Raw genomic sequence first — 57,421 nt, 5'->3', positions numbered from 1 at the left:
TGGTTTCGTTGCCGCCGACGCCGTGCAGCAGCAACAGGCGTGCGGCGGGACGGCCGGCAGCCGGGCGCAGCCGGTACTGGAGGCCCGAATCGGGATCGGTGGTCAGCGGCAGGACGTCGGTCATCGCGTGGGTCCGGAAAGGGGAACGATGCGACAGTCTAGAGCGTGCGGACAGGGAGGTGAATCGCCGGATGGCGATTGATTGTTTCCTGGTCGGAATGAATCGGGCTGCGGTTCCTGCCGGGGACAGATCGCCGATATCGCGAAGGACGGCGCAGGCCTGCGGACGCCATTACGGCGCATACAAGAGCCAGCGAGCCGCCGCGAACGTGGCGCGCGTCGAGGCACTGCAGTTCGAGGTCGTCACGTTCGATGTCGAGGATGCGCAGCATGCCGGCGAAATCCGTGCGTATCTGACTGCCGCTGGTACGCCGATAGGCCCTTACGACGCGTTGATTGCAGGGCAGGCACGTGCCCGGCAGCTGGTGCTTGTCACGCACAATGTCCGTGAGTTCGAACGTGTCCCGCGGCTGCAAGTCGAAGACTGGCTCGTCGAGCCGAACGAAGGCTGAACGGCCGATCATGCCGGTTCGACCTTGACGAACCCGCAGGGTGTACGCCGCACCAATTATAAAAACGATGCCAAAACAAACGGGCTCGCCGATAATGCGCAAACGTTTTACCGGCATTCAATAAAACCGGTTTTGCGGATCATGAATAAACCAATGAATATCCGCTGTTTCGCCGATCCTGCAATCTCCGCAGTCGCGCCAGCCTTGGCAGCCAGAAGTTAACGGCCAATCCGCGAAAAACTTTAGGCTTTTCCCGCCGCAATTATTCATTTCATTTTTGTCAATGACCGATTGATTTTCGGTCATCGGACAGTCATACACCATCCCCGATAATTCGGCGCTCACATTCTTTCAATAGACCAAAGGGCGATCGAAGCCGGATCGCTGCGGGGAGCTGTACTCATGACCATCCGTCATCGCATTACGCTGCTAGTCGTCCTGACGTTCTTCGCGCTGTCCGCGATCGGCATCTATGCCGTGTACCAGACACGCAAGAGCGCGTCCGAGGTGCGTCAGGTCACCCAGGGCATCGTGCCGAGCGCGCTCGCGTCGGCCGACCTCGTCGCCGATGTGAAGAACATCCAGATCGCGACGATGACGCTCGTCTATGCGCCCGACGCGAACACCGCCGCGCAGGCGCGCGACGAGCTGAAGGCGAAGCAGGCCGCGCTGCGCGCCGCACTCGACGTGCAGGCGAAATCGGCGGTCGGCCGCGCGCAGGAAGGCCTCGTCGCGCAGGCGAAGGACAGCGTCGCGAACTATTTCGCGGCGATCGACGACACCGTGAAGATGAAGGCGGACGGCAAGGCCGAGATGGCGCAGGCCTACCTGTTCGCGAACGTCGCGCAGTATCGCGACGAACTCGAGAGCATCGTCGACACGCTGCGCGTCGAGAAGAACCGCCAGAAGGACGACGCGATCAGCGCGCTGAACGGGATGCTCGCCACGACGGCGACCGCGATCGCGGGTGTCGCCGGCACGGTGATCGTGCTGCTGACCGCCCTCGGCTTCGTGCTGTATCGCCAGATCACGCGCCCGCTGATCGGGATGCAGACGGCGATGAGCGAGATCGCGACGAGCCAGGATTTCACGCGCCGCGTGCCGGTGGGCCGGATGGACGAAATCGGCCATTCGATCGTCGCGTTCAACGGGATGATCGAGAAGATCCAGGAGAACGCCGCGCAGCTCAAGCAGAAGACGGCCGACATCCAGGCAATGCTGCAGAACATGCAGCAGGGCATCCTGACCGTCGTCGAGGGCGGTGTCGTGCATGCGGAATATTCGGCATACCTCGAAACCATCTTCGAGACGAACGACATCGCCGGCCGCGACCTGATGGCGCTCGTGTTCGACGATTCGGCGATCGGCGCCGACGCGCGTTCGCAGGTCGATGCGGCCGTGCACGCGTGTCTCGGCGAAGACAGCATGAACTTCGAATTCAACGAGCACCTGCTCGTCAACGAAGTCGCGAAGCGGATGCCGGACGGCCGCGAGAAGTGGCTCGACCTGAGCTGGTCGGCGATCACCGACGAGACCGACACGGTCGTGCGCCTGATGCTGTGCGTGCGCGACGTGACCGAGATCCGCGAGCTGACCGCGCAGGCCGGCGAGCAGCAGCGCCGCCTCGAGATGATCGGCGAGATCCTGTCGATCAGCCAGGACAAGTTCCACGACTTCGTGCACAGCGCGAAGGGCTTCCTCAGCGAGAACGAGCGGATGATCCGCCAGCACGAACGCGCCGATCACTCGATCGTCGCGGCGCTGTTCCGCAACATGCACACGATCAAGGGCAATGCGCGCACGTACAGCCTCCAGCACCTGACGAACATCGTCCATGAAGCCGAGCAGGCGTACGAATCGCTGCGCCGCGCGGACGGCGGCCCCGAGTGGAACCGCGACGCGCTGATGGACGACCTGGCGCGCGTGCGCGACGCCGTCGAACACTACGCGACGATCAATGCGGTCACGCTCGGTCGCAGCGGCGAAGCGGCGCAGGGCGGCGCCGACTTCCTGATGGTCGAACGTGCGCATATCAGCGAAAGCCTGCGCGTGCTCGACGGCGCCGATCCGGCGAACGTGTCCGACTGGCACGCGGCCCGCGATGCCGTGCGCCGCATGCTGAGCCAGCTCGGCACGCAGGGCATCGGCGATGCGCTCGGCGGCGTGATCGAGTCGCTGCCGTCGCTCGCGGCCGAACTCGGCAAGCCGGCGCCCGTCGTGCATATCGACAGCCACGGCCATCGCGTGCGCAGCGAGATCGTCGCGACGCTGAAGAACGTGTTCATGCACCTGCTGCGCAATGCGATCGACCATGGCATCGAATCGTCGGAAGAGCGGCGCGCGGCCGGCAAGGCGGCGTCCGGCACGATCGACATCGCGGTCGGCGTGGGCGGCGGCGAGCTGTGGTTCGTGCTCGGCGACGACGGCCGCGGCCTGGCGCTCGACCGGATTCGCCGCATCGCGCGCGAGCGCGGCTGGATCGAGGCGGGCAACGAAGCGGCGCTGTCCGACGAGGATGTCGCCGAGCTGATTTTCCGGCCGGGCTTCTCGACCGCGCAAGCGGTGACCGAAGTGTCGGGCCGCGGCGTCGGCATGGACGCGGTGCGCAACTTCCTGAAACGCGACGGCGGCAATATCGCACTGCGTTTCACCGACGATCGCGCCGGCGCGCCGTATCGCACGTTCGAGACGATCGTGTCGCTGCCGGCGCGCTTCGCGGCGGACGCTGCCGTCGACGGCGCCGGGCATGAGCAGCGTGCGCGCATCGCGGATATCGGCGCAGCGGAGTGACGAAGTGATCGTGCAGGCGTGGATGATTCAGGTGGCCGCCGCGCTGGCGGGCGGTGCGGTCGTCGCGGTGGCGGCGGCGGTCGTGTTTCGCGTGACGCGCCGGCGGCGCGTCGCGGCGATGGCGCACGACGCGGATACGTTGCGCGGCGCGCTCGCCGCGGCCGACGCACGCGCGAAAGCGGCGGCGTCCGCGCATGCGGCGGCGGCCGACGCCTGGGCGCAACGCGAGGCGCAGCTCGAGGAGGCGCTGGCGCGCGAGGCGTCCGCGGCCGGCACGCAGCGCGATGCGCTGCAGGCGCTGTCGGCCGACCGCGCGGCGCTCGCGCAGCATGCGATGAAGATCGCCGACGAAGCGGCGCGCCTGCGCGGCCTCGCCGGCACGTTCGAGCGCTGGCACGAGCAGATGATCTCGCTGACCACGCAGAACCAGGACATGCGCGTGAAGAACCAGGAGCTGTCGGCGATCGTCGCGCACGTGTCGATCGTGTCGCTGAACGCGTCGATCGAAGCCGCCCGCGCGGGGTCGGCCGGGCGCGGCTTCTCGATCGTCGCGAGCGAGGTGCGCGGGCTGGCCGCGCGCTCGCAGCAATTGTCGAACAGCTATCGCGACAGCCTGAACCGCAACGATCTCGTGACGGCCGCCACGTTCCAGGACATCCAGGCCGGCGGCAAGATGATCACGGCCGCGCTCGCGACCGTCGAGACGCTGGCCGGGCAGCTGCACGCACGCATCGAAGGAGAGGCGGCGTGATCAGCGCGCAGGCGAAGGCCGGCTTCGAGCGGATCTTCTTCGACGCGGCGCGCACGCGGCTCGCGTCCGGCGGCGCGTGCGACATCCGGCCGTCCGCCGGCCACGAGCATGGCGGGCACGATCGCTCGCATGCGCGGTCGCGGTCGATGCCGAAGGTGCCCGAGCATGTCGCGGTGCTGACGATCTCGGCGCTGCATTTCCGCCTGCTGCTCGCGCTGCGCTTCAGCGACGACGACGCGACGCGCCGCCGTTTCGCCGGCGCGAGTGCCGGCACCAGCAGCCAGCGGCCGCTGCCCGAGGCATTCATGGAAGTCGCGAACCTGTGCTGCGGCGCGATCAACCAGGCGCTGACCGTGCCGTTTCCCGATCTCGGGATGTCGACGCCGACCCTGCTGAGCGGCGCGAGCATCGACTACCTGCCGGCGCTCGCACCCGATCACGTGGCCGCGTACGACCTGACGCTCGACGGCGACGTGCGGGTCGGCGCGACGCTGTGCGTGTGCGCGAACGCGCCGGTCGATTTCCATGTGCCGGAAACGGCCGCCGTGGATACCGGCGGCGAGCTCGAACTGTTCTGACCGACCATCAGGAATCCATGAGATGACCGAAGACCAACCCGTCAGCAAGGTGCTCGTCCTCGACGACAGCCGCGCACACGCCGATGCGATCAAGCGCTTCTGCGACGAGCACAACCTGGTCGGCCTGACCGTGCGGCGCAGCCGGCTGCTGAAGGTGCTGCGCTCGAACATCGACCTCGGCGCGATCCTGCTGGCCGAGGATTACGGCGGCTCGCCGGCCGAGAGCGCGATCATCGCGACACAGATCGATGCGCTGCGCCCCGAGCTGCCGATCATCCTGCGCCGCGAATCGCTCGCGTCGCGCGACGGGCTGCCCGATGCGCTCGCGCGCGTCGCGTGCGCGGCCTACGTCGCGGACGACATGACGCCGCTCGCGCGTGCGATCGACGAATACCTGTTCGGCCGCGACTATCCGAACGCGCTCGTGCGCGGCATCTCGGAGATCACCGAGGCGCGCATCGACAGCCTGTTCCCGGGCATGGCGATCGAGCACGAGACGCCGTGCATCGTCCGCGACCAGATCATCTTCGGCGAAGTGTTCAGCCTGATCGCGCTCGAAAGCGCGTGGTGCCGCGGCTACATGCTGCTGCAGACGAGCGAGCAGCCGCTGCTCGACATGATCGGCGGCACGCGCGAGGGCGGCCGCGCGCCGGATTTCCGCGACGTGAACAGCGTGCTCGGCGAACTGACGAACCTCGTGTGGGGCGCGTTCAAGAACCGCTATCTCGGCGATGCGGAGGCACTGGCGCGCCATCCGGTGCAGGTGCCGCTCGTCGTCAATCACAAGCAGAAGTTCATCTCGTTCGGCGGCGACTGTCCGCAGCTCTGCTTCAAGTACCGGATGACCGACCCGGCTTCGGGACGCTCGGTCCGTCTCGACCAGCGTTTCGTGTTCAGCCTGAGCTGGTCGCCGGAGGATTTCCGCGAATCGGTGCAGGACGTCGGGCCGATGGTCGAATCGGGCGAACTCGAACTGTTTTGAAGTCAGCAACAAGGAAAGGGGAATACGACATGGCAAAGATTCTGGTGGTCGACGATTCGGGCACGGTGCGCGACGAAGTCGCGGGCTTCCTGCGCAACAACGGGCTCGACGTCGCGACGGCCGTCGACGGCAAGGACGGGCTCGCGAAGCTCAAGGCGACGCCCGGCGTGCGCCTCGTGATCAGCGACGTGAACATGCCGAACATGGACGGCCTGACGATGGTCGAGAAGATCCGCGGCGAACTGGCGAACACGGCGGTCAACGTCGTGATGCTGACGACGGAAAGCAGCCCGGCGATGAAGGAGCGCGGCAAGGCGGCCGGCGTGAAGGGCTGGATCGTGAAGCCGTTCAAGGGCGACGCGGTGCTCGACGCGCTGAAGAAGCTCGCGGGCTGACGCGCAGCGGACCATGGCGGGCCCGTCGATCGCGCGCGTCGCGAGCGGCGGGTGGCGACATGGCGTGGCTGACAGCGCGCGCAATTTACAGCGCGCGGCGATGTCCGTATCCTGCCCGATGCCGAGGGCGGCGTGCCTGCGTGTCACGCCCGGCATCCACAACAATCAGGAACGGGACACCTTCCCATGAAAATCACAATCGACCGGGCCGCGCTCGCGCGCATTCCGGTGCTGGTCCGGCCGACGGACGGCAAGCGCGTTTCGTTCGCGCAATACAAGGTCACGGGCTGCAACGGCTCGTACGAAGGCGTGACCGAAGAAACGGGCCGCGGCGTGATGTATCGCTGCAAGACACCGTCGAGGATCGACGTGTCGTTCCATCAGTCGCGTCCCTGACGTGAGCGGGAGCGTGCCAGAATCCGGCCGCACGGCGGCGCGGCGCATGGAGATGCTGTTCGCGAAAGGCGTCTTTTTTACCTTGATCGGCGCGGGTCTGCTGACCGGCGTCGCGCTGTATGCGCAGTCGACGCGCGAATTCCTGCGGACGTCGGTCGTCGTGCCGGGCCGCGTCGTCAAGCTCAATGCCGGCCCGCATCACCCTGAGATCGCGTTCACGACGCTCGCGGGCGAGCATGTCGAGTACCCGCAGGGCGGTGCGGTCAGCGAGCCGGACGGCGCGACGGTCGAGGTCCGCTATGCGCCGGACGCGCCCGAGATGACCGCGCGGCTGAATACGTTCGGTGCGATCTGGGGCGACGTGCTGAGCTTCGGTGTGATGGGCACCTTTTTCTTCGGCGCGGGCGTCGGGCACCTGTGGATCGGCGTGCGCACGTGGCGCAGCGGGCGCCGGCCGGCCGCGCGCTGACACACCGCGTTAGCTGGCCGCCGCCGTCGCGAATTCGTCGACGACGGCTTCGATCACGGCCTGCACGCGCGCGGTCTTGTAGAGGTCGGCATGGGCGACGAGCCACACGTCGAAATGATTGCAGCGCTGCGGCATGAGTCGCACCAGTTCCGGCTCGGTATCTGCGCGGAAGCACGGCAGCTCCGCGACGCCCAGCCCCGCCAGCGCGGCTTCCACCAGCATCATCGTCGACGACGTCTGGAACATCACGCGGCCGCGCGACGTCGGCTCGCCGCACAGCGCGTCCCACATCGAGGGCACCACCGGCTGCTGGTACATCACGAGGTCGTGCCCGTCGAACGCGCTGCCCGCGACCGGTTCGCCCCGTTCGGCCAGGTAGCGGCGCGACGCATAGATGCCCGTTTCGAGATGCCCGAGCCGCCTGGCGATCAGGTCCGGCGATGCCGGCCGCAACGTGCGAATCGCGAGATCGGCTTCGCGGCGCGTGAGGTTGGTGATTTGCGCTGACGTCACGCACACGACGTCGATGCCGGCATGCCTGCGCCGCAAGTTGGCGATCGCGGGCACGACGAAGCGCTTGCCGAGCGTGTCGGTGGTCGCGATGCGCACGGACCCGGCCAGTTGCTCGTCGAGCCCCATCACGCGGCGCTCGATCGTGAGCGACGCGCGCTCCATCGTTTCGGCCGGTTCGAGCAGTGCTTCGCCCGCGGTCGTCAGCACATAGAGGGACGGGGTGCGGAGAAACAGCCGGGCCGATAGCTCGTCCTCGAGCGCGGCGATCCGGCGTCCGACCGTCGCCTGGTCGACATTCAGCTGCGCCGCGGCGCCGCGCAGCGTGCCGGTGCGCGCCAGCGCAAGGAAGAAGCGGGCGTTGTCCCAGTTCATGCGGATTGATTGTGTCATCGGGCGGGCGGCGACGGGCGGGAAAGGGGTGATGCAAATCTGCATCAGATGGATGCGAAATTACCACTTTTCTGCATCGCGTACCGTTCCTAGACTTCCGGCATCTGCCTGGAGGTGTCATGTCCGATTGCCAATCTGTCTCCGCCCACGTTTCCCCCGTCGCGCTGGCGGCCCCGAGCCGCGCGACGGCGCGCGAGCAGCGTCTGACGCTGGCGCTCGTCGCGATCGGGATGTTCATGGCCGTCCTCGATTCGACGATCGTCAACGTGGCGCTGCCCGCGATGCGCACGAGCCTCGGCGCGACGGTTGCCGAGCTCGCGTGGATCGTCGACGCCTACACGCTCAGCTTCGCCGCGCTGATCCTCGCGGGCGGCGCGTTGTCCGACCGGTTCGGCGCGAAGCACGTGTACCTCGCCGGGTTGGCGCTGTTCGTCGGCGCATCGGCCGCGTGCGGCGTCGCGTCATCGGTGGCGATCCTCGTGGTCGCGCGCTTCGTGCAGGGCATGGGCGCCGCGCTCTTCTTGCCCGCATCGCTCGCGGTCGTGCGCAGCACCTTCGACGTGCCCGCCGAGCGCGCGCGGGCGATTGCAGTGTGGGCCGGCATCGCGTCGGTCGCGGTTGCCGTCGGACCGGTGCTGGGCGGCATCCTGGTCGACGATTTCGGCTGGCGCAGCGCGTTCCTGATCAACGTGCCGACCGGCGCGGTCGCCTTTGCCGGCGCGGCCGCGCTCGTTCGGGCATCGATCGCGCGCGACGTGCGCCACTTCGACTGGGCCGGCCAGTGCGTCGGGGCGGCGGCGCTCGGCGCGCTGTGTTTCGCGGTGATCGAATTGCCGACGCGCGGTGCAGGCGCCACGGAGGTCCGTGCCGCGTTGCTGGTTGCCGCGCTCGCCGCCGCCGTGCTGGTCGTCGTCGAGCGGCGTGCCCGCCATCCGATGGTGCCGCTCGCGTGGTTTCGCAACCGCGTGTTCGTCGCGATGAACCTGATGGGGAGCCTCGTCTATGTCGGCTACTTCGGGCTGCTGTTCGTGCTGAGCCTGTACCTGCATGGGCGCTTCGGCATGAGCGCGCGGCAGATCGGGCTGACGCTGTTGCCGTTCGCGCTGAGCCTGTCGCTCGGCAATCTGTTGTCGGGGAAACTGCATGGACGCGTTCGTCCGGTCACGCTGATGGCGAACGGCCTCGCGATGGCCGCGCTGGCCATTCCGGCGATCGCGGTCGCGCTCACGCTGCGTGCGCCGTGGCCGGTGGTCTGGACGGCCATGGCCGCATTCGGCACCGGGACCGCGTTGTCGGTCGCGCCGATGATCGCGACCGTGCTCGAACAGGTGCCTGCGGATGCGGCGGGCGTGGCGTCCGGATTCCTCAACGCGGCGCGGCAGGCCGGCAGCCTGCTTGGCGTGGCCATCGCAGGCGCCGCGACGATACTGTTGCCGGACCTGACCGACGCGCTGTGGGCGGTCGCGGCGCTCGGGTGTGCCGCCTACGCGATTGCCGCGCTGGCCGCGAGGACGGCAGGCCGCGCGGAAGCCGCACGAGGGCGCCGTTGACGCGCGACCGGCGGGATCGTTGCGCAGTGGCCGGCAGGCCGCCGCACGCGTGCACGCGCGTGCGGCGCCGAGGCTGGACGTGGTGCGGAATGTGGAGGACCATTTCGTCACGATGCCGCGCCCGGACGGACATGATTTTCGTCCGGTCGCGCTGCATCGAATCCCGCCGAACCCCGTCGAGCGAAACACCATGGAACCCGATCAAGAGACCGCCGAGCCGATCCTGCTGCGCGACGCGCACGACGGCGTCGTCACGTTGCGCCTGAATCGCCCGCAGCAGTTCAACGCGTTGTCCGAAGCGATGCTCACGAGCCTGCACGATGCGTTTGATACGCTGGCGGCCGATCCGCACGTGCGCTGCGTCGTGCTGGCCGCCGAAGGCCGGGCATTCTGCGCGGGCCACGACCTGCGGCAGATGCGCAGCAAGCCCGAACTCGACTACTACCGCACGCTGTTCGCGCAGTGCAGCCGCGTGATGCTCGCGATGCGCGCGTTGCCGGTGCCGGTGATCGCGCGCGTGCACGGCATCGCGACGGCGGCCGGCTGCCAGCTCGTCGCCGCATGCGACCTCGCGATCGCGGCCGATACCGCGCGCTTCGCGGTATCGGGCATCAACGTCGGGCTGTTCTGCTCGACGCCGGCCGTCGCGCTGAGCCGCAATGTCGCCGCGAAGCGCGCGTTCGACATGCTCGTGACCGGACGCTTCGTCGATGCGGCGACCGCTGTCGCGTGGGGGCTCGTCAACGAAGCCGTGCCCGAGGACGCGCTCGATGCGGCCGTCGCGCGCAAGGTCGCGGAGATCGTCGCGAAGAGCCCTGCCGCGGTGCGGTATGGCAAGCAGATGTTCTATCGGCAGCGCGAGTTGCCGCTCGACGAAGCCTATGCGTATGCGGGCGACGTGATGGCGCGCAACATGATGGAGGAGGATGCGGGCGAGGGGATCGACGCGTTTCTCGAGAAGCGCAAGCCGACGTGGCGTTCGTAGCGCGTTCCCGTCGACTCACGCTCCGGTTCGCCGGACAGCAAACGGGCCGCCCGAGGCGGCCCGCAACCAAAACGGCATGTGCAGCGACGCCGGTCAGCGCCCGTAGCTGCCCGTGCGCAGCGCCGGCTGCACGGTCGACGCGCCCGGCGGCACGATGACGACCGGCACGCGCGGCGCGAGCGCGCACATCAGCTCGTAGCCGATCGTGCCGCTGGCTTGCGCGACATCGTCCACCTTCACCTGGTCGCCCCACAGCTCGACGCGCGATCCGATACCCGCGTTCGGGCACGGCGTCAGGTCGACGGTCAGCATGTCCATCGACACGCGGCCGACGATGCGCGTCATCACGCCGTCCACCGCGATCGGCGTGCCGGTCGGCGCGTGGCGCGGATAGCCGTCCGCATAGCCGCACGCGACGACGCCGATCCGCATCGGCTGGTCGGCCGTGAAGCGACGGCCGTAGCCGACGGTTTCTTCCGGCGACAGCGTCTGCACGCCGATGAGCTTGCTCGTCAGCGTCATCGCGGCCGTGAGCGGCGTGTCGGCGATATGGCGTGACGCGCCCGTCGGCGACGCACCGTACAGGATCGTGCCGGGCCGCACCCAGTCGCGGTGCGCATGCGGGTGCCACAGCACGGCTGCCGAATTCGACACCGAGCGCTCGCCCGGAATCCCGGCCGTGGTCGCGTCGAACTGGTCGAGCTGCCAGTCGACTTCACCTTCGTCGGCGTTCGCGAAATGTATCATCAGCGTGATCTTGCCGATCGACGGCGCGCTCGCCGCGCGTTCCCATGCCGCACGGAACACGGCGGGGCGATAGCCGAGCCGGTTCATCCCGGAATTCATCTTGAGCTGGATGTCGATCGGCTGTTGCGGCTTCGCGGCGATCAGCAGGTCGAGTTGTTCGTCGCAATGGACGCTCACCGTCAGCCGATGGCGATCGGCCAGTTCGATGTCGGCCGGCTCGAAGATCCCTTCGAGCAGCAGCACGGGCTTGTCCCAGCCGAGTTCGCGCACGCGCACGGCTTCGTCGAGATCGAGCAGCGCGATGCCGTCGGCGGCCGCGAGACCGGGGTAGATCCTGTCGATGCCGTGGCCGTACGCGTTGGCCTTGATCACGGCCCACACGCGCGATTGCGCGGCGGTGCGGCGAATGAAGTCGAGGTTGTGGCGGACGGCGTCAGGGCGGATATGGGCGACGATGGGACGGGGCATGGTGATGGCTCGGGTCGGATGTCGTGCGGCGCGCGGCGGCGCGGATCGAAACGGCGGTCTGGCGCGATAGTGCGTCAGGCCAGTGTTGAGCGCTATCTTATTGGTGTTCGACCAGTTTTAATTAACGTATTTATCGACGATTTGGTGGAAATTTTGGCGATCAAGCGTGCCGCCCGCAACTGCCCATGGCCTGTGCGGCGGCCGAGTCTCCCGTCTAGAAAACCGGTGCGCGAACAGCGCGGCGCAATGCTAAGCTCTCGGCGATCTTGCCATTGATCAATGTAATCATAACGGAGGAGACCTGGATGACGACGTCCCAGCTGTGCTTGTTCATCGTGGCGCTGTTGCCGTTCCCGATGACGTTTCTTGCCAAGGCCCGCAAGGGCTACGACAACCGTACGCCGCGCGATTATCTGGCGAAGCTCGACGGCTGGCGCGCCCGCGCGCAGGCCGTGCATCAGAATTCATGGGAAGCGTTCGCGCTGTTCACGGCCGCGCTGGTGGTGGCGTGGCACAACGGCGCGAACGTGCATCGCGTCGACCAGCTCGCGATGGCGTTCGTCGCCATCCGTGTCGTCTATGCGCTGATGTACCTGCTGAACTGGGCGTCGCTGCGTTCGCTCGTGTGGACTGGCGGGATGGCGTGCGTCGTCGCGCTGTTCTTCGCCGCGCCGTAAGCGGCCGGTGAGCAGGGGCGCCGGCCGCGAATGCCGGCGCTACGACGCGCCGCCCGCGCCCCGTGCGTGACTGTCGTTGGATGCGGGCGCAACCCGCTTGGCGACGAACGGCGGTGCTTCCGCTTCGCTGCGCAGGAACGCGATCAACGGATCGAGCAGCCGGTGCCGCGTCGACGGATGGCGGCGCAGCACGAAACGCCACGACGCATCGCGTGCGAGGCCCGGCACCAGCGGCACCAGGCGCCCGCTGCGCAGTTCGGGTTCGATCAGCGGCACGCGGCCGAGCGCGATGCCCGCACCGCCGAGCGCCGCACCGATCACCTGGCTGAAGCTGCTGTAACGCACGATCTTCGTCTCGAAGTCGTCCGGCAAGCCGAAGTGCACCGCCCAGTTGCGCCAGTCGATCTCGGGGCTGTCCTCGTGCATCTCCTGCAGCAGCCGCGAGCGGCACACGTACCCCGATGCGTACGGAAACAGTTCGGGGCTGCACACCGGGAACACGGTCTCCCGCATCAGTACGTCGTCGTCGGCCTGCAGCCGGTGCGCGGGCACGTGCACGATCGCCAGGTCGACGCCGCTGCGCGCGAAATCCGGCTCGTCGTCGAGCACGATCGCATGCAGCGGGGTGTCGGGATGCAGTGAAGAGAATTCCGCAAGACGGCGCGCGAGCCACATCGACGAAAACGGTGCGTTGGCGGACACGGTCAGCCGTTGCGCGGTGCCGCGAATTTCGGCACAGGCGTCGGTCAGGCGCGACAGCGCGTCGCTGACGGCCGGCAGCAGGCGTGTACCGGCCGGTGTGAGGCTGATGCCGCCGAGCCCCGTGCTGCGTTCGAGCAGCCTTGCGCCCAGCGATTCCTCGAGCGAGCGGATCTGGTGACTGACCGCGCTGGTCGACACGTTCAGCTCGACCGCCGCGCGCGCGAACCCGCCGAGGCGGACGGCCGCCTCGAAAGCACGCAGCGCGCTAAGGGGAGGAAGGTGCGACATGGCGGGTATTGTAGTTGACTCAACACCCGTTGAAAAATCATCTTTTGCCGCGCGCGGGCGGCGCGGGTAGCCTCGATCCGGTCAAGAAAAAAGCAACGAATCACCGACCGGAGGGCTTCATGTATTTCGACCGACGACTATGGGCAATGATGGCGGGACTGCGCTGGCGCGTGGCGGCAGCCGTCGCGCTCGGGCTGCTCGCGATGGGTGTCGGCATCCTGCGTTTCGTCTTTCTCGGCCGCGTGCTGGCGCTGGTTTTTGCCGGTGCGCCCGCACGCAGCATCGGCGAAGCCGTCGCTGCAACGGCCGCTTGCGTGCTGCTGCGCGCATGGCTCGACCATCGCCGCACGGTGCTCGCGCAACACACGGCCGGACGCGTGCAGGCCACGCTGCGCGCGCGGCTGTTCGACCGGATCGCGGCGCTCGGCCCCGCGTGGTTCAGCGGCGAGCGCACGGGCGGCGTGATGCTGGCCGTCGTCGACGGCGTCGAGCAGTTGCAGACCTTCTTCGGCGTCTACCTGCCGCAGCTCGTGATCGCCGCGTGCGCGCCGGTGATGATCTTCGCGGTGCTTGCATGGTGGGACGTGCCGACGGCCGCGATCCTGCTGGTCGCGGCGCTCGTCACGCTCGCGCTGCCGCAGCTCGTGCATCGCGCCGACAAGCGTGCGGCGCTCGCACGTTCGGCCGCGTTCAAGGCGTTCGGCGAGGAGTTTCTCGACGCGGTGCAGGGCCTGCCGACGCTGAAGGCGTTCGGGCAGGGCACCGCGTTCGGCGCGAAGCTCGCCGCGAAGGCGCGCGCGCTGTCGGACAGCACGTTCTGGGTGCTCGCGCTCGGCCTGCTGACGCGGTTCTTCACCGATCTCGGCACGGGCCTCGGCGCGGCCGCGGCAATCGTGGTGGGTGCGTGGCGCGTGCGGCACGGCGACATGAGCCTCGAGGCATTGCTGATCGTGCTGATGGCCGGCAGCGAAATCTTCCGGCCGCTGCGCGACCTGCGGGCGGTGTTGCACCAGGGGATGATCGGCCAGTCGGCGGCGAATGCGATCCATGCGCTGCTCGACGCGGGCAGCCACGCGCCTTCCGCCGACGCGCCGCGCGTAGCGGGCCTGCGGCCGGAGATTGCGTTCGACGACGTCAGTTTCGCGTATCCGGGGCGCCGCGCGGATGCGCACGCCGCGTTGAGCTTTACGGTTCGCGAAGGCGAAACGGTCGCCATCGTCGGGCCGAGCGGCGCGGGCAAGTCGACGATCGTGCGCCTGTTGCTGCGCCAGCACGATGCGCAGGGCGGTGCGGTACGCATCGGCGGCCACGACGTGCGCGCGCTCGACGCCGACCAGGTACGCGGCATGATCGCGGTGGTCGCGCAGGATGCGACGCTGTTCGACGGCAGCGTGGCCGACAACCTGCGGCTCGGCCGCCCCGATGCGAGCGACGCCGAGATGATCGCGGCCGCGCGCGCCGCCAACGCGCACGATTTCATCTCGGCGCTGCCGGACGGCTATGCGACGCGCATCGGCGAACGCGGCCTCACGCTGTCGGGCGGCCAGCGCCAGCGCATCGCGATTGCCCGCGCGCTGCTGCGCGATGCGCCGATCCTGCTGCTCGACGAGGCGCTGTCGTCGGTCGACGCGGAGAACGAAGCGCTGATCCAGCAGGCGCTCGACCGGCTCACGCGCGGGCGGACGACGCTCGTGCTCGCACACCGGCTGTCCAGCGTGATCGGGGCCGATCGCATTCTCGTGCTCGACCAGGGGCGGGTGGTCGACGAAGGCACGCACGCGGCGCTGATCGCGCGCGACGGCCCGTATCGCCGGCTGATGGGGCCGCAGCTGGAGGCCGTCGCCGAATCCGTCGGCACGGCGGCGACGGCCGGCGCGACCGCGCGTGCGTCGTCGGGCCCGCAGGTGCGGCCGCTGAACGACGATGCAGCGACCATCGGCTGGCCGGAGACATGGCAGACGCTGCTGCGCTTCGTGCAGCCGTGGAAGGGCAAGGTCGTGCTGACCGTGCTGTTCGGGATCGGCCGCGTGCTCGCGTTCATCGGCGTCGGCGTGATCGGCGCGCTGGTGGTCGGCGCGGTGTCCTCCGGCCGCGTGAGCACCGCGCTCGTCGTCGCGCTGCTCGTGATCGCGCCGGTGGCGGCCGTGCTGCACTGGCTCGAATCGTGGCTCGCGCACGACATGGCGTACCGGCTGCTCGCGGAAATGCGCATCGCGCTGTTCGCGACGCTCGAACGCCTCGCGCCGGCCGGGCTGCTGCGCCGCCGTTCCGGCGATCTCGTATCGCTCGCGACGCAGGACGTCGAGACCGTCGAATATTTCTACGCGCACACGCTGGCGCCCGCGTTCGTCGCGGTATTGGTGCCGGCCGGCGTGCTGGTGTTGCTTGCTTCGATCGCGTGGCCGCTCGCGCTCGTGCTGCTGCCGTTCCTGCTGTGGGCCGGACTGGCGCCCGTGCTCGCGCGGCGCGACGTCGACCGGCTCGGCACCGGCGCGCGCGAAGCGCTCGGCCAGCTCGGCGCGCACCTGACCGAAACGATCCAGGGGCTCGCGGAACTGACCGCGTTCCAGGCGATCGTGCGCCGTCGCGCGGCGTTCGTGGCCGAGGTCGACGCGTACCGCCGGCAGCGCGCGAAACTGCTCGACGACCTGTCGGCGCAGAGCGCCGCGCTGGAAGTCGCGAGCGGGCTCGGCGGGCTGGCCGTTGCGGCGCTCGGCGCGCTGTTGTGCGCACGCGGCTGGTTCCCGCATGAGTCGTTGCCGCTGCTGGTGCTGGTTGCCGTGGCCGCGTTCATGCCGGTGGCCGAAATCGGCCAGGTCGCGCGCCAGCTTGCGGACACGATCGCGTCGACGCGTCGCTTGCGTGCACTGGAGAAGGAGCCCGTGCCAGTGACGGACGGCACGCATGCGATGCCCGGCAATCCGGCCGTGCGTTTCGAAGCCGCGTCGTTCACGTATCCGGGCCGCAGCGTGCCCGCGATCGACCGCGTGAGCTTCGACGTGCCGCCGGGCAGCACGGTCGCGCTGGTCGGCGCGTCGGGCGCCGGCAAGTCGACGGTCGCGAGCCTGCTGCTGCGCTTCTGGGATCCGCAGCAGGGCCGCGTGACGCTCGGCGGCGTCGATCTGCGCGACCTGCGGCTCGACGACCTGCGACAGCACATCGCGCTGGTTGCGCAGGATACCTACCTGTTCAACGACACGCTCGAAGCGAACATCCGGCTTGCCGCGAACGACGCGTCAGACGCAGACGTGCAGCGCGCGATCGACCATGCGGCGCTCGGCGACTTCGTCGCGCGGCTGCCGGACGGGCTCGCGACGCGCGTCGGCGAACGCGGCGTGCAGCTGTCGGGCGGCCAGCGCCAGCGGGTCGCGATCGCGCGCGCCTTCCTGAAGGACGCGCCGGTGCTGATCCTCGACGAGGCGACGTCCCATCTGGATACGATCAGCGAGCAGCAGATCCGCGCGGCGCTGGAAGACCTGATGACGCAGCGCACGTCGATCATCATCGCGCACCGGCTGTCGACCGTGCGCAATGCCGACCTGATCCTCGTGATCGAACGGGGCAGCGTGATCGAGGCGGGAAGCCACGTGAACCTGATGGCGCGACAGGGCGCGTATGCGCGGCTCGTGTCGCATCAGGCGAGCGGGGTGGCGGCGTGATCGGCGCGTCGCCGGTAAACACATTCCGCAACATTCGTTGAATCGCGCTGACGGTTGGCGGCACGCGCGTGGTTGAACCGCTGACCGTCCGCGCGAACGAAAGCGCGGGCGGTGCATCGCGCGCCGCCTTCCGTTGGCGGTTGGCGCCCGCCGTTGTCCGCAACCCGCGCCGGCCGCCACGATCCTTTCTGAACGCTCCCGCCTTCCGCGTACCCGCAAGCCGTGCGCCGGTCTGCCTGCCTCGCCGGACCCTTTCCCCGGTTCCCCCGTTTCCTCCGTTTCCTCCGATCAATCCGGCCCCGCGCGGCTCGGGTTTGTCTCGATGAATTTACCCGTTGCGGACTTTTTTGTTGTCGTAGTATCGCCATTGACAACACTTGTTGCACTAATGTCTAATTCAACATCGCATGTTGCGGTGCGGCTTGATGTCGTCGTTCCGCCGGCCCGTTGGCCGGTTACATCGCTCAATCATGCGGAGAGAAACCATGAGTCGCCGTTCCTTCCTGAAAGTCGTCGCGGTCGTCGCCGCGCTCGGCGCCAGCCTCGCACACGCGGATACCAAGACGCTCGTCGTCGGCACCGATACGTCGTTCATGCCGTTCGAGTTCAAGCAGGGCGACAAGTACGTCGGCTTCGATCTCGACCTGTGGGCCGAGATCGCGAAGGACCAGGGCTGGAAATACACGATCCAGCCGATGGATTTCGCGGGCCTGATCCCGGCGCTGCAGACGCAGAACATCGACGTCGCGCTGTCGGGGATGACGATCAAGGAGGAGCGCAAGAAGGCGATCGACTTCTCCGCGCCGTATTACGACAGCGGCCTCGCGGCGATGGTGCAGGCGGGCAACACGTCGATCAAGTCGATCGACGACCTGAACGGCAAGGTGATCGCCGCGAAGACGGGCACCGCGACGATCGACTGGATCAAGGCGCACCTGAAGCCGAAGGAGATCCGCCAGTTCCCGAACATCGACCAGGCCTACCTCGCGCTCGAAGCCGGCCGCGTCGACGCGGCGATGCACGACACGCCGAACGTGCTGTTCTTCGTGAACAACGAAGGCAAGGGCAAGGTGCAGGTCGCGGGCCAGCCGGTCAGCGGCGACAAGTACGGGATCGGCTTCCCGAAGGGCAGCGCGCTCGTGCCGAAGGTCAATGCGTCGCTCGTGAAGATCAAGGCCGACGGCCGCTACGCGCAGATCTACAAGAAGTGGTTCGGCGCCGAGCCGCCGAAGATGTGAGCGTGACCGCGCGCCATGGCGCGGCCGGGTGGCCGCGCCGGTCTTGAATCGAACGGGGAGCAACAAGTGAATTTCGATTGGTCGGCGATATGGGCGGCGTTGCCGGACCTGATGGACGGGGTCCGGTTGACGGTGTTCATCGCATTTTTCGGGCTGGTGGGCGGGTTCATCGTCGGGATGGTCGCGGGGATGTTCCGCGCGTACGGACCGAAGGCGATGAACGTGCTCGCACAGGTTTATATTGAACTGATCCGCGGCACGCCGATCGTCGTGCAGGTGATGTTCCTGTATTTCGCGCTGCCGCTGCTCGCGCATATCCGCATCGACGGCCTGACGGCCGCGATCATCGCGATCACGGTGAATTCGGGCGCGTATCTGGCGGAAGTCGTGCGCGGCGCGCTGCTGTCGATCCCGAAAGGGCTGACGGAAGCGGGGCTCGCGATGGGGCTGTCGATGCCGCGCGTGCTGCTGAAGATCGTCGGGCCGCTGGCGTTCCGGCGGCTGATTCCGCCGCTCGGCAACCAGTGCATCGTGAGCCTGAAGGACACGTCGCTGTTCATCGTGATCGGCGTCGGCGAACTGACGCGCAAGGGGCAGGAAATCATCGCGGGCAATTTCCAGGCGGTCGAGATCTGGAGTGCGGTGGCCGTCATTTACCTGATATTGACCGGCGTGATGACGCTGACGCTTCGGCTCGTCGAAAAGCGGATGAGAATCTTATGAGCATGATCGAATTCCAGAACGTGTCGAAGAGCTTCGGCCACGTACCGGTGCTGAAGCATATCGACCTGAAGATCGACGCGGGCGAGGTGGTCGTCGTGATCGGTCCGTCGGGCTCGGGCAAGTCGACGATGTTGCGCTGTATCAACGCGCTCGAGAAAATCACGGGCGGAGAACTGCTCGTCGACGGCCAGAGCGTGCGCGGCAACGCGACGACGATCCGCAACATCCGGCTCGAGGCCGGCATGGTGTTCCAGCAGTTCAACCTGTTTCCGCAAATGACCGCGCTCGAGAACGTGATGTTCGGGCCGATGCAGGTGCGCGGTGCGTCGCGCGCCGAAGCACGCGACCAGGCGATGGCGCTGCTCGACAAGGTCGGCCTCGAATCGCGCGCGAATCATTATCCGTCGGAGCTGTCGGGCGGCCAGCAGCAGCGCGTCGCGATCGCGCGAGCGCTCGCGATCCGGCCGCGGCTGATGCTGTTCGACGAGCCGACGTCGGCACTCGATCCGGAGTTGCGTCACGAAGTGCTGAAAGTGATGCAGGATCTCGCGACCGAAGGCATGACGATGATCGTCGTCACGCACGAGATCGGCTTCGCGAAACGGGTCGGTACGCGGCTGCTGTTCATGGATCAGGGCGGCATTGCCGAGGACGGCCATCCGGTCGACCTGATCGACCGGCCGCCGACGCCGCGCCTGAAGGAATTCCTGAAACACGTCTCCTGAACGGAACCGAACCCGCCGACATGCCGCTTTCCCTTTCTCCCGTCATCGCCGGTGCGCCGTTCGACATCGGCGTGCGCCTCGGCGAGCTTGCCCGCCCCGTATTCGACGCGTACATGCAGCAGAGCAGCGCATGGCAGGCCGTGCGCCGCTGGCGCGGCCATCCGTTCGTCGCCGCGCTGCGGCAGGCCGCGCTGGCCACGTACCCCGATCTCGTCGCGGAACTAGATGGAATCGCGGCGGGCGTCGGCTGGCCGGCCGAGGACATCTTTTTGTGGAACTGCCGCGGCGAGTTGATCCACAACGCGCCGGACGGCTGCACGACGCTTGCCGCGCGCGATGCGAACGGCACGCGCTGGATCGCGCACAACGAGGACGGCGATCCGTTCCTGCGCGAGCGTTGCCTGCTCGTCGACGTGCAGCCGGCGGGCAAGCCCGGCTTCATCAGTTTCTATTACCCCGGTTCGCTGCCGGGCCATACGTTCGCCGCGAACCGCGCGGGCATCGCGCAGGCGATCAACAACCTGCGGATCCGTACGCCGGCGCCGGGCGTGCCGCGCATGATCCTCGCGCGTGCGGTGCTCGACGCGACGTCGCTCGACGCGGCCGCCGACGTGCTGCGCGTGCATGCGCGAGCGAGCGGTTTTCATCACACGCTCGGCGCGACCGGCGATGAGCGCTTGCTGAGCATCGAGGCGAGCGTCGCGCGCTGTTCGGTCGTCGACGTCGCGCACCTCAGCGGGCACGCGAATCATCTCGTACATCCCGGTTGCGAGGCGGAAGCGCAGATCGTCACGCAATCGTCGGCCGACCGCCAGCGCCGCGTCGACGCGCTGACGCCCGGCATCGACACGGTCGACGCAGCCGCGCTGCTGCGCGTGCTCGGCGATCGCGCGCCCGAAGGGCTGCCGATCTATCGCGACGATCCGGCCGATCCCGACGACGAGAACACGCTCGCGACCGCGGTGTTCGAGATTCATGACACCGCGATCGATTTCACCGTCCATCAACACGGCACGCAGCGTTTCGCGACGCGCATCGTGCCGACCGGACGCGCGCACGACGCGTCCTGATCCATGAGGCAACGCATGACGACCGTTTTCCATCGCGCCCCGCGCGCCACCTTGCCCGTCGCCGTCGCAGGCGACGGCATCGAGATCGTCGATTCGACCGGCAAACGCTATATCGACGCGTGCGGCGGTGCGGCCGTGTCGTGTCTCGGCCACAGCAACCAGCGCGTGATCGATGCGATCAAGCGGCAGGCGCAGCAACTGGCGTATGCACATACGTCGTTCTTCACGACCGACGTGGCCGAGGAACTGGCCGACCGGCTCGTCGACGCCGCGCCGGCCGGCCTCGAGCACGTGTACTTCGTGTCGGGCGGCTCCGAGGCGATCGAGGCCGCGCTGAAGCTCGCGCGCCAGTATTTCGTCGAGAAGGGCGAGCCGCAGCGCCGGCATTTCATCGCGCGGCGGCAGAGCTATCACGGCAACACGCTCGGCGCACTTGCGATCGGCGGCAATGCCTGGCGGCGCGAGCCGTTCCTGCCGCTGCTGATCGAAGCGCACCACGTGAGCCCGTGCTATGCGTATCGCGACCAGCAAGCGGGTGAAACCGACGAAGCGTATGCGCAGCGTCTGGCTGACGAGCTCGAACGGAAGATCGTCGAACTCGGCGCGGAAAGCGTCGCGGCGTTCGTCGCGGAGACGGTTGTGGGCGCAACGGCCGGCGCGGTGCCGCCGGTGCGCACGTACCTGAAGAAGATTCGCGCGGTGTGCGACAAGTACGGCGTGCTGCTGATCCTCGACGAGATCATGTCGGGGATGGGGCGTACGGGTTATCTGTACGCGTGCGAAGAAGACGACGTCGCGCCCGACCTGCTGACGATCGCGAAAGGCCTCGGCGCAGGCTACCAGCCGATCGGCGCGACGCTCGTCAGCGACCGCATCTACCGGACGATCGTCGACGGCTCGGGTTTCTTCCAGCATGGGCATACGTATCTTGGCCATGCGACTGCGTGTGCGGCCGCGCTGGAAGTACAGCGCGTGATCGCCGAAGAGAAGCTGCTCGACAACGTGAAGGCGCGCGGCGAGCAGCTGCGTGCATCGTTGCGCGAGCACTACGGCGCGCATCCGCATGTCGGCGATGTGCGCGGCCGCGGGCTGTTCGTCGGCGTCGAGCTCGTGCGCGATCGCGAGACCAAGGCGACGTTCGATCCCGCGCTGAAGCTGCATGCAGCGGTCAAGCGCGAAGCGATGCAGCGCGGGCTGATGGTGTATCCGATGGGCGGCACGATCGACGGCGTCCACGGCGATCACATCCTCATTGCGCCGCCGTTCATCACCACCGCGCAGCAGATCGACACGATCGTCGAGCGGCTGTCCGGCGCGATCGGCGCGGCGCTCGCGTCGGCCGGCGCGTGAACCCCCGACCTCACTGCATGCTCACCATGACAAACAGACTGCCACCGTTCGATCCCGCATCGGCCACCGATGAACAGAAGGCCGTGCTGGCCGACATCCTCAGCGGCCCGCGCGGCAACCTGAACGGGCCGTTTCTCGGCTGGATCGCGAGCCCCGAGCTGGCCCAGCACGCGCAGAAGCTCGGCGCGTTCTGCCGCTATCGCACGGGCCTGCCGCTGCGGCTGTCGGAGCTCGCGATTCTCGTGACGGCCGCGCGCTGGCGCTCACAGGCCGAGTGGCACATCCATCATCCGATCGCGCTCGACGCAGGCGTGCCGGCCGCGACGGCCGACGCGATCCGGCTCGGCGTCGCGCCCGCATTCGAATCGGACGACGATGCGCTGATCCATGCGTTCGCGAGCGAGTTGTACGACACGCGCCGCGTGAGCGATGCGACGTTCGCGCGTGCGCAGGCACGCTTCGGCCACGAGACCGTCGTGAACCTCGTTGCGCTGCTCGGCTATTACGCGCTCGTCGCGATGACGCTGAACACGTTCGGCATGCGTGCGGACGGACAAACTGATTTGCCGTTTCCGGAGTGACGATTGTGCGTTGATCGTGCCGGAACCGGGGTGGCGAACCGTCCGACGAATGCCCGCCGACGTGTTGCCGTCAGCAATGCAACCAAATGTATTCGTACGAGATCAACGCGCATTGGCCGCGTATGATGGCTTGTTCACATCGATAGGTCGGTGAGCAAGCATGACGAGTACCCGTAAAACCATGATGATTGCCGGCGGGCTCCTGGTAGCCGCGGCCGGCACTGCCTACGTGATGCTTCTGCGCGCGGACCACCGTGCGATCGAAGACGCCGGTATCGGCGATTCGGCCGCACCGGTTGCCGCGGCGCCCGCGAGCAACGATCACGCGGTGCAGGGCGCAATCGCGCCGCCCGCACCGGCCGCCGCGACGGCGCCGAAGCAGGCGGCTGCCGCGCCGCCTCCCGCACCAACCGCACCCACGCCCGCGCCGGCCGCAACCGCGCGCGTCGACGCCGCGCCTGCACCGGTTCCGGTCGTCAGCGACAAGCCGCAACCGGTGACGAAGCCGGCCGCGCCGCCGCCGAAGGTCAACGTCGTGACGGTGGAGGCGCAGGATTCGACCCCACCAGCGCCCGCTCCGGCACCGGCACCGGCTGCCAAATCCGCTCAATCGACTGCGCCCGCGCAGGTCACGCAACGGGCGCCGCGCAAGCGCGACGGCCTCGAACGCCACGCAGCCGCCGCGCCGCCTACTGCGACGAAATCCGAAACGCCGGAGACGGCCGCGCTCGTCAGGGAATCGGCGAAGCTCGATCCGTCGTTGCCGCCCCCGTCGATGTCATCGGTGTCGTCGATGCCGACGAGCACGGGTTCGTATCGGCAGGGCGGTTCGTCGTCCGGCGCGAATCCGGTGGCGGCCGCGATGACCGAGCAACTGGTCAGGCAGTCGAGCAGTTTCAAGTCGACGGCGCCTGCGCCGGCGGACGGCGGCCCGAGCGCGACCAAGTAACCGCGCACGCCTTCGGCATAAAAAGGGCCCCGCATGCCGACCAAAGCATGCGGGGCCAAGAGAGACAAACTTTGATGTCGGCGGGCTGACGTCCGTTACGCGACAACCGCTTCTTCGGCCTGCGGTTGCGCCGCGGCGACCGGCGCCACGTCCTGACGGATCAGGTGGTCGAACGCGCCGAGCGATGCCTTCGCGCCTTCACCCACGGCGATCACGATCTGCTTGAACGGCACCGTCGTCACGTCGCCGGCGGCAAACACGCCCGGCACCGACGTCGCGCCGCGCGCATCGACGACGATCTCGCCGTGCTTCGACAGTTCGATCGTGCCTTTCAACCATTCGGTGTTCGGCACGAGCCCGATCTGCACGAACACGCCCTCGAGGTCGATGCGCTGCGTGTCGCCCGAGCGCAGATCCTTGTAGACGAGCCCGTTCAGCTTGCTGCCGTCGCCGGTCAGCTCGGTCGTCTGCGCCTGCGTGACGATCGTCACGTTCGGCAGGCTGCGCAGCTTGCGCTGCAGCACTTCGTCCGCGCGCAGTTGCGCGCCGTATTCGATCAGCGTGACGGCCTTCACGATGCCGGCGAGGTCGATCGCGGCCTCGACGCCCGAGTTGCCGCCGCCGACCACCGCCACCCGCTTGCCCTTGAACAGCGGGCCGTCGCAGTGCGGGCAGTACGCGACCCCGCGGTTGCGGTATTCGCGCTCGCCCGGCACGTTGATTTCGCGCCAGCGCGCGCCGGTCGCGAGCACGATCGTCTTCGCCTTCAGCACCGCGCCGTTTGCGAGGCGGATCTGGTGCACGTCGCCCGGAATCAGCGCATCGGCGCGCTGCACGTCCATGATGTCGACGTCGTACTGCTTAACGTGCTGCTCGAGTGCCGTCGCGAACTTCGGCCCTTCGGTTTCCTGCACCGAGACGAAGTTCTCGATTGCCATCGTGTCGAGCACCTGGCCGCCGAAACGCTCGGCGACGACGCCCGTCGCGATGCCCTTGCGGGCCGAGTAGATGGCGGCTGCCGCGCCTGCCGGGCCGCCGCCGACAATCAGCGTGTCGAACACGGGCTTGTTCTCGAGCGACTTCGCCGCGCGTTCGCCGGCGCCCGTGTCGAGCTTCGCGAGGATTTCCTTCACGCTGCTGCGGCCCTGGCCGAACGAGGCGCCGTTCAGGAACATCGTCGGCACGGCCATGATCTGGCGCGACTCGACTTCATCCTGGAACAGCGCGCCGTCGATCGCGACGTGGCGGATGCGCGGGTTGATCAGCGACATCACGTTCAGCGCCTGCACGACTTCCGGGCAGTTCTGGCACGACAGCGAGAAGAACGTCTCGAACGCGTAGTCGCCGTCGAGCGCGCGGATCTGTTTGATCACGTCGTCGTCGAGCTTGATCGGGTGGCCGCCCGTCTGCAGCAATGCGAGCACGAGCGACGTGAATTCATGGCCCATCGGGATGCCGGCGAAGCGGATGCCGGCCGGCTTGCCGGGCTCGCCGATCGAGAACGACGGCTTGCGCTCGGCGTCGTCGCGGCGTTCGGTCACGGTCACGCGATCCGTCAGCGACGCAATCTCGTTCAGCAGCGCCAGCAGTTCCTGCGATTTCGCGCTGTCGTCGAGCGAGGCGACGAGTTCGATCGGGCGCGTGATTTTTTCGAGGTACGCTTTGAGTTGGTTCTTGAGATTGGCGTCGAGCATGGCGTTTCGGATTCCGTATTGATTATGCTGGTCGGGCACGTCGTGCCGCAGGAGGGTGCGGGCCGCGCTGCAGCGGCCCGCCGCCGCGCGCCTCGTGCGCGGCGCGCGGCGCGATCGTCAGATCTTGCCGATCAGGTCGAGCGACGGGGTCAGCGTTTCCGCACCCGGCGTCCACTTGGCCGGGCACACTTCACCCGGGTGTGCCGCAATGTATTGCGCAGCCTGCACCTTGCGCAGCAGTTCGCCAGCGTCGCGGCCGATGCCGTTGTCGTGGATTTCGCACAGCTTGATCTCGCCTTCCGGGTTGATCACGAACGTGCCGCGCAGGGCCATCCCTTCTTCCTCGATCAGCACGTCGAAGTTGCGCGACAGCGTGAGCGTCGGGTCGCCGACCAGCGGGTACTTGATCTTGGCGATCGTGTCCGACGTGTCGTGCCATGCCTTGTGCGTGAAGTGCGTGTCGGTCGACACGCCGTAGATTTCGACACCCAGCTTCTGGAATTCCGCGTAACGGTCGGCGAGGTCGCCCAGCTCGGTCGGGCAGACGAACGTGAAGTCGGCCGGGTAGAACACGACGACGGACCACTTGCCCTTGAAGTTCTCTTCCGAGACGGGCACGAATTCGCCGTTGTGGTAAGCGGTTGCCTTGAACGGCTTGATTTGGGTGTTGATGATCGGCATCTGGAGAATTCCTTGTCTTCAGTGGTGAGTGGAGTGTTGTCAGTATCCGGGTTCACCCTGAATTTGGGAAATTGCTTGTTTCAATCCGGGGCATCAGGATTTTCTATCTGCTTCCGGCCCTTGATTGGGTGGGGCTTGGGAGGCGTTGATTGGGTAGCCGATGAATGCGGGTGAGAGCGGGGCAGTTTGGCGTGATGTGCCGGCGCGAATAGCTGGCACATTGCGTGCGCAGGATGGTCGTCTCGCGCGTTCGTATCAGGTGCTGCGGGAGGGCCGAGTTCCGCCGCATACAACGGCTCGGACTTAGAGCTGACTCAGAGCTTGTAGGGCACGCGAACGCCGGGTTCGGTGGCAGGGAAGTCCTTCGTGTTGCGCGACACGAGCAGCAGACCGTTCACTTGTGCCGATGCCCAGACGATTGCATCGGGTAGGCGTATGCGCCGTTCCTTGCGGATTGTCACGGCGCGATTCGCAACCGAGCTGTCGAGTGCGATGACATCGAACGACGAGAGCCACGCGCGGATGGGTGCCTCGTCCTGTGCGGACGTGCCAACCAGGACCTCCATCCACGAGATCGTACTGATCGCCCGATAGTCGTAGCGGCCCAGTTCCGCACGAGCGGATTCCACGCCGCCCAGATAGTCGATCAGGATGTTGGTGTCGAAGAGAGCTTTTACCATTCCGAGCGCAGTTCTTCCTGATAGGTGAGCCCGTCGACGTTGCGATCTTTCCAGAGACCGAAGACGTCGTCGGCGAGCCGGTGCTTGTGCAGGGCAATATAGGCATCGATCGCGTCGCGGATGATTGCGGCGCGAGGACGGTGTTGAGTCTCAACGATGACGGCCAACTCGTCGAGTTGGCCGTCCGACAGATCGACCAGAATTCGGCTCATGATAGCCTCCGATATATGATATGCATATCATATATACCTGATCATCTGCCCGCAAGGCGGTAGCAAGCTAATCGGCGCCGCGCACCGCGTTCAAATCCCCGCCATCTTCCGCAACCACGCCGCGAGCCGCCGCGCGCCGTCGGGCATGTCCGCGTCCTCGCGCGTGCACAGGTAGTAATCGCGCCCGTCGTCGAGCGCATGATCGAACAGCTTCACCAGTTCGCCGTTCGCCAGCTCGCGCTCGACCAGCGGCGCGCGCAGCAGCGCCGCGCCGAGATCCGCGCGCGCGGCGCTCAGCGTGAGCTGGCCATCCTCGAACATCGGCCCCACCGCGTGCGACACGTGCCGCACGCCCGCGCCCTGCAGCCAGTTGACCCATGTGCTGCGGTCCTCGTCGTGCACGAGCGGCGCCCGCGCGAGGTCGGCCGGCGTGCGGAACGGCCCGTGGCGCTTCAGGAACGACGGACTGCACATCGGCACCATCGCGCCCGGCAGCAGCCGCTCGCAGCGGTAGCCCGGCCAGTCGCCGGTGCCGAAGCGGATCGACAGGTCCGACGCATCGCTCCGATAGTTGCGGTGATGCGCGTACAGCACCGTGACGTCGACGTCCGTGTTGTCGGCGAGGAACGCGTGGAGCCGCGGAATGAACCAGCCGATGCCGAGCAACGGGATCAGGCTGACGGTGATCTGCCGCAGCGACGAGCGATCGCGCACGAAGCGCGTCGCGCTGCGCAGCACCGAGAACGCCGCGCTGATCGAGCGGTAGTAGTCGCGCCCTTCGTCGGTGAGCGCGAGCAGCCGGCCCTCGCGTACCGTCAGCGGCGTCTGGATGAACGCTTCGAGCAGTTGCAGCTGATGGCTGACCGCCGACGGCGTGATGTCGAGTTCGCCCGCCGCCGCGGTGACCGACCCGAGACGCGCGAACGCTTCGAATGCACGCACCGCGCGCAGCGGCGGATCGTGCGGCAATTGTTCGATATTTTTCATGTATCGAATTTTATAGAAAAGTCAGGGTAAGCGACAACATCAAAATATGCTTTGTTTACAGGGTTGTGCGTTAATGTGTCGAGAACGGCATAAGCATCCAACAATTGGGTATTTGGGGTTTGGGTGCTGAATATTTAATATTTTTCATGTTTGAATCCGATTCACCGATCTCTCGCACATGAAAATCGCCTTCCTCCACGCCAGCATCGCATTCTCGGCCGCCGCCCTGGTCGCCTCCGTTCCCGCGTTCGCGCAATCCGCGCCGCAGACGATCCTGATCGGTCTCGCCGCGCCGCTCACCGGCCCGTCCGCGCGGATCGGCAAGGATCTGCAGAACGGCGCGCAACTCGCGATCGACGACGCGAACGCGAAGCATCCGACCATCGGCGGCAAGCCGGTCGCCTACAAGCTCGTCGCGGCCGACGACCAGTCCGATCCGCGTACGGCTGTCGCGGTCGCGCAGCAACTCGTCGACCAGCACGTGATCGGTGTCGTCGGTCACTGGAACACGGGCTGCAGCGTGCCAGCGTCGCGCGTGTACCGCGATGCCGGCATCCCGCAGATCGCGCCGGCCTCCACCGGCCATCAATACACGCAGCAGGGTTACGCGACGGCGTTTCGCATCATGGGTCACGACGATGCGGGCGGCAATTTCACCGGCGCGTACGCGGTGAAGACGCTGAAGGCGAAGCGCATCGCGGTGATCGACGATCGCACGTCGTTCGGCGCGGGGCTGGCCGACCAGTTCATCAAGGGCGTGCAGGCGAACGGCGGCGCGATCGTCGATCGCCAGTACGTGAACGACAAGACGACCGACTTCAGCGGCGTGCTGACCGCGATCAAGGGCAAGCGCGCGGATCTCGTGTTCTTCGGCGGCCTCGATGCACAGGCTGCGCCGATCTCCCGCCGGATGCGCCAGCTTGGCGTGAACGCGCCGCTGCTCGGCGCGGGCGGTTTCGTGAGCCAGACCTTCCTGTCGCTCGCGGGCAAGGACGGCGACGGCGTGACGGCGCTCGAACCGGGCCTGTCGCTCGACCGGATGCCGGGCGGCAAGGCGTTTGACACGCAATACCAGGCGCGCTTCCGTGCTCCGATCGAACTGCATGCGCCGTTCGCGTACGACGCGGCCGCCACGCTGATCGCGGCCGCGCAGAAGGCCGGCACGACGCAGCCGGCGAAGCTCGTCGCGGCGGTGCGCGCGATTGACCGGCCGGGCGTGACGGGGCGTATCGCGTTCGACGGCGAAGGCAACCTGAAGGACCCGGCCTTCACGATCTACCAGGTGCGCGGCGGCAAATGGACCGTCGTCGACGTGCTCGGCGGCGCGCGCACCGCGGCCAAGTAAGCAACCCGACAACCAAGACGATCCCCATGACCGAAGCGAACCCGACATCCGCCGCCGCACCCGAGGACACGCGCCTCGGGATCCTCGCGCGGCGCCGCATCGAAGCGGAAATCATCAAGCCGATCTACGAGATCATGAAGCGCGAGTTCGGCACCGAGCGCGCGCAGGCCGTGATCGCGGAAGCCGTGCGCGGCGCGGCCGTCGACGCGGGCCGCACGTTCGCGGCGCAGGAGCCTGGCGGCACGAGCGTGAAGTCGTTCATCGCGCTGCAGGTGCTGTGGGAGAAGGACGATGCGCTCGACGTCGAGGTGCGGCGTGCGGACGATGCGCACTACGACTACGACGTGCATCGCTGCAGCTATGCGGAGATGTATCACGCGATGGGGCTCGGCGAGATCGGGCACCTGCTGAGCTGCGCGCGCGACAGCTATTTCATCCAGGGCTACGCGCCGGACGTCGCGCTCACGCGCACGAGCACGATCATGCAGGGCGGCAAGCGTTGCGATTTCCGCTACGCATTGCAGCGCGCGCCGGAGAACGGCGATGCGTGACGGCACCGTGAACGCACCGCGCATCGACGGCGATCGCCTGTGGGCATCGCTCGAGCGGATGGCGCAGATCGGCGCGACGCCGAAGGGCGGCGTCTGCCGCCTCGCGCTGACCGATCTCGATCGCGAATCGCGCGACCTGTTCGTGCAGTGGGCGCGCGACGCCGGCGGCACGGTGCGCGTGGACCGGATGGGCAACGTGTTCGCGCGCCGCGCGGGCCGCAACCGCGATGCCGCGCCGGTGATGACGGGCTCGCATGCCGATTCGCAGCCGACCGGCGGCCGGTACGACGGCATCTACGGCGTGCTCGGCGGCCTGGAGGTCGTGCGCGCGCTGAACGACGCGGGCATCGAGACCGAGCATCCGGTCGACGTCGTGATCTGGACCAACGAGGAAGGCTCCCGTTTCGCGCCGGCGATGGTGTCGGCCGGCGTGTTCTCGGGCGTCTACACGCTCGAATACGGGCTGTCGCGCACCGATGGCGCGGGCAGGACGATCGGCGAGGAACTGGAGCGGATCGGCTACGCGGGCGCCGAACCCGTCGGCGGCTACCCGGTGCACGCGGCGTACGAACTGCATATCGAGCAGGGCCCGATTCTGGAACGGGCCGGCAAGACGATCGGCGTCGTGACGGCCGGGCAGGGGCAGCGCTGGTACGAAGTGACGCTGGCCGGCGTCGACGCGCACGCGGGCACGACGCCGATGGAGGTCCGTCGCGATGCGCTGGTCGGCGCCGCGCGGATGATCTCGTTCGTCGAGGTGCTCGGCCGTCGTTACGCGCCGTACGCGCGCGCAACGGTCGGGATGATCGAGGCGCGGCCGAATTCGCGCAACACGGTGCCAGGCGGCTGCTTTTTCACGGTCGAGTTCCGGCATCCCGACGATGCGGTGCTCGACGAACTGGACGCGGTGCTGCGCGCGGAGCTCGCGCGCGTGGCGGAGGAATCCGGCCTCGGTGCGCAGATCGAGCAGATCTTCACGTATGCGCCGGTCCCGTTCGCGCCGCGCTGCATCGACACGGTACGCGACGCGGCCCGGGCGCTCGGGCTGTCGCACATGGATATCGTGTCCGGCGCGGGCCATGACGCGTGCTATGTCGCGCGGGTCGCGCCGACCGGGATGATCTTCGTGCCGTGCGTCGACGGGCTGAGCCACAACGAGGCCGAAGCGATTACGCCCGAATGGGCGGCGGCGGGCGCCGACGTGCTGTTGCGTGCGGTGCTGCAGAGCGCGCAGGAGGCCTGAGCGCGATGCGCACGGCCCGGCGGGAGGTGTTCGCCCGGGGGCCGTGCCTGCCTCCGTCCGGCGCGGTGCTGGTGCGCGCGTTGCGTCAGGCTGACCGCGAACGTCGATCGATGTATCGGCGCATCACGTAGAACGCCGTATCGGTGCGACCCGGCATCGTCACCAACGCACCGTCGGCCGCGAACCCGAGCTTTTCATAGAACCGGTACGCCGCTTCGCGTGCCGTACACCATACGAGCGCGGCGCCGCGTGCTTCCGCGTGCCGTACGCAAACCTGCACCAATTCTCTCCCGAAGCCCATGCCGCGCACGGTCGGATGGACGGCCATCCCGCGCAGCCGCCACGCCGGCCGGGCAGGATCGTCGTCGCGCGGCTCCTCGCACAGCGAGGCGACCGCCACGATGTTCGACCGGCCGTCGCGCACGCCGACGTGCAGCGTCGTCGGCGCATGGTCGCCGGTCAGTTCGCACGCGTTCAGGTCGCCATTCAGCAGGATCGCCGCCCTGAGCGGGTGCGTCTGCACGGCGTCGATCGGTGCGATGGTGAAGCGGGTGTCGCGTGACGTCATCAACGTTCCCTGGATGGTCCTGGCGGCGCGTTACTTGCCGGCCTTGCGCGTTGCCATATACGCGAGATACGCGACGATCTGGTCGAGTTCGCGGTCGCTCAGCTGGTCGGGCGGAAACGCCGGCATGCTGCGGCCCGGCCAGTCGCGTACCGACGCAGGATTGCGGATATAGCGGCGCAGCGCGGCCGGCTGGAAGTAGTCGACTGGATTCATCGGCGTGTTCAGGTCGGGGCCGGCGTGGCTGCTGCCCGCGCCGTCGAGGCGGTGGCATGCGAGGCACTGCGTGACGAACAGGCGCTGGCCCGCGCGGGCCGGCGCGTCGGCGGGCAACGCGGCGTCGACGGCGAGCGACGGCCAGCGCGCGAGCGGCGACGATTCGATCGTGACACGCACGATCTGGTACGGCCACTGCTCGCCGCGCACCGATGCGGCGTCCGGCCCGAGCCACACGAGGTAGAACGGCCCGGCGCTGACGGGCTTGCCGGGCAGCTTCGGCCACGGATGGGCCGGATCCTCGATCGCGAGCCACGGCACCGCGCGAGCCGGTGCATGACGGCGCACGAGATCCATCGGCAGTTGCGCGGCGAAGCCGTCGGCCGCGCGCGTTTCGAGCACGCCGTCGGCCGGCAGCGGCGTGTCGCCGAGCAGCGCGGCGAACGGCACCGCGCGGAACGTCATCGGCCGGCCGTACGCGATGTCGCGCGGCACGTGGATGTCCGCCGCATCGGGGCGCGCGAGCAGCGTCTGCCGGGTGAGCGCGCGGGCCGTGCCGTCGGTGTCGAGTTCGAGCGAGGACTGCGCCGACGCACGTTGTGCGAGCAGGCACACCGTCAGCAGCACGAGCGAAAACCACGGGCGCTTCAGCATTCGTTCTCCAGGAAAGGGCGTTCCGGCGGCGGCAGGAGGCAGGCGCCGCGGTCGATGGGAAAGACTCGGGCGACAGTCTATCCGCTACGCGCGGCGCTGGCGAATTCGGCTGAGGAAAGGGGGCGAGGCCGGCCCGCGTTCACGACGTGGCCGATGGCCAGGCCGTCGTCAATGACTCGAACAAGGCGCTTCGCCTTTCGGCAACGGTGTATCGCGCTCCGCTTCGAAATCGGCTTCGCGCGTGCCCGCCGGCGTCAGCGACACGAAATGCATCGCCGTGCCGCGCGCCGGGAACCCGGCGATACCGGTCGAGCCCCACGGAATCGGCGAACGTTGCACACCGCTCACCGAGATGTCCGAGGCCCCGAGCGCCAGCGTCAGCAGCCGCCCGTCGCGGGTCGGGACGTACGCATGCGAGCCGGAGACGCCGATGCCGGATTCGCGCACCGACGCGGGCAGGCAGTCGAGCGTCGCGGTGCGGCGGCCGTCCGGGGCGATCAGCATCGCGACGCCGCGATCGTCTGCCGTCGTCGTGACGACGATGAAACGGTCGATCTCCGGCACATAGGCCGACGAGTACACGTAGTAACGGATCCTGCCGTTCAGCGTCCCGAGCAGGTCCAGCTTCGCCGTGACGGGATCGAACGTTGCGTATTCGAGCGTCGCGTCGGTGCTGCCTTCGATGAATTTCTGCCAGACGAGCAGCGCGGTGCGCGGCGAGCCCGCGATCACGGGCCACCATTCGCGGCGGTGCGGCGCGACCGCGACGTGGTTCAGCACGCGTCCGGCCGCGTCGTAGGTCTTCAGGTACACGCCGTTGCCGGTGCCGAGATTGTCGACGCCGCCGCCGTCGACCCAGTCGGCCGAATAGAACACGACGTAGCGCTCGCCGACCGTCGCGACGTGCCCCGAATGGCCGCCCGCCTCGACCTCGTTCGGGTAGGGCTTGATCGGCTTCAGGTCGCGGCGGTAGACGCCGTAGCGCTGGCTGACTTCCTGCGGCGCGTTCCAGCCGTCCTCGAACGTGACGAAGATGTCGCCGCGCGCGTTTTGCGCGATCGACACCGGTTCCTGTGCTTCGGGGCGGCTGATGAACGTGCGGACATGCAGCAGGCGCGGATTGCCGGGCTGCCATTCGCCGACGTACACGTCATGCGGCCAGTTGCCGCTGCGCAGCGCGCCGCGCGGCACGATGCCCGAGCTGCTGAAGAACACCCAGCGCTTGCCGTTGCCGGCGTCGGCCACGCCGATGCCGTGCATGAAGCGACGCGGGTCGCCGCTGTCCTGCGACGATGCCGAGGCCGGCACGGTGACCGTATGCACGGCCGGTGCGGCGGCGAGGGCGGACAGCGGCACCGCGCCGATGCAGCACGCGCCGCAGAGCGCGGCCGCCAATGCCGGCCGTATTCGCCGCGTCATTCGACCGTCACCGATTTCGCGAGGTTGCGCGGCTTGTCGACGTCGGCGCCGCGCGCACAGCCGACGTGATATGCGAGCAGTTGCAGCGGGATCACGTTGACGATCGGCGACAGCAGGTCGCCCGATTCGCGCACGCGGATCAGGTGCGTGTCGCGGTCGGCATCGATTTCGAGCTGGCTGCCGGCCAGCACGTAGAGCCGCCCGCCGCGCGCACGCACCTCGGCCATGTTGGATTTCAGCTTCTGGAACAGGCGGTCGTCCGGCGCGATCGTGACGACCGGCATCGCGCTCGTGACGAGCGCGAGCGGACCGTGCTTCAGCTCGCCGGCCGCATAGCCTTCCGCGTGGATGTACGACACTTCCTTGAGCTTCAGCGCGCCTTCCAGCGCGATCGGGAAATGGATGCCGCGCCCGAGGAACAGCGCGTTCTCGGTGCGCGCGAACTTCGTGGCCCAGCCCATGATCTGCGTTTCCAGCGCGAGTGCGTGGCTGATGCGGCCGGACAGCGCGCGCAGCTGCTTCAAATGCATCGCTACTTGCGCGGCGTCGAGCCGGCCGCGCTGCTGGGCGAGCGTGAGCGTCAGCACGAACAGCGCGACGAGTTGCGTCGTGAACGCCTTGGTCGACGCGACGCCGAGCTCGATGCCGGCGCGCGTGAGAAACCGCAGCGGCGCGTTGCGCGCGATCGTGCTGGTCGCGACGTTGCAGATCGCCATCGACAGTTCCTGGCCCATCGCGCGTGCCTGCTCGATCGCGCCGATCGTGTCGGCCGTCTCGCCCGACTGCGAGATGCCGACGACGAGCGTGCGCGGATCGGCCACCGTGTCGCGGTAGCGGAATTCGCTGGCGATCTCGACCTGCGCGGGGATGCCGGCGATGCTTTCCAGCCAGTATTTCGCGGTCAGGCCCGCGTAGTAGCTGGTGCCGCAGCCGAGCAGCAGCACGCTCCTGACTTTCGACAGGAGGGCACGGGTGCCGTCGGTCGCGTCGAACAGCGCCGGCGAGATCGTGTCGATGCCGTCGAGCGTGCTGTCGATTGCTTTCGGCTGCTCGAAGATCTCTTTCTGCATGAAGTGCTGGTACGGGCCGAGCGCGGCGTCGCCTTCGCGCGCCTTCACCTGACACAGCGGGCGCTGGGCTTCCTGGCCGCCCGAGTCGACCACGGCGATGCGCTCCGGCGTGATCAGCGCGACATCGCCGTCTTCCAGGTAGACGAAGCGGTCGGTCAGGTCGCCAAGCGCCGCGCAGTCCGACGCGAGGTAGTTCTGCTCGGCGCCGATGCCGATCACGAGCGGCGAGCCCGCGCGCGCGGCGACGAGGCGCTGCGGCTCGCGCGCGCTGAGCACCGCGATCGCGTACGCGCCGTGCAGCCGCTTGACGGCGCGCACGACCGCGTCGAACAGGTCGTCGCGATAGACGCTGTGGATCAGGTGCGCGATCACCTCGGTGTCGGTCTGGCCGCGAAACGTGTAGCCGCGCTCGCGCAACTCCACGCGCAGCGCGTCGTGGTTCTCGATGATCCCGTTGTGCACGACCGCGATCGTGTCGCCGGACATGATCGGATGCGCATTCATTTCCGACGGCGCGCCGTGCGTCGCCCAGCGCGTATGTGCGATGCAGGTCTGCGCTTCGAGGCCGAGCGTCAGCACGCGCGCCTGCAGGTCCGTCACGCGCCGCAACGTGCGTTCGCTGCGCAGGCGGCCGTCGTCCTGCACGGCGATGCCGCATGAATCGTAGCCGCGATACTCGAGCCGGCTCAATGCATTGACCAGTTGCGGCACCTGATTGTTCAGGCCGCTTGCTCCGACGATTCCGCACATGATTCACCTCTCTACGGTAGGTTGGCGGCTGGCGCGCGGCGCGCGGCAGCACGATTTCAGGAGCGGTGCGCGTCGCGCGGCATGCGTCGCGCCCGACACGGCACGTCTCCGGCGATCTATTCGCGGGGCTGGGGCCCGGCATGCGCGACCCATTCGATACCCGAGATCGATCCGTTCGCATCGTGCGACGCGACGAGAATGCGCGTCGTGCGCCGCGCACCGCGCCGGCGGGCGCCGGCCAGTGCGGTGGTCGGCACCGAGCGCACCTTCACGCTGGCCGAGCGCCGCAGCATCTTCGACACGCGCAACCGGTAGGCGAGCGGATGCATGACGCGCCCCGCGATCAGCCACATGACGATCGTGCCGGCGATCAGCGCGATGCTCGTGACGTAGAACACGATCTGCTCGATCGGCATCTCGGCCTGGTTGAACGGCAGCAGGTAGCGGTACGTATAGATGCAGATCGAGGCCCACACGGCGCCGACCAGTGCCGGCCGCACGAGGCGGAACCAGACGACCAGCACGGAGCCGACGATGCGGCCGCGTTCGGCGATCATTTCGCGCGGCGTGCGCAGGGAAAGGTCAAGAATCGGCGCGTTCTTCATGTTGAATGCCTCGGTCGGGGCTGACCCACACGGCTCGCTTGCCGCGGCCCCGCAGCACGACGGCGGGCAGGGCGACGACGGTAGTGATCATGCTGATCAGCCAGAAAGCAACGGGATACCAGATGGTGTCCAGGAAATACATCAGGAGTTTTTCGTCATACTGTCGATCGATCATGCTGCCGATGATCAGCTGCAGGATGCAGGTGGCGACCAGCAGCATCCCGTGCCAGTGCGGCACGACCGATACATGCCAGCTCGGCGGCAACGGGTAGACGACGTCCACCAGCGCGAGCAGCAGGATGAACGACATCGAATAGGCCCATGCGATGCCGATCAGGTATTCGACGAACAGCGGCCACATCATCATCTGCGTCGGCCGCATCAGCGTGCCCGCATATTTCATGAGCACCTGGATGCCGCCTTTCGACCAGCGCAGCCGTTGCCGGTAGAGCCCCTTCAGCGTCTCGGGCATCAGGATCCAGCTCAGCGCATGCGGCTCGTACACGACGCGCCAGTCGCGGCACTGCAGCTTCCAGCTGATGTCGATGTCCTCGGTCAGCATGTCCGAGCTCCAGTAGCCGACGTCGGCAAGCGCGGTCTTGCGGAACATCGTGATCACGCCGGACACCGTGAAGATGCGGCCGTACACCTGCTGCGTACGCTTGATCAGCCCGACGATCGACGAGAATTCGCCGACCTGCATGCGGCCGAGCAGCGACGTGCGCGTGCGGATCCGCGGGTTGCCGGTTACCGCGCCGACACCCGGGTCGGTCAGGAAGTGCTCGAGCATCCAGCCGATCGCGTCGTGCGCGAGCAGCGCGTCGCCGTCGATGCAGAGCAGGTATTCCGCGTTCGACACGGCCGCGGCGGTCGTCAGCCCGACCGCCTTGCCTTCGTTGCGCGCGTGATGGATCACGAGCAGCCGCGGGATCTCGACAGCCAGTTCGTTGAGAATCTCGCCGGTGCGGTCCTTGCTGCCGTCGTTGACCGCGATGATGTCGTAGTTCGGATACTGCATCTCGTTCAGGTGGCTGATCACGCTGCGCGCGTTCGCGGCTTCGTTGAAGCAGGGCACGACGATCGAGATCTTCGGGATGCCGCTCGACGCGATCGTCCGATTCGACAGCACGCGGCCTTCTTCCAGCAGGAAGTAGTGCACGACGCCGCCGATCATCCACAGATACGACATGAAGAACGGGTAGTAGAAGACGAAATCCTGCAGGCGCTGGATGATGCCGTGGTTGCTCATGGCGTCTTCGCCCCCTGCGATTGCTGCAGCTGCATCAGCGCGTTGATCGACGTCGGGTCGAGGCGCGACTTCAGCGACATCACGTCGCGCATCGCATCGAGCTCCGGCTGGCCGTTCAGGAAGTTGTCCGGGTAGTAGCCGAAGTTCACGGCGCCCTCGCTGCGCAGCCGGCGCATCTGCGCGAGCAGCGTGCTGGCCGGCACCGCCTTTTGCCCGTGCCAGTCGTACGCCTGCAGTTCGAACACGGTGCGCTGCAGCCCGCGCTGCTTCGTGCGCACGGCCTTCACGAGCTGGTCCAGCCAGCCTTCGGGGTCCTTCGCCTGCTCCATGTACGGCATCGCCATCAGCGCGACGTAGTCGTAGGTTGCGAGGAAATCGTCGTAGTTCTGCGCATACCACGCTTCCGACTCGGGCTTGAGCACCGGCAGCGCGAAGATGTTGCGCGCGGTCAGCACGTCGCCGACGTTCTGGTGCGCCAGCACGATCTGCTGGAGCTGCCGGGTCAGGTCGATCAGGTAGCGCGACTTCTGGCGCGTCCAGCGCTTCATCAGGTCGGGGTTCTCGCGGATCTTGCCGACGTCGGCCGGCAGCCCCCATTGCGAATAGGTCTGCAGCGCGTGCCGGCCCGCATCTTCGTAGTCGTCGAGCACGGCGTCGTCGCTGAACAGGATGCCGCTGAACGACGCGTGCTTGCTGAGATCCTCGTAGATCTGCTGGATCATCAGCCGCGCACCCGGATCGAACGGGCTCAGCCGGAACACGCGCGTACCGTTCTCGCGGGCCGGCGCGCCGCCGTATGCGGTGACGGCCTCGAGCCCGCCCTGCTTGTCGCCCGGCGGCCGGAACGCGAGCACCGGCATCCACGCGTACACCTGCACGTTGGCACGCGTATTGAGCTGCCACGCGGCACGCGAGAACAGGTCGGCGCGCATCGGCAGGTGCCGGTTCGGGAAGTACACCGATTCGGCCACGCCGGTGCCTTTCGGGTCCGCATAGGCCTGCAGGTACACCGATTTCGGCTGCATCCGGTAGATGCGCTCGATCAGCTTGCCGAGATTCGCTTCCTGCCGCGCCGGATCGGGATCGTAGACCTGGTCGAGATCGACCTGCACGGTGCGCTCCGGCACGTCGACGTCGCCGCGGTTGGATGCCGGCTCGCGCATCGAGCGCTCGAACCCGCCGATATCCACGTCGTACATCATCAGGATCCGTCTCAGCCGGTCCAGCGGTACGTCCGGCGTATTCGGGCCGGCATCGAGGCTGAACTGGATGTCCATGCCGAGCGACGTCGATATCTGGCGCACGGGCTGGTTTTCCGCGCCGTACGGCCACACCATCGAGCGTGCGACGATGCCCGTACGTTCGCGGATCTGCCGCACGCAGGTCTGCAGGTCGTCGTGCACACGTGCGTGGAATTCGGCGTCGGTTTCATAGCGCTTCTGATCCTGAAGGTAGAGATGCGACGTGGTCGCGGGCAATTCGTTGCCTTGCGGATTCGCGACCGCGCCATGATGGAGATTGTGGGTGTGGCAGCCGAGCTCGACGAATTCCGACTGCCCGAGCTTCTTCACCTCGTCCCACGACAGGAAGTAGTCGCGCGGCACCTGCACCTTGTCGCTGATGCGGATCGGCGTATCCGGTGGCGTATCGATCCACGCGGTGACGAGGCCCATCACGGCCGGATACTTGAAGCGCTCGAGCAGCGGCAGCACCTTCGTGTAGTGGCTGCGGAAACCGTCGTCGAACGTGAGCAGCACCGCGCGCGGCGGCAGCGGCTTGCCGCCGTGCCGCGACGCCTCGATCTGCTTGACCGTGATGGTGTGGTAGTTGTTGGTCTGCAGCCACGAGAAGATCGCGGTCAGCGTGCCGGTATCGACCGCGAACGCGTCGACCAGCGCCGAGCGCGACGAAAACGACGCCATCAGGTTGTCGCGCACGTCGTGCATGCAGATCACGCGGAACGTCTTGCCGTCGGCCGGATCGGACGGCGGCAGCAGGTCGATCATCTTGGCGTTGGTCACGCCCGGGAACAGCGAACAGGCGGCAAACGTGCCAAAGCATCCGCACATGAAGGTCCGTCTGGTTTGCATTGCACGATCTCCTTGCTAGAACGGCAGGTTGAGCGACAGGAAGCCGGTTTCGGAGCGCTCGCGCTGGCCGTCGTACGCATGGCTGCTGACTTCGACGCCGTAGGACAGCGTGATGTCGTGCTTGAACGTCCATGCATGCTCGAGGCGTGCGCTCCACAGCGGGCTGGTGCCGAAGCCGCGCTCGTTGTACACGCCGCCCGACGCGGACACGCGCTGCTGCAGGCTCATGTCACCCTTCTTCCACAGCGTCAGCTGGTGCATGACGGTTGCCGCGGCTGCGTAGTCGCGGCCCGGGCTGAAGTAGGGTGCGTCCTTGCGGGTGTTGCTGTCCGTGCCGAGATTCAGCGAGACATTGACGAGCTGTTTCGCGGACGTGTACACACGCTGCGTGGCGGTCGCCGTGATCTCCTGGTGCAGGTTCGAATCGCTGTAGCGGCTGACGCCGTAGCTCAGCCTGACCTCGCGGCGGTCGTTCTGGCGATACACGACCTCCGCGTTCGCGGAGCGGCCCCAGATGTGCGCGGCGTATGCCTTCCACGGCAACGAGTTGTCGTTGGTGTCGAGCCCGGCGCTGACCGTCCAGTAGTCGTTGAGCGCGTACGCGATCGTCCCGCGACCGCCGGTTCGGCCGTCCGCGCCGATCGAGCGTGTGACTTCGCCCAGCACGGTGAGCGGGCCGCGCCGGTAGTCGCCGCCCACGCCGGTGCGCGTGCGGCTGACGTGGCCGCCGTCGGTCTGCGCGAAGCCGTAGAACGTGTGCGAAAACACGCGCCAGTTGTCGCCGAACGGTGGCGAATACACATAGCTGTCCGATGTGAAGCTGTTGTCGGCCAGCGCGCTGTTGCCGTGCTCGAAGCTCAGGTCGGTCGTGAACACCGGGCTGCGGTATGCGTTGTAGTCGCGCTTGAAGCCGCGCACGGCGCCGCTGTCGGGGAACGTGTTGCCGAGGGTCTGGTCGACGGTCTTCGCGGTCGCGTAGTCGTCTGCCGTGAGCGACGCGCGGCCGAGGCCCGCGAGCATCTCGACGCTGTCCGGGTGATCGGTCAGCGACGCGCGATACATCGAGATCGCCTGGCGCGGATGCGCTTGCCCCGACACGGCGTCGGCGTGGGCGGCGCGGACCTCCGCGTTGAACGGCACCTGTTGTTCCAGCTGTTCGAGCGCGGCGATCCCTTCGTTCACGTGACCCGTGAAGATCAGATATTGAGCGCGCAGCCGGTAGTAGCGCAGATAGTCGCCTTCTCCCGGGCCGACGCTGGTCACTTCCTTGGCCGGCGGCAGCGACTTGCCCATCTCGTCGAGCACCTGCTTCGCTTCCGGCGCACGTCCCTGGTCGACGTACGACCAGAACAGTCCTTCCTGCAGTTCGATCGGACGCGTGCGCGAGCCGTACTGGAAGCCGCGGGTCGCGCGATCCGTCGGCGACGCGGTGGCCTGCTTCAGCGCGCGCGCATACACGGCGTTCGCCTTGCCCGGCTCGCTCAGGTACAGGTAGGCGTCGCCGACCGCCGCCAGCGCATCGATCGAGATTTCCGCGTTGGACGGAATCGTCTCGAACGTCGCGACGGCCGGCTTCATGTCGCCGCGTGCCGCAAGCGCGACGACCCGGTCGCCCGCGAGTGCGGTGCGCACCGGCGTGTACTCGGGTGTGGCAGGCATCCGCTTGTCGAGGTCGTCCGCCGCGCGCAGTGCGTTGTCGATTCCGTCGAAGCGGTCCGAACTCGTCATCGAACGCGACTTGTCGCGTCCGCCGCGCACTTGCTGGCGAATCGACAGTTCTTCCAGCTGCGCGATGTCGACCGCGGAGAATGCATCGGGCCGCGCCTTCGCCTCGTCGAGCGCCTTGACCGCGCCGCCGCTCGCCGCGAGGCCGAACACGTCTTTACGCACCGTCTCGACATCGGCGGTACGGAGATTCGGCGCCTGCGCATTCGGCGCTTCGACGTCGGGCCCTTGGGATCGCTGGATCGCCTCGCCGGGGAGCTGGGCGCCGGGGGTCTGTGAGCTCGGCGTCTGGGACGACGGCGGTTGCGAACCGGGGGACGTGGTGACGGGCGCGGGCGAGTTCGGCATCGGGGTGCCGGATGCCTGCGCGGTCTGTGTCGGCGGAGTGGGGGGGGCGCCCGACGCGGGCGCGGACGGTGCCGGCGCATTCGGCTGCGCGGTGCCGGATGCCTGGGCAAGCTGCAGCGGGACATTTGACGTGGACGCGCGTGATGCCGACGGCGTCGGAGGCGCGGTGTCGAACGCCTGGGCAAGCAGCATCGGCGAGGCCGCGCCCGGCCCAGGATCGCCCGGCTGCGATACGACCGGGTCCACCACGACCGTGGTCGGCATGGTCGGGTTCGGCGCCTGCGCGATCTGCAGCGACGCGTCCGAAGCCCGCGCGATCGGCGTCGTTGCATGAGGAGGCAGCGTGCCGGCATCCTGTGCGATCTCTATCGATGTCACTGTCGCGTGCAGGCCGCGAGGAAGCGCATCCGGTGCGGACCCGGCGATGGCTCCCGCGCCGCCCGGTTTCGCGTCGCCTTCGGCGGAGAAGCAGGGGTTGGACGCGACGAGCAGCAATACCAGCGGCGCATGCAGGAGGATCCGTCGGTTGGACGGAGCGGCGGTGGTGCATTGTTGTTGACGATTGTTAGCCACGATGTCTCCTCATTTTGAAACCATCACATCTCACTCTGAAACGATCACATCGGTTGCACGCCCGGCGACACGCGTCGCCGGCCGCGCACCGCCGGGCGGCGAGGCCCGGCGGCGTTCGACGGATTCACAGGCGATTGCGGATCGCTTGCCCAAGCAGCGCGCGCGATTCGCTGTTCTTCGGGTCGATGGCGAGCGCTCGGCTCGCGTTCTGCTCCACACAGTCCCACTCGTCGATCTGCGCGCACGAGCGCGCTTTTGCCAGTGCACGCGCGCTTTCCAGTTCCGCGTGCGTGACGCTTGCCGTCTGCATGCGCGCCGTGTCGCTGCCGTACGAGCGCGGCTTCGGCGTGTAGTCCAGGCGCTTTCTCGTGCCCGCCAGCGTTTCGGTTCGCGGCGCGCGATGCGTCGCGCTACGCCGTTCGGCGGCGCGTCCGTTGGCCGACGCGGCATGCGAATTGGCCGCGAGTGCCGCCGGTGCCGCGTGCGACTGCGGCCGGTGTTTCGTGGCGGCGCGTGGCGTTGCGCGCGGTGCCGCTTCCGGATCGACCGCGAGCGTGACGGGCGGCACGGTCGACACTTCGTGCGGCGCCGAAGCGGCCGGCTCCGGCAGCGGGGCTGCAGGTGACGTGGTCGGTCGTGCAATCGTCTGCGCAGGCGCGGTGGCGGCCGTCGTGCCGGACGCACCGGTTGCGCGGGACGTCGCGGCCACGATCGCCTGGCGGTATTTCCCGACGGCGGACGAGATCACGCCGGAGATGTCGTGCGCGACGCTCGCATGGCCGACGGTCCTGTCCCGCTCGACGTATGCGAACAGGCCGAAGATCGCGGCGAACGCGACAACGCTGAGCGCCGCGTTCTTTCCCGGACCCCAGGAGGGTTTCGGCTGACGGGCGGGCGAGCCGTCCGGTCGTTCTGCACGAGTCATTCAATACTCCTCGATTCGATGCGTTGCGGTGAATGACACGATCGGGGCGGGGTCGGACGGCATTCACCATCGCAACTGCGTGGTGAGCGTGCCCGTTTCGACGATCGCGAACTGGGTGGCGCCTTGATAGGTCCCTTCGACCCGGTAGCTCGCATCCGGCACGCTGAACAGGCAGCGCGACCCCGATGCGTTGAATTCGACGAGCACGCGGCCGTGCCGTCTCAGGCGTACCTGCACGTTGGCCAGCGGTTGCCCGGTACTCGCGGAAGCAAACGACACGCCCAGGTTGTATGGCCGGCCGTCGGGGGGAAGCGGTGCGCTCCCGTCGATCCGGGCGTCGCCGCAGATATACGAAATCACGTAGCGGTCGGCACCCGGACCGGACGCGGGGGCCTGGGCCATGGCGTTCATGCAGAGCGCATAGATGAAAACGCTCAGGAAAGGGCGAGCATGCTGTCGAAACGAGGAAGACATTGCAATCTCCCGCCCGGAATCAATGACATGCATTCATTCCGGATCAGATTTGCCAGCGTTCTTTTTGCGACACGCTATTGATACACGATGGTCTTTGAACCAACAACCTCGTGTGGCCGGAATGGAACGGGTTGAAATATCTTATTTAAATAGGATTCCGACGGATTCGCATGATTCACTTAACACTGAAGAAAGTCGATATTGCCGAATATGATTATTGCTCGCCGGTAGCGATGATCGAGCACGCATTGAATCACGTCGGAGGTATCGACTTTCCTGCCGAAAAATAACGACTGATAAAAGAAATTTTTGCAGCTGTGTTCATGGCGAATCGACGGAGATCCGGATACAGATCGCACATCGTGAAAAGAAAATATGACGTCTTTGTTATTTTAGTTCGTCATAGTCAAATAGAAACTTTTGATTTGTTCTGTAACAGGGTATTTCCGTCATAAAAATGAGGTCGAATATTCGGACTTAATGCGCTGGCAGTAAAAAATACGATGTCATTCGCAAACGTTTGCGTTTTCGTCTGATATCGAATAAAGGGTTGGCACAGGGATTTCACCGACTTCGGCGGGATTGCCGATTGCTGTATTTAATATTGATATTGAGAAAACGGCATTCACGCCGTGAACCTGCACGGCGCGAATGCAAACGTCAGCGGCTGCCGCCGGAGATTCGCCGTGCGGTGCGCATGGCCGGCGCGGCTGCCTGCTCGGTGCCGGCCGCCCCTTCGGCCGCCGCGCGCGGCCGGTTCATGATGTAGGCCCACAGCTGCTCGGCCGCGAGCCCGCGCTTGCGGGCCGAGCGATACAGGCGGACTTCCAGTTCGGTGATCCAGTCGCCGGTGCCTGCGCACACGAGCGTGCCGTCCGCGAGCTCCTTCGCGACGCAACTCTCCGGCAGCCAGCCGATCCCGTGCCCGGCCACGACCATGCCCTTCAACGCCTCGGACATGTGCGTCTCGAAGCAGCGGTGCAGCACATACGGCTCGGTCGCATTCAGCAGCAGCATCTCGACGATGTTGCCGAGGAACGCGCCCGACGAATACGCGAGCAGCGGCAGCGGGGCGTCGGGCGTGCCCGGCAGCTGGAACACGGGCTTGCCGCGCGCGTCGGGTGTCGACACGGGCAGGATCCGCTCGACGCCGAGGCTGACGAACGGGAAGTGGTTCGGGTCGAGCACGATCGGCAGTTGCGGATGGTGATAGCCGAGCAGCAGGTCGCATTCGCCTTCGACGAGCTGCTGCACGCCTTCCGGCACGTTCACCGCGTTCACGCGTGCGGTCACGTGGCCGACCTCGCCGTTGAGCTGCTTGAGCCATTCGGGAAACAGCGTGAAGACGAGCGTATGCGCGACGGCGAAACGCACGACCTGGTCGCTTGCCGCGAACTGGTCGTAGCCGTTCACGAGATTACGCGCCGCATACATGCTGCGCAGGATGTCCGCGGCGAGCCCGCGGAACATCTGGCCGGCCGGCGTCAGCGTGATCGGGTTGATGCTGCGGTCGACCAGCTTCGCATCCATCCAGGTTTCGAGCGCGGCAATTCGTCTGCTGAATGCCGACTGCGTGAGGTGCCGATGACGCGCGGCCCGGGAAAAGCTCTTGGTATCCGCAAGGCTCAGGAAATCTTCCAGCCACTTTGCTTCCATGTCGATCTTCGCTGTTTATTGTCGGCGCCGGAGGGGCGGCGCCATTTCACTGAACCGGTTTGGTAGCGTACCGCGCCTCGCGCATGGGGGCCGATGTTTTTTTTCGATCGGTGTCAGTCGAAATATGCATGGGCGTTGTCGGCGGGATTACGGCTGCATAGCGTTGAGGGGCCGGACCGGACTAACCGAACAGTTCACAGCGTCGAACTGGCGGGTCGCCGCGGACGGTACTTCCCCCAGGGCCGGTTGCGCCGTGTGCGTGCCGGCCCGCCTTCATGGCGATGGTCCAGTGCCCGGACGCGCCGTTTTTTTGTGCAGTGCAGATTGCACATTCGTGACACGCGGGGGAACTATGTTTGAAAGACGCGGCGCAGCATCGGCCGTGCGCGCTCGCGGCGCATGCGGGCGCACGTCGCGTCGGGTGTTGCACCACTGTGGTGCGCAATGCCGCGCGGGCGTGCCGGTGCGGCGCAAAAACGGGGGGATATCGAGAAGATTGTGCAAGGCACGTTCCTTGCAAAGCATTGATTACGCCGGTCCGGCATGCGCAATGCCGGGGAAAACGATCGATGGAGAAAAGATCGATGAAGCCATTCGATGAAATGCTGCAATCCGGCGACATGGTAAGGGCGCCCTACGCGCGCCTGAAGCAATGGCTCGACACGCAGAATCCCGCGAGCCTCGCCCAGAAAGCCTACGACGCGGAAGGCGTGTTCCGCAAGACGGGCATCACGTTCGCCGTCTACGGCGACGCAGAGGCCGCCGAGCGGCTGATTCCGTTCGACATCGTCCCGCGCATCATCTCGGGCGCGGAATGGAGCCGGCTGTCGCTCGGCATCGAGCAGCGCGTGATGGCGCTCAATGCGTTCCTCGACGACATCTACCACCGGCAGGAAATCGTGCGCGCGGGCATCGTGCCGAAGCACCTGATCGCGCACAACGAAGCGTTCATCCCGGAGATGATCGACTTCCGGCCGCCCGGCAACGTTTACACGCACATCATCGGCGTCGACATCGTGCGTACCGGCGAGAACGAGTTCTACGTGCTGGAGGACAACGCGCGTACGCCGTCCGGCGTGTCGTACATGCTGGAAAACCGCGAGACGATGATGCAGCTCTTCCCCGAGCTGTTCCAGCAGGTGAAGGTGCGCCCGGTCGAAACCTATCCGCAGATGCTGCGCCAGTCGCTCGCGGCCGTGTGCCCGCCGGGCGGCAACGCCGACAACCCGACCGTCGCGGTGCTCACGCCCGGCATCCACAATTCCGCGTACTACGAACATTCGTTCCTCGCCGACCAGATGGGCGTGCACCTCGTCGAGGGCAGCGACCTGCAGGTGGTCGACGGCCGCGTCGCGATGCGCACGACCGAAGGCTTCCAGCCGATCGACGTGCTGTACCGCCGCGTCGACGATGCGTTCCTCGACCCGCTCACGTTCCGCCCCGATTCGGTGCTCGGCGTGGCGGGCATCATGGACGTCTACCGCGCCGGCAACATCACGATCGCGAATGCGCCCGGCACGGGCATCGCCGACGACAAGGCGATCTACTCGTACATGCCGGAGATCGTCGAGTTCTACACGGGCCGCAAGGCGCTGCTGGAGAACGTGCCGACCTGGCGCTGCGGCGAGGCCGACAGTCTGAAGTACGTGCTCGAGCATCTCGACGAACTGGTCGTGAAGGAAGTGCACGGCTCGGGCGGCTACGGGATGCTGGTCGGGCCGTGCGCATCGAAGGCCGAGCTCGAGGCGTTTTCCGCCAAGCTGCGCGCGCGCCCCGCGAACTACATCGCGCAACCGACGCTCGCGCTGTCCACGACGCCGATCCTGACCGACGCCGGCCTCGCGCCGCGCCACGTCGACCTGCGACCGTTCGTGCTGGTGTCGGACCGGATCCGCATCACGCCGGGCGGGCTCACGCGCGTCGCGCTGAAGGAGGGATCGCTCGTCGTCAACTCGAGCCAGGGCGGCGGCACCAAGGACACCTGGGTGCTGGCCGACTGAGCCGGACGCGACCGCGCGCGCCGGAACCGGCGCGCCAACCGAACGAAGACGGAGTGGACACGAGATGCTTCTGGGACGTACTGCAAGCGGCCTCTACTGGATGTACCGCTATATCGAGCGCGCGGAGAACATCGCGCGCATCGTCGATGCCGGGCTGCGGATGGCGCTCACGCGCACGTCCGACGCGCCGGCCGAATGGTCGTCGGTGCTCGTCAGCTCGGGCACGGACGAAGGCTACCGGCAGAAATACGACGCGTATGCGGCCGATACCGTGACCGACTACCTGTTGCGCGACCGCGACAACCCGTCGAGCGTGCTGTCGTGCATCGAGGCCGCGCGCTCGAACGCGCGGATGGTGCGCACGGCGCTGACGCGCGAGGCGTGGGAAAGCGTGAACGGCGCGTGGCTTGCGCTGCGTCGCGCGCTGGCGCAGCCGGTGCCGGAGAGCGAGTTGCCGAACGTGCTCGACCAGGTGAAGCGCGAAACCGCGCTGATCCTCGGCAGCTTCTACAGCACGATGCTGCGCAACGAGATCTTCGATTTCGCGCAGATCGGCGCATTCATCGAGCGTGCCGACAACACCGCGCGGATCATCGACGTGAAATACCACCTGCTGCTGCCGTCGGTGTCGCACGTCGGCACGATCCTCGACAACTACCAGTGGGAGACGATCCTGCGCTGCGTCGCCGCGCACCGCTCGTACCGCTGGGTGTACGACGTGCAGTACAAGCCGGTGAACATCGCCGATTACCTGATCCTGAACGGCCGCATGCCGCGTTCGCTGCGCTATTGCTACGGGCGCGTCGTGTCGAGCCTGAACCTGCTCGCGAAGGATTACGGCGTGACACACCCGTGTCACGACACGGCTACGAAGATCCTGCAGATGCTGTCCGATACCTCGGTCGAGCGGGTCTTCAAGAGCGGCCTGCACGAGTTCCTGACCGACTTCATCGGCCGCAACAACAGCCTCGGGCTCGAAATCGCCCAGGCTTACAACTTCGACTGAGAACTTGCCATGCGACTCGCCATTCGACACATCTCGCGTTATCAGTTCGACGACCAAGCCACCCATGCGCTGCAACGGCTGCGGCTGCGCCCGCAGTCGGGCCCCGGGCAGACGGTGCGCGCGTGGCAGGTCACGATCGACGGCGTCGAGCCGTCGCTGTCGTACGCCGACGGGCTCGGCAACCGGATCGACCTCGTGCGTCACGATCGCGGTGCGAAGGCCGAGATCGTGGTCGTCGCGGCCGGCGTCGTCGAGACGCAGGATCGTGCGGGCATTCTCGGGCATCCCGAAGGCTATGCGCCGCCCTGGATCTTCGAGCGCGAGACCGCCCTCACGAAGGCCGGCGACACCGTGCGCGAGCTCGCGGAAGCGCTGCCGATCGATCCGCAGGGCCTCGACGCACTGCACTGGCTGATGACGGAAGTGCACGGCCGCATCGCGTATGCGCCGAACCTGGCCGCCGACGCGCCCGTCGACGCGGAAACCGCGCTGCAAAACGGCGAGGGCACGAGCCGCGACCACGCGCATGCATTCATCTCGGCCGCGCGCGTGCTGAAGATTCCTGCACGTTACATCTCGGGCTACGTGCTCGCCGACAGCGCGATGCAGCGCATCGCCGATGCGAAGCAGAACGCGGGCGACGTCGAGGAGGAGGAAGCGCTCGCGCTGCAGAGCGGCGAGGGCATGCAGCAGGTGCTCGGCGCGTCGCATGCCGCGCAATCGCAAGGGCTGCCGCAACCGGCGCTCGGCGCCCAGCCGCAGGCCGCCGCGCTGATGCAGCAGCCGGCCGGTCATGCGTGGGCCGAGGCCTATGTGGAAGGGCTCGGCTGGGTCGGGTTCGACCCGTTCATGAACCGCTGCCCGGACGAGCGCTACGTGCGCATCGCGGTCGGCCTCGATTATCGCGACGCGCAGCCGGTGACGGGGCTCGGCGCCACGGCCGTCGGCGTCGAGATCAGCGTCGTGCAGACGCCCGAGCTCGTCTGACCCGACGCGCGCTTTCGCCGAATCCGCCATGCCGGGCCGCCGCGTCGAGTGCGACGCGGCGTGCGCGGCCGGCCCAACCCGAACCGAGCTCCCATGTCCATCCACGTCGCGCTGCATCACACCACCCGCTATCGCTACGACCGGCTCGTCAACCTCGGCCCGCAGGTCGTGCGGCTGCGGCCCGCGCCGCATTGCCGGACGCCGATCCTCGCGTATTCGATGACGGTCGAGCCCGCGCAGCACTTCATCAACTGGCAGCAGGATCCGTTCTCGAACTATCTCGCGCGGCTCGTGTTTCCGGAGCGTACCGAGCACTTCGAGATCACGATCGATCTCGTCGCCGAGATGTCGGTGTACAACCCGTTCGACTTCTTCCTCGAAGCGAGCGCCGAGCAATACCCGTTCAGCTATGACGACGCGCTGAAGACCGAGCTCGCGCCGTATCTCGTCTGCGATCCGCAGACGAGCGCATCGAAACTGTTCCGCACGTATCTCGACGGCGTCGATCTCACGCCGGCCGGCACCGTGAACTTCCTCGTCGCGCTGAACCAGCAGCTTCAGCGCGACATCGGCTATCTCGTGCGGATGGAACCCGGCGTGCAAACGCCCGAGCAGACGCTCGAGCTCGCGTCCGGCTCGTGCCGCGACAGCGCCTGGCTGCTCGTGCAGCTGTGCCGCCATCTCGGCATCGCCGCGCGTTTCGTGTCGGGCTACCTGATCCAGCTCACGCCCGACGTGAAGTCGCTCGACGGCCCGAGCGGCACGTCGGTCGACTTCACCGACCTGCACGCGTGGTGCGAGGTCTACCTGCCGGGCGCCGGCTGGATCGGCTTCGACCCGACGTCGGGCCTGCTCGCCGGCGAAGGGCATATTCCGCTCGCATGCACGCCGCAGCCGACGAGCGCCGCGCCGGTCGAAGGGCTGATCGACGAGTGCGAGGTGTCGTTCGAGCACGAGATGACCGTGACGCGCGTGTACGAATCGCCGCGCGTGACGAAACCGTATACGGAATCGCAGTGGGACGCCGTGCTGACGCTCGGCACACAGGTCGACGGCGCGCTGGCGGCCGGCGACGTGCGGCTCACGCAGGGCGGCGAGCCGACCTTCGTGTCGATCGACGATCGCGACGGCGCCGAGTGGAACACCGATGCGCTCGGCCCGACCAAGCGCGGCTACGCGACCGAACTCGTGCAGCGACTGCGCGCCGAGTACGGCGACGGCGGTTTCCTGCACTTCGGGCAGGGCAAGTGGTATCCGGGCGAGCAATTGCCGCGCTGGGCGCTGTCGATCTTCTGGCGCGCGGACGGCCAGCCCGTATGGCACGATCCGTCGCTGTTCGCCGACGAGCGCGAGCCGTCCGCATATACGACCGACGACGCGAAGCGATTCATCGATGCGCTCGCCGCGCGGCTGAACCTGACCGATGAATTCATCCGGCCCGGCTACGAGGATGTCTGGTACTACCTGTGGCGCGAGCGCCGGCTGCCCGTCAACGTCGATCCGTTCGACTCGCGGCTCGACGACGAGCTCGAGCGCGCGCGGTTGCGCAAGGTGTTCGATCAGCAGCTCGACAGCGTCGTAGGCTACGTGCTGCCGGTCAAGCGCACGGACGACACGCCAGGCCTCGACGGGCCGCGCTGGCAGACCGGCCCGTGGTTCTTCCGCGACGAGCGGATGTATCTCGTGCCGGGCGATTCGCCGATGGGCTATCGGCTGCCGCTCGATTCGCTGCCGTGGGCCACCCGCTCCGACCACCCGTACCTGGTCGAACGCGATCCGTTCGCGCCGCGCACGGCGCTGCCGGACGCCGCCGCGATCCGCGCACGCTACGCGGGCCCGGCCGACGCGCCGCGCTACCTGGCCGGCGTGCATCGCGAAGCGTCCGCTCAGACGGTCATGCAGTGGCGCAACGACGGCACGGCCGAGGGCGCGCGTGCCGCGGCGCACGATCCGCAGCGCCGGCCCGAGCGCTTCGAATCGGCCGCGTGGATCACGCGCACCGCGCTGTGCGTCGAAGTGCGCAACGGCATCCTGTACCTGTTCATGCCGCCGCTTGCCGCGCTCGAGGATTATCTCGAGCTGCTCGGCGCGATCGAGTTGACCGCGCACGCGCTCGGCGTGAAACTGGTGCTCGAAGGCTATCCGCCGCCGCGCGATGCGCGGCTGAAGATGCTGCAGGTGACGCCCGATCCCGGCGTGATCGAGGTGAACATCCATCCGGCCGCGAGCTTCGACGAGCTCGTCGACCACACCGAATTCCTGTACGACGCCGCGTGGCAGTCGCGGCTGTGCAGCGAGAAGTTCATGGTCGATGGCCGCCACGTCGGCACCGGCGGCGGCAACCACTTCGTGCTCGGCGGCGCGACGCCGGCCGACAGCCCGTTCCTGCGCCGCCCGGACCTGCTCGCGAGCCTGATCGCGTACTGGCACAACCATCCGTCGCTGTCCTACCTGTTCTCCGGGCTGTTCATCGGGCCGACGAGCCAGGCGCCGCGCGTCGACGAGGCGCGCAACGACCAGCTCTACGAACTCGACATCGCGTTCGCCGAGATCCAGCGCAACAAGCTGCTGTTCGGTCAGGACATGCCGCCGTGGCTCGTCGACCGCGTGCTGCGCAACCTGCTGATCGACGTGACGGGCAACACGCACCGCAGCGAGTTCTGCATCGACAAGCTGTATTCGCCCGATTCGTCGACCGGCCGGCTCGGCCTGCTCGAACTGCGCGCGTTCGAAATGCCGCCGCATGCGCGAATGAGCATCGTGCAGCAACTGCTGCTGCGTGCACTGGTCGCGCGTTTCTGGGCCGCGCCGTACACGACGCCGCTCACGCGCTGGGGCACCGCGCTGCACGACCGCTTCATGCTGCCCGAGTTTCTTCAGATGGATTTCGACGATGTGCTCGCCGAACTGCGCGATGCCGGTTTCGCGTTCGATCCGGCGTGGTTCGCGCCGCACTTCGAATTCCGCTTCCCGCTGTTCGGCCAGATCGCGGTGAACGGCATGCAGCTGTCGCTGCGCGGCGCGCTGGAGCCGTGGCACGTGATGGGCGAGGAGGGCGCGCCCGGCGGCACGGTGCGCTACGTCGATTCGTCGATCGAACGGCTCGAAGTGCGCGTGACGGGGCTGAACGACAACCGCCACGTCGTGACCGTCAACGGCCGCGCGCTGCCGCTGCAGCCGACCGGCACCGTCGGCGAGTACGTCGCGGGCGTGCGCTACAAGGCGTGGTCGCCGCCGTCGGCGCTGCATCCGACCATCGGCGTGCACGCGCCGCTCACGTTCGACATCGTCGATACGTGGCTGCAGCGTTCGCTCGGCGGCTGCCGCTATCACGTCGCGCATCCGGGCGGGCGCAACTACGCGACCTTCCCGGTCAATGCGTACGAGGCCGAGAGCCGCCGGCTCGCACGCTTCGTCGAGATGGGGCATACGCCGGGACGGATGGATGTCGCGGCTGCCGCGCCGAGCCGCGAATTCCCGTTCACGCTCGACTTGCGGCGGCCGTGATCCATCGATGACGGGGCGGACGACGATGCGCGGCTCGCAACCTCCCGGCGGCCGCGCCGGAATGCTAGGATGCGGGCAGATTGCGGCCGCGCGCCGCAGCAGCTTGCCGCCGGTGCGGCGGCGCGCATGCGCCGTTGCACCCTGAAGACGGAACGACATCGTGCCGCCCATTGACACCGATCATCTCGCCGCCCTCGACGCGATGCCCACGCTTTTCGATACCGGCGCGCAGCCGGATGCCGCCGAACTGGCTGCCGCGCTTGCGGCGCCGGCGGCCGCCGGCCGCTACGACGAACTGCGCGGCAGCGCGGCCGGCCTGAACGCGCCTGCGCTTGCGCCCGCCTGGCGCAGTTTCTTCACATCGATCGGCAGCGACGGCGTGGCCGACCTCGATCGCCGCGCCGACGCGCTGCACCGGCGCATGCGCGAGAACGGCCTGTTCTATCAGCTGCACGAGCAGCGCGCCGGCGACGGCGCGGCCGGCCCGTGGTCGCTCGACCTGCTGCCGCTGATCGTCACGCCCGAGGACTGGGTCGGAATCGAGCGCGGTGTGCTGCAGCGCGTGCGGCTGCTCAACGCGACGCTGGCCGACCTCTACGGGCCGCAGACGATCCTGCAGCGCGGGCTGTTGCCGCCCGCGCTCGTCACCGGTCATCCCGGCTACCTGCGCGCGATGCGCGGCGCACGCGTGCCGGGCGACACGTGGCTGCACGTCGTCGCGTTCGATCTCGCGCGCGGCCCCGACGGGCAGTGGCGGATCGTCGCGCAGCACACGCAGGGCGCGGCCGGGCTCGGCTACCTGCTCGAAAACCGCCTGATCGTGTCGCGGCTCTTTCCGCGCGGGTTTCGCGGGCTGCGCGTGCAGCGGCTCGCGTCCGCATACCGCGCGCTGCTGCAGAGCATGCAGTCGCTCAGCCCGGCCCGCAAGAATTCGCGGATCGTGCTGCTGACGCCGGGGCCGCACAGCGCGACGTATTTCGAGCACGCGTATCTCGCGCGCTACCTCGGCCTCACGCTCGTCGAAGGCGGCGACCTGACCGCGCGCGACAACCGCGTGTTCCTGAAGACGCTGAGCGGGCTCGAACCGGTGCACGGCATCCTGCGGCGCGTCGACGATGCGTGGCTCGATCCGCTCGAACTGCGGACCGACTCGATGCTCGGCGTGCCGGGGCTGCTGCAGGCTGTGCGTGCGGGCAACGTGCTGCTCGCGAATGCGCCGGGCTCGGGCTTCCTCGAATCGCCGGCGATGCTCGGCTTCATGCCGCGCCTCGCCGAAGGGCTGCTCGGCGAAACGCTGACGCTGCCGGCCGTGCATTCGTGGTGGTGCGGCGAGGCGGCCGCCTGCGACGACGCGTTGCCGCAGCTCGCGCGCGGCATCATCAAGGCCTCCTATCCACCCGAGGTGCAGGCCGGCGGCGGGTTCGAGCCGGTGATCGGCGCACGGCTCACGCAGCCGCAGCTGGCCGAATGGCGCGCGCGGATCCTCGCGCAGCCCGAACACTACACGGTGCAGGCCGACCTGCCGCTGTCGCAGGCGCCGACCTGGCCGCGGTCCGACGAGCCCGACGGCAACGGCGGCGCACGCATCGTGCCGAAGCCGCTGCTGCTGCGCGTCTTCGCGCTCGCCGACGGCGCGCAGCGCTGGCGGCTCCTGCCGGGCGGGCTGTCGCGGGTCGGCACACGCGACACGCTGTTCAACGCGCCCATGCCGCGCGGCGGCAGCACCGTCGATACATGGGTGATGACCGAGGGCATCGTCGATTCGACGACGCTGCTGCAGACACACCTCGGCCCCGACGACCTCGTCGAACGGCCGCGCGCGATCGCGAGCCGTGCGGCCGAGAACCTGTTCTGGCTCGGCCGTTACACCGAGCGCGCAACCAACCTGATGCGGCTGGCGCGCGCCGCGCTCGAACGGTTGCGCGGCGAAGACGACGTCGACAGCCCCGCGCATCTGGAGCTGATCGATACGCTGTGCCGCGACACGGGCCTGATCGCGGCCGACGCGCCGAATGCCGTCGATGCGCCGCGCGCGTTCCAGCACGCGCTCGCGACATCGCTGACGCGCGGCGCCGACCGCACCTCGGGCATCGCGTCGTGCCTGTTCGGGATGCGCGGCGCGGCGGCTGCGATCCGCGAACGGCTGTCGAGCGATCAATGGCGGCTGATCGACGACGCGACGCAACTGTTCGCGGACAGCGCCGGCCTGCCGGAAGCCGAGGAGCAGATCGGCAACGAGGCGCTGCAGCTGCTGGAGCGCCTGGGCCTGCTGCTCGGCGCGATCACCGGCGCGCAGACCGACAACATGACCCGCGACGACGGCTGGCGCTTGCTGTCGATCGGCCGGCAGATCGACCGGCTGGATTTCCTGTGCAGCGTGCTGAAGTTCGCGTTCGACGAAGGCGCGGTGCATCGGCAGGATGGCTTCGAACTCGTGCTGGAGCTGTTCGACAGCACGATCACGTTCCGCTCGCGATTCCAGCGCGGCTTCGATGTCGCGCCGCTGCTGTCGCTCGTCGTGCTCGATACCGACAACCCGCGCTCGCTCGGCTGGGTCGTGCAGGCGCTGCGCGGCCGGCTGACGAAAGTCGAGCGCAGCGAAGGCTATGCGCTGTCCGAGCTGGCCGAGACGGTTCCGGACGTGCCCGCGTGGTCGCTGCACGAGCTGTGCGAGACCGCCGAAGGCGGCCGGCACGACAAGCTGCTCGCCGCGCTCGACACGACCGTGAAGGCGGTGTGGGAACTGTCGAACCGGATCGGCGAGCGCTACTTCAGCCACGTGCGCGAGGCGGGCAGGACGCTATGGTGACGACGAAAGGCGCGGTAAAAGCGCCGTCTGGCGCCAACCATGCACGACCGGCACCGGCCGCTCCGGCCGCCGTTGCACCGGGCCGGTTGCTGCGCGTCACGCACGACACCGAATACCGCTACGCGGCGCGTGTCGAATCCGCGCAGCACCAGGCGCGCCTGCAGCCGCTCGTGACGCCGCGCCAGCAGGTGCTGTCGTTCTCGCTCGACATCGAGCCGGCACCGGAGTCGGTCAGCACGGAGATCGACGCTTTCGGCAACGCGCGTGCGTCGTTCGCGCTGAACCAGCCGCACGACGCGCTGCTCGTGCGCAGCCGCAGCACGGTGCGCGTGACGGCGCCCGTATGGTCGCGCGGCGCGCGCGGCGAGCCGCCGCCCGCGATCGCGAATCCCGATGCAAAGCAGGCGACCGAATGGGAAGCCGTGCGCGACCGGTTGCGGTTCCGCGCGGGTCAGCCTTACGACGCGGCGAGCGAATTCGTGTTCGCGTCGCCGCATGTTGCTTGCGATCCCGAACTCGCCGCGTATGCGGCCGCGAGCTTCACGCCGCAGCGGCCGCTCGTGCAGGCCGCCTGGGATCTGATGCGGCGCGTGCATGCCGATTTCGCGTACACGCCGAACAGCACCGACATCACGACGTCGGCGCTCGATGCGCTGCGGTTGCGCAAGGGTGTCTGCCAGGACTTCGCTCACGTGATGATCGGCGCGTTGCGCTCGCTCGGGCTGGCCGCGCGTTACGTGAGCGGCTACCTGCTCACGCAGCCGCCGCCCGGTCAGCCTCGGCTGATCGGCGCCGATGCGTCGCATGCCTGGGTCGAGGTGTACGACCCGGCGTGGCCCGAGGACAACGGCTGGCTGCAGCTCGATCCGACCAACGATCGCGCGCCGGGCGACGACTACGTGATGCTGTCGATCGGGCGCGACTATGCCGATGTGACGCCGTTGCGTGGCGTGATTCGCGGTGGTGGTGCGGATCAGGAGCTGAAGGTCGGCGTGACGGTCGAGCCGCTCGATGCCGATTGATGCGGGTTCGCCGATCGGAGCGGTCGTTTGTTGATCGCGTGTCTGCAGGCGCGTACGTTCGTGATGGCTGCGAACCGGACGGTCCATGCGCGCGGCTCGGAAGACACTTCGTACTCGACCGTGAGACATGACCGGAAAGTCACGTGTCATTCCGTTCGATTGAATCGGACGAGTTCAATTCTGTAGGAAAAGAGAAAACTGCACTTGTGCGCTGGTGCCCGGATTTCCGATGATCCGGATCTGCGTTCACGTCGCGTCAGCCTGAACGGCTGGCGGCGGAACGGCAGAAAAACACCAATCCGCGCGCAGGAGCCAGGGTGACGCAGCTTTATTCCGATTATCGATCGGCGACGGACGAACCCGTCGCACGGTCGATCGATGCCACCGAGTCGGACAGCACCGGAACGCCACGCGAGCCTCCACCGATCGTCGTCGGCCGAGGCGACGGGGTGTCGATGTGGACGAAAGACACCCGGCTGATCTGCATCAAGCAAATGCCGTTGCCCGGTATCGTCATCTTCGTCCATGGCGTGAACTCAGAAGGTGAATGGTTCGAGGCCGCCGAGCGGGGGCTGTGCGACGGTCTGAACCGACGGCTCGGGCGGCTGGACGATCAGTTGCAATATCACGGCATCGATGCCGGGCAATTGGTGCCGGCGAAGTACACGGAAAGCGTGACGCCGGATGGGTTTTTGAATCCGACGCTTTGGTCCGGCAACTACATCAAATCTGACCCGTCCTTCTCGCCCGTCATTCATTTCCGATGGGGCTATCGGGCAACCGCCGCAGAGTTGAAAGAGTACGGCGACAAGATTTTCCTGAACGAGAAA

The 57,421-nt window shown here is 67.5% G+C and carries 49 protein-coding genes and 1 pseudogene (1 of these 50 cut by a window edge); 29 read left to right on the top strand and 21 right to left on the bottom strand.

What is annotated here, in order from left to right:
• Nucleotides 1-124, bottom strand: the 5' portion of a protein-coding gene (locus U5798_RS05975; RefSeq protein ID WP_124456104.1) for an alpha/beta hydrolase. Its footprint begins 560 nt before the window's first position; the window shows 124 of its 684 coding nt (coding positions 1-124); it begins with the start codon at nt 122-124; its stop codon lies off the left edge, out of view.
• Nucleotides 125-179: 55 nt separating this feature from the next.
• Here U5798_RS05975 and U5798_RS05970 point away from each other — a divergent pair, with 55 nt between their 5' ends.
• The gene (locus tag U5798_RS05970) at nt 180-572 is read left to right on the top strand and encodes a PIN domain-containing protein (RefSeq protein ID WP_322081518.1); all 393 of its coding nucleotides are present in this window, start codon (nt 180-182) and stop codon (nt 570-572) included.
• Between the two features lie 117 nt (nt 573-689).
• Here the strand turns inward: U5798_RS05970 and U5798_RS05965 are convergent, their stop codons facing one another.
• Nucleotides 690-878: a hypothetical protein gene (locus U5798_RS05965; protein ID WP_322081517.1), complete on the bottom strand. Its 189-nt coding sequence runs from the start codon at nt 876-878 to the stop codon at nt 690-692.
• Between the two features lie 96 nt (nt 879-974).
• On the opposite strand from U5798_RS05965, the gene U5798_RS05960 reads away from it, so the two are divergent.
• The 7 genes from U5798_RS05960 to U5798_RS05930 all read left to right on the top strand — a co-directional run bounded on the left by U5798_RS05960 (nt 975) and on the right by U5798_RS05930 (nt 6,933).
• A complete protein-coding gene (locus tag U5798_RS05960; protein ID WP_124456105.1) occupies nt 975-3,362 on the top strand; it encodes an MCP four helix bundle domain-containing protein in 2,388 nt (795 codons plus the stop codon).
• A 22-nt stretch (nt 3,363-3,384) separates the two neighbouring features.
• Complete coding sequence (locus tag U5798_RS05955) at nt 3,385-4,113, top strand: methyl-accepting chemotaxis protein (protein WP_322081688.1); 729 nt, start codon at nt 3,385-3,387, stop codon at nt 4,111-4,113.
• The gene (locus tag U5798_RS05950; protein ID WP_124456106.1) at nt 4,110-4,691 is read left to right on the top strand and encodes a hypothetical protein; all 582 of its coding nucleotides are present in this window, start codon (nt 4,110-4,112) and stop codon (nt 4,689-4,691) included. The genes U5798_RS05955 and U5798_RS05950 overlap by 4 nt, the downstream gene beginning before the upstream one ends.
• 22 nt (nt 4,692-4,713) lie before the next feature.
• On the top strand, nt 4,714-5,673 hold the full coding sequence (locus U5798_RS05945) for a chemotaxis protein CheX (RefSeq protein ID WP_124456107.1): 960 nt from the start codon (nt 4,714-4,716) through the stop codon (nt 5,671-5,673).
• 29 nt (nt 5,674-5,702) lie between these two features.
• The gene (locus U5798_RS05940; RefSeq protein WP_124456108.1) at nt 5,703-6,068 is read left to right on the top strand and encodes a response regulator; all 366 of its coding nucleotides are present in this window, start codon (nt 5,703-5,705) and stop codon (nt 6,066-6,068) included.
• 186 nt (nt 6,069-6,254) lie between these two features.
• Nucleotides 6,255-6,464 carry a hypothetical protein gene (locus U5798_RS05935; RefSeq protein WP_322081516.1) on the top strand — a complete coding sequence of 70 codons (210 nt, stop codon included), beginning with the start codon at nt 6,255-6,257 and terminating at the stop codon, nt 6,462-6,464.
• Nucleotides 6,465-6,510: 46 nt separating this feature from the next.
• Nucleotides 6,511-6,933 carry a DUF3592 domain-containing protein gene (locus U5798_RS05930; protein WP_322081515.1) on the top strand — a complete coding sequence of 141 codons (423 nt, stop codon included), beginning with the start codon at nt 6,511-6,513 and terminating at the stop codon, nt 6,931-6,933.
• Between the two features lie 9 nt (nt 6,934-6,942).
• On the opposite strand, the gene U5798_RS05925 is transcribed toward U5798_RS05930, so the two are convergent.
• Nucleotides 6,943-7,818 carry a LysR family transcriptional regulator gene (locus U5798_RS05925; protein ID WP_322081514.1) on the bottom strand — a complete coding sequence of 292 codons (876 nt, stop codon included), beginning with the start codon at nt 7,816-7,818 and terminating at the stop codon, nt 6,943-6,945.
• A gap of 137 nt (nt 7,819-7,955) precedes the next feature.
• Here U5798_RS05925 and U5798_RS05920 point away from each other — a divergent pair, with 137 nt between their 5' ends.
• Together U5798_RS05920 and U5798_RS05915 are read left to right on the top strand one after the other, a co-directional pair.
• Entirely contained in the window at nt 7,956-9,386 is a 1,431-nt protein-coding gene (locus U5798_RS05920; protein ID WP_322081513.1) for an MFS transporter, read from the top strand.
• A gap of 190 nt (nt 9,387-9,576) precedes the next feature.
• Nucleotides 9,577-10,371 (top strand): enoyl-CoA hydratase, encoded by a 795-nt coding sequence (locus tag U5798_RS05915; RefSeq protein ID WP_322081512.1) that lies wholly within the window; start codon nt 9,577-9,579, stop codon nt 10,369-10,371.
• A gap of 93 nt (nt 10,372-10,464) precedes the next feature.
• On the opposite strand, the gene alr is transcribed toward U5798_RS05915, so the two are convergent.
• Complete coding sequence (gene alr / locus U5798_RS05910) at nt 10,465-11,586, bottom strand: alanine racemase (RefSeq protein WP_322081511.1); 1,122 nt, start codon at nt 11,584-11,586, stop codon at nt 10,465-10,467.
• 305 nt (nt 11,587-11,891) lie between these two features.
• On the opposite strand from alr, the gene U5798_RS05905 reads away from it, so the two are divergent.
• Nucleotides 11,892-12,263, top strand: a complete 372-nt coding sequence (locus U5798_RS05905; RefSeq protein ID WP_124456116.1) for an MAPEG family protein — start codon at nt 11,892-11,894, stop codon at nt 12,261-12,263.
• Between the two features lie 39 nt (nt 12,264-12,302).
• On the opposite strand, the gene U5798_RS05900 is transcribed toward U5798_RS05905, so the two are convergent.
• Entirely contained in the window at nt 12,303-13,253 is a 951-nt protein-coding gene (locus U5798_RS05900) for a LysR family transcriptional regulator (RefSeq protein ID WP_322081510.1), read from the bottom strand.
• Nucleotides 13,254-13,372: 119 nt separating this feature from the next.
• On the opposite strand from U5798_RS05900, the gene U5798_RS05895 reads away from it, so the two are divergent.
• The 8 genes from U5798_RS05895 (at nt 13,373) to U5798_RS05860 (ending at nt 23,548) form a co-directional block, all read left to right on the top strand.
• Entirely contained in the window at nt 13,373-16,912 is a 3,540-nt protein-coding gene (locus U5798_RS05895; RefSeq protein ID WP_322081509.1) for an ABC transporter ATP-binding protein, read from the top strand.
• 485 nt (nt 16,913-17,397) lie between these two features.
• The gene (gene glnH / locus U5798_RS05890; protein ID WP_322081508.1) at nt 17,398-18,150 is read left to right on the top strand and encodes a glutamine ABC transporter substrate-binding protein GlnH; all 753 of its coding nucleotides are present in this window, start codon (nt 17,398-17,400) and stop codon (nt 18,148-18,150) included.
• 15 nt (nt 18,151-18,165) lie between these two features.
• Nucleotides 18,166-18,873 (top strand): glutamine ABC transporter permease GlnP, encoded by a 708-nt coding sequence (gene glnP / locus U5798_RS05885; protein ID WP_185658259.1) that lies wholly within the window; start codon nt 18,166-18,168, stop codon nt 18,871-18,873.
• Nucleotides 18,870-19,598 carry a glutamine ABC transporter ATP-binding protein GlnQ gene (glnQ, locus tag U5798_RS05880; protein WP_185658260.1) on the top strand — a complete coding sequence of 243 codons (729 nt, stop codon included), beginning with the start codon at nt 18,870-18,872 and terminating at the stop codon, nt 19,596-19,598. The genes glnP and glnQ overlap by 4 nt, the downstream gene beginning before the upstream one ends.
• A gap of 20 nt (nt 19,599-19,618) precedes the next feature.
• On the top strand, nt 19,619-20,668 hold the full coding sequence (locus U5798_RS05875) for a C45 family peptidase (protein ID WP_322081507.1): 1,050 nt from the start codon (nt 19,619-19,621) through the stop codon (nt 20,666-20,668).
• 15 nt (nt 20,669-20,683) lie between these two features.
• Complete coding sequence (locus tag U5798_RS05870; protein ID WP_322081506.1) at nt 20,684-22,018, top strand: aspartate aminotransferase family protein; 1,335 nt, start codon at nt 20,684-20,686, stop codon at nt 22,016-22,018.
• Between the two features lie 26 nt (nt 22,019-22,044).
• Complete coding sequence (locus tag U5798_RS05865) at nt 22,045-22,599, top strand: carboxymuconolactone decarboxylase family protein (protein WP_124456122.1); 555 nt, start codon at nt 22,045-22,047, stop codon at nt 22,597-22,599.
• A 160-nt stretch (nt 22,600-22,759) separates the two neighbouring features.
• Nucleotides 22,760-23,548 (top strand): extensin, encoded by a 789-nt coding sequence (locus U5798_RS05860; RefSeq protein ID WP_322081505.1) that lies wholly within the window; start codon nt 22,760-22,762, stop codon nt 23,546-23,548.
• A gap of 95 nt (nt 23,549-23,643) precedes the next feature.
• On the opposite strand, the gene ahpF is transcribed toward U5798_RS05860, so the two are convergent.
• From ahpF to U5798_RS05835, 5 genes are all read right to left on the bottom strand, one after another.
• Complete coding sequence (gene ahpF, locus U5798_RS05855; RefSeq protein ID WP_322081504.1) at nt 23,644-25,242, bottom strand: alkyl hydroperoxide reductase subunit F; 1,599 nt, start codon at nt 25,240-25,242, stop codon at nt 23,644-23,646.
• A 117-nt stretch (nt 25,243-25,359) separates the two neighbouring features.
• Complete coding sequence (gene ahpC, locus U5798_RS05850) at nt 25,360-25,923, bottom strand: alkyl hydroperoxide reductase subunit C (protein ID WP_011547973.1); 564 nt, start codon at nt 25,921-25,923, stop codon at nt 25,360-25,362.
• Between the two features lie 314 nt (nt 25,924-26,237).
• Nucleotides 26,238-26,603, bottom strand: coding sequence for a type II toxin-antitoxin system VapC family toxin (locus tag U5798_RS05845; protein ID WP_124456125.1), 366 nt, complete (start codon nt 26,601-26,603; stop codon nt 26,238-26,240).
• A complete protein-coding gene (locus tag U5798_RS05840; protein WP_322081503.1) occupies nt 26,597-26,815 on the bottom strand; it encodes a CopG family transcriptional regulator in 219 nt (72 codons plus the stop codon). The genes U5798_RS05845 and U5798_RS05840 overlap by 7 nt, the downstream gene beginning before the upstream one ends.
• Nucleotides 26,816-26,905: 90 nt before the next feature.
• Nucleotides 26,906-27,802, bottom strand: a complete 897-nt coding sequence (locus U5798_RS05835; RefSeq protein ID WP_059237086.1) for a LysR substrate-binding domain-containing protein — start codon at nt 27,800-27,802, stop codon at nt 26,906-26,908.
• Nucleotides 27,803-27,980: 178 nt separating this feature from the next.
• On the opposite strand from U5798_RS05835, the gene U5798_RS05830 reads away from it, so the two are divergent.
• From U5798_RS05830 to U5798_RS05820, 3 genes are read left to right on the top strand one after another with little or no spacing between them, the layout of a single operon-like run.
• Entirely contained in the window at nt 27,981-29,147 is a 1,167-nt protein-coding gene (locus U5798_RS05830; RefSeq protein ID WP_322081502.1) for a branched-chain amino acid ABC transporter substrate-binding protein, read from the top strand.
• Between the two features lie 26 nt (nt 29,148-29,173).
• Nucleotides 29,174-29,698: an L-2-amino-thiazoline-4-carboxylic acid hydrolase gene (locus U5798_RS05825; protein ID WP_322081501.1), complete on the top strand. Its 525-nt coding sequence runs from the start codon at nt 29,174-29,176 to the stop codon at nt 29,696-29,698.
• Nucleotides 29,691-30,941 (top strand): Zn-dependent hydrolase, encoded by a 1,251-nt coding sequence (locus U5798_RS05820; RefSeq protein WP_322081500.1) that lies wholly within the window; start codon nt 29,691-29,693, stop codon nt 30,939-30,941. Before U5798_RS05825 ends, U5798_RS05820 begins: the two co-directional genes overlap by 8 nt.
• Nucleotides 30,942-31,026: 85 nt before the next feature.
• On the opposite strand, the gene U5798_RS05815 is transcribed toward U5798_RS05820, so the two are convergent.
• From U5798_RS05815 to U5798_RS05765, 11 genes are all read right to left on the bottom strand, one after another.
• Nucleotides 31,027-31,509: a GNAT family N-acetyltransferase gene (locus U5798_RS05815; RefSeq protein ID WP_124456129.1), complete on the bottom strand. Its 483-nt coding sequence runs from the start codon at nt 31,507-31,509 to the stop codon at nt 31,027-31,029.
• Nucleotides 31,510-31,539: 30 nt separating this feature from the next.
• Nucleotides 31,540-32,376: a cytochrome c gene (locus U5798_RS05810; RefSeq protein WP_322081499.1), complete on the bottom strand. Its 837-nt coding sequence runs from the start codon at nt 32,374-32,376 to the stop codon at nt 31,540-31,542.
• A gap of 168 nt (nt 32,377-32,544) precedes the next feature.
• A complete protein-coding gene (locus U5798_RS05805) occupies nt 32,545-33,795 on the bottom strand; it encodes a hypothetical protein (protein ID WP_322081498.1) in 1,251 nt (416 codons plus the stop codon).
• On the bottom strand, nt 33,792-35,615 hold the full coding sequence (gene glmS / locus U5798_RS05800; RefSeq protein WP_124456132.1) for a glutamine--fructose-6-phosphate transaminase (isomerizing): 1,824 nt from the start codon (nt 35,613-35,615) through the stop codon (nt 33,792-33,794). The genes U5798_RS05805 and glmS overlap by 4 nt, the downstream gene beginning before the upstream one ends.
• A gap of 116 nt (nt 35,616-35,731) precedes the next feature.
• On the bottom strand, nt 35,732-36,220 hold the full coding sequence (locus tag U5798_RS05795; protein WP_124456133.1) for a Biofilm PGA synthesis auxiliary protein PgaD: 489 nt from the start codon (nt 36,218-36,220) through the stop codon (nt 35,732-35,734).
• The gene (gene pgaC, locus U5798_RS05790) at nt 36,198-37,469 is read right to left on the bottom strand and encodes a poly-beta-1,6-N-acetyl-D-glucosamine synthase (protein ID WP_322081497.1); all 1,272 of its coding nucleotides are present in this window, start codon (nt 37,467-37,469) and stop codon (nt 36,198-36,200) included. The genes U5798_RS05795 and pgaC overlap by 23 nt, the downstream gene beginning before the upstream one ends.
• The gene (gene pgaB, locus U5798_RS05785) at nt 37,466-39,559 is read right to left on the bottom strand and encodes a poly-beta-1,6-N-acetyl-D-glucosamine N-deacetylase PgaB (RefSeq protein WP_124456135.1); all 2,094 of its coding nucleotides are present in this window, start codon (nt 39,557-39,559) and stop codon (nt 37,466-37,468) included. The genes pgaC and pgaB overlap by 4 nt, the downstream gene beginning before the upstream one ends.
• A 15-nt stretch (nt 39,560-39,574) precedes the next feature.
• A complete protein-coding gene (gene pgaA, locus U5798_RS05780) occupies nt 39,575-42,205 on the bottom strand; it encodes a poly-beta-1,6 N-acetyl-D-glucosamine export porin PgaA (RefSeq protein WP_322081496.1) in 2,631 nt (876 codons plus the stop codon).
• A 124-nt stretch (nt 42,206-42,329) separates the two neighbouring features.
• Nucleotides 42,330-43,130: a hypothetical protein gene (locus U5798_RS05775; protein ID WP_124456137.1), complete on the bottom strand. Its 801-nt coding sequence runs from the start codon at nt 43,128-43,130 to the stop codon at nt 42,330-42,332.
• A gap of 63 nt (nt 43,131-43,193) precedes the next feature.
• On the bottom strand, nt 43,194-43,604 hold the full coding sequence (locus U5798_RS05770) for a hypothetical protein (RefSeq protein WP_124456149.1): 411 nt from the start codon (nt 43,602-43,604) through the stop codon (nt 43,194-43,196).
• 660 nt (nt 43,605-44,264) lie between these two features.
• Nucleotides 44,265-45,260 (bottom strand): LysR substrate-binding domain-containing protein, encoded by a 996-nt coding sequence (locus tag U5798_RS05765; RefSeq protein WP_322081495.1) that lies wholly within the window; start codon nt 45,258-45,260, stop codon nt 44,265-44,267.
• A 584-nt stretch (nt 45,261-45,844) separates the two neighbouring features.
• On the opposite strand from U5798_RS05765, the gene U5798_RS05760 reads away from it, so the two are divergent.
• The 7 genes and pseudogenes from U5798_RS05760 to U5798_RS05730 all read left to right on the top strand — a co-directional run.
• The gene (locus U5798_RS05760; protein WP_185658261.1) at nt 45,845-47,260 is read left to right on the top strand and encodes a circularly permuted type 2 ATP-grasp protein; all 1,416 of its coding nucleotides are present in this window, start codon (nt 45,845-45,847) and stop codon (nt 47,258-47,260) included.
• 64 nt (nt 47,261-47,324) lie between these two features.
• Complete coding sequence (locus U5798_RS05755) at nt 47,325-48,266, top strand: alpha-E domain-containing protein (protein WP_124456141.1); 942 nt, start codon at nt 47,325-47,327, stop codon at nt 48,264-48,266.
• A 9-nt stretch (nt 48,267-48,275) separates the two neighbouring features.
• Entirely contained in the window at nt 48,276-49,253 is a 978-nt protein-coding gene (locus tag U5798_RS05750) for a transglutaminase family protein (RefSeq protein ID WP_322081494.1), read from the top strand.
• Between the two features lie 93 nt (nt 49,254-49,346).
• A complete protein-coding gene (locus U5798_RS05745) occupies nt 49,347-52,760 on the top strand; it encodes a transglutaminase family protein (RefSeq protein WP_322081493.1) in 3,414 nt (1,137 codons plus the stop codon).
• 202 nt (nt 52,761-52,962) lie between these two features.
• The gene (locus tag U5798_RS05740) at nt 52,963-55,569 is read left to right on the top strand and encodes a circularly permuted type 2 ATP-grasp protein (RefSeq protein WP_322081687.1); all 2,607 of its coding nucleotides are present in this window, start codon (nt 52,963-52,965) and stop codon (nt 55,567-55,569) included.
• Entirely contained in the window at nt 55,563-56,591 is a 1,029-nt protein-coding gene (locus U5798_RS05735) for a transglutaminase family protein (protein WP_322081492.1), read from the top strand. Before U5798_RS05740 ends, U5798_RS05735 begins: the two co-directional genes overlap by 7 nt.
• Nucleotides 56,592-57,046: 455 nt before the next feature.
• Nucleotides 57,047-57,421 (top strand): annotated as a pseudogene (locus U5798_RS05730) (hypothetical protein); the annotation flags it as partial.

The sequence above is a fragment of the Burkholderia sp. BCC1972 genome, assembly GCF_905339605.1.
In the GTDB taxonomy this organism is placed as follows: Bacteria; Pseudomonadota; Gammaproteobacteria; order Burkholderiales; family Burkholderiaceae; genus Burkholderia.
This window is presented reverse-complemented; position numbering and strand designations above follow the sequence as displayed.

What these genes read in the sequence shown, in the direction of transcription:
- U5798_RS05865 (WP_124456122.1), top strand. Translation starts at nt 22,045, where the DNA reads ATGACAAACAGACTGCCACCGTTCGATCCCGCATCGGCCACCGATGAA.
- glnQ (WP_185658260.1), top strand. Translation starts at nt 18,870, where the DNA reads ATGAGCATGATCGAATTCCAGAACGTGTCGAAGAGCTTCGGCCACGTA.
- U5798_RS05795 (WP_124456133.1), bottom strand. Translation starts at nt 36,220, where the DNA reads ATGAAGAACGCGCCGATTCTTGACCTTTCCCTGCGCACGCCGCGCGAA.
- U5798_RS05870 (WP_322081506.1), top strand. Translation starts at nt 20,684, where the DNA reads ATGACGACCGTTTTCCATCGCGCCCCGCGCGCCACCTTGCCCGTCGCC.
- ahpC (WP_011547973.1), bottom strand. Translation starts at nt 25,923, where the DNA reads ATGCCGATCATCAACACCCAAATCAAGCCGTTCAAGGCAACCGCTTAC.
- glnP (WP_185658259.1), top strand. Translation starts at nt 18,166, where the DNA reads ATGGCGCGGCCGGGTGGCCGCGCCGGTCTTGAATCGAACGGGGAGCAA.
- glnH (WP_322081508.1), top strand. Translation starts at nt 17,398, where the DNA reads ATGAGTCGCCGTTCCTTCCTGAAAGTCGTCGCGGTCGTCGCCGCGCTC.
- U5798_RS05860 (WP_322081505.1), top strand. Translation starts at nt 22,760, where the DNA reads ATGACGAGTACCCGTAAAACCATGATGATTGCCGGCGGGCTCCTGGTA.
- U5798_RS05740 (WP_322081687.1), top strand. Translation starts at nt 52,963, where the DNA reads ATGCCCACGCTTTTCGATACCGGCGCGCAGCCGGATGCCGCCGAACTG.
- U5798_RS05840 (WP_322081503.1), bottom strand. Translation starts at nt 26,815, where the DNA reads ATGAGCCGAATTCTGGTCGATCTGTCGGACGGCCAACTCGACGAGTTG.
- U5798_RS05820 (WP_322081500.1), top strand. Translation starts at nt 29,691, where the DNA reads ATGCGTGACGGCACCGTGAACGCACCGCGCATCGACGGCGATCGCCTG.
- U5798_RS05750 (WP_322081494.1), top strand. Translation starts at nt 48,276, where the DNA reads ATGCGACTCGCCATTCGACACATCTCGCGTTATCAGTTCGACGACCAA.
- U5798_RS05755 (WP_124456141.1), top strand. Translation starts at nt 47,325, where the DNA reads ATGCTTCTGGGACGTACTGCAAGCGGCCTCTACTGGATGTACCGCTAT.
- U5798_RS05735 (WP_322081492.1), top strand. Translation starts at nt 55,563, where the DNA reads ATGGTGACGACGAAAGGCGCGGTAAAAGCGCCGTCTGGCGCCAACCAT.
- U5798_RS05835 (WP_059237086.1), bottom strand. Translation starts at nt 27,802, where the DNA reads ATGAAAAATATCGAACAATTGCCGCACGATCCGCCGCTGCGCGCGGTG.
- U5798_RS05745 (WP_322081493.1), top strand. Translation starts at nt 49,347, where the DNA reads ATGTCCATCCACGTCGCGCTGCATCACACCACCCGCTATCGCTACGAC.
- U5798_RS05960 (WP_124456105.1), top strand. Translation starts at nt 975, where the DNA reads ATGACCATCCGTCATCGCATTACGCTGCTAGTCGTCCTGACGTTCTTC.
- U5798_RS05810 (WP_322081499.1), bottom strand. Translation starts at nt 32,376, where the DNA reads ATGCTGAAGCGCCCGTGGTTTTCGCTCGTGCTGCTGACGGTGTGCCTG.
- U5798_RS05905 (WP_124456116.1), top strand. Translation starts at nt 11,892, where the DNA reads ATGACGACGTCCCAGCTGTGCTTGTTCATCGTGGCGCTGTTGCCGTTC.
- U5798_RS05765 (WP_322081495.1), bottom strand. Translation starts at nt 45,260, where the DNA reads ATGGAAGCAAAGTGGCTGGAAGATTTCCTGAGCCTTGCGGATACCAAG.
- glmS (WP_124456132.1), bottom strand. Translation starts at nt 35,615, where the DNA reads ATGTGCGGAATCGTCGGAGCAAGCGGCCTGAACAATCAGGTGCCGCAA.
- U5798_RS05825 (WP_322081501.1), top strand. Translation starts at nt 29,174, where the DNA reads ATGACCGAAGCGAACCCGACATCCGCCGCCGCACCCGAGGACACGCGC.
- U5798_RS05775 (WP_124456137.1), bottom strand. Translation starts at nt 43,130, where the DNA reads ATGACTCGTGCAGAACGACCGGACGGCTCGCCCGCCCGTCAGCCGAAA.
- pgaB (WP_124456135.1), bottom strand. Translation starts at nt 39,559, where the DNA reads ATGCAAACCAGACGGACCTTCATGTGCGGATGCTTTGGCACGTTTGCC.
- ahpF (WP_322081504.1), bottom strand. Translation starts at nt 25,242, where the DNA reads ATGCTCGACGCCAATCTCAAGAACCAACTCAAAGCGTACCTCGAAAAA.
- U5798_RS05920 (WP_322081513.1), top strand. Translation starts at nt 7,956, where the DNA reads ATGTCCGATTGCCAATCTGTCTCCGCCCACGTTTCCCCCGTCGCGCTG.
- pgaC (WP_322081497.1), bottom strand. Translation starts at nt 37,469, where the DNA reads ATGAGCAACCACGGCATCATCCAGCGCCTGCAGGATTTCGTCTTCTAC.
- U5798_RS05875 (WP_322081507.1), top strand. Translation starts at nt 19,619, where the DNA reads ATGCCGCTTTCCCTTTCTCCCGTCATCGCCGGTGCGCCGTTCGACATC.
- U5798_RS05815 (WP_124456129.1), bottom strand. Translation starts at nt 31,509, where the DNA reads ATGACGTCACGCGACACCCGCTTCACCATCGCACCGATCGACGCCGTG.
- U5798_RS05940 (WP_124456108.1), top strand. Translation starts at nt 5,703, where the DNA reads ATGGCAAAGATTCTGGTGGTCGACGATTCGGGCACGGTGCGCGACGAA.
- U5798_RS05925 (WP_322081514.1), bottom strand. Translation starts at nt 7,818, where the DNA reads ATGAACTGGGACAACGCCCGCTTCTTCCTTGCGCTGGCGCGCACCGGC.
- U5798_RS05895 (WP_322081509.1), top strand. Translation starts at nt 13,373, where the DNA reads ATGTATTTCGACCGACGACTATGGGCAATGATGGCGGGACTGCGCTGG.
- U5798_RS05845 (WP_124456125.1), bottom strand. Translation starts at nt 26,603, where the DNA reads ATGGTAAAAGCTCTCTTCGACACCAACATCCTGATCGACTATCTGGGC.
- alr (WP_322081511.1), bottom strand. Translation starts at nt 11,586, where the DNA reads ATGCCCCGTCCCATCGTCGCCCATATCCGCCCTGACGCCGTCCGCCAC.
- U5798_RS05945 (WP_124456107.1), top strand. Translation starts at nt 4,714, where the DNA reads ATGACCGAAGACCAACCCGTCAGCAAGGTGCTCGTCCTCGACGACAGC.
- U5798_RS05965 (WP_322081517.1), bottom strand. Translation starts at nt 878, where the DNA reads ATGACCGAAAATCAATCGGTCATTGACAAAAATGAAATGAATAATTGC.
- U5798_RS05900 (WP_322081510.1), bottom strand. Translation starts at nt 13,253, where the DNA reads ATGTCGCACCTTCCTCCCCTTAGCGCGCTGCGTGCTTTCGAGGCGGCC.
- U5798_RS05955 (WP_322081688.1), top strand. Translation starts at nt 3,385, where the DNA reads ATGATTCAGGTGGCCGCCGCGCTGGCGGGCGGTGCGGTCGTCGCGGTG.
- U5798_RS05760 (WP_185658261.1), top strand. Translation starts at nt 45,845, where the DNA reads ATGAAGCCATTCGATGAAATGCTGCAATCCGGCGACATGGTAAGGGCG.
- U5798_RS05930 (WP_322081515.1), top strand. Translation starts at nt 6,511, where the DNA reads ATGGAGATGCTGTTCGCGAAAGGCGTCTTTTTTACCTTGATCGGCGCG.
- U5798_RS05915 (WP_322081512.1), top strand. Translation starts at nt 9,577, where the DNA reads ATGGAACCCGATCAAGAGACCGCCGAGCCGATCCTGCTGCGCGACGCG.
- U5798_RS05805 (WP_322081498.1), bottom strand. Translation starts at nt 33,795, where the DNA reads ATGACGCGGCGAATACGGCCGGCATTGGCGGCCGCGCTCTGCGGCGCG.
- U5798_RS05830 (WP_322081502.1), top strand. Translation starts at nt 27,981, where the DNA reads ATGAAAATCGCCTTCCTCCACGCCAGCATCGCATTCTCGGCCGCCGCC.
- U5798_RS05770 (WP_124456149.1), bottom strand. Translation starts at nt 43,604, where the DNA reads ATGTCTTCCTCGTTTCGACAGCATGCTCGCCCTTTCCTGAGCGTTTTC.
- U5798_RS05935 (WP_322081516.1), top strand. Translation starts at nt 6,255, where the DNA reads ATGAAAATCACAATCGACCGGGCCGCGCTCGCGCGCATTCCGGTGCTG.